Below are 57,671 nucleotides of genomic sequence, written 5' to 3'. Positions count from 1 at the left end.
TCCGCCACAGCAAGGATTTTGACATTCCCAGCTTCAGCCGCACGGAAAGCGTCTGACAGGTTGTTAATCCCCGCCAGCACATCGCCAGCGATCACGGCCTTCATGGCCGCAGCGCCGCCGCCTTTGGTCGGGATGTAGGCCAGCTTGAACCCCCCCGCCTTTTCCATTTGCAATGCGGCGATGTGGTGACCCACGAACAGACCTGCACCTGATGTGGTTAACTTGCCGGGGTTTTCGGTTGCAAAATCAACAACATCCTGCAAGGTATTGAATGCACTGTCCGAGCCAACTACCAAAACGGCTGGATCGGCACCCCAGTTAGCGATGGGTTCAAAGGTATCCGCACTGTATTGCACGCCGCCTTCGATCGATTGGGCAATAAAATGCGGAATGTTGTATGCGCCCAATGTATAGCCATCCGCATCCGCCTGAGTTGCAAGCCAGTTCCAGCCCACGCGCCCCCCCGCGCCCGGTTTGTTGAGAATGGCGATAGGCATGCCCAGCGCATCCTCGTTGCCCGCCGTCATGGTCACAATACGGGCTTGAAAATCCGTGGCACCTCCCGCGCCATAACTCACCATCATCATGATCGGTCGTTCCGGATAGGTGTCGTGCCCGTCCGCCTGGGCAACTGGGGCCAAGCCGATCAGCGCCATAGCGGCACACGCGATTAGTTTCTTCATCTTGTTCCTCCCTAGGATTACTCTGCCGCTCTTCGCGGTTCAGAACAGGACCTCTCGCGGTGTGAAAACATTCAGCAGCAGCGCGAAAAGACCATACATAACGGCGATAAAACACGCCGTGATGATGATGCGTTTGAGCCATGATCTAAGCGCACGGTGCGGCGCGGGATCATAAAGGCTCAACAGAATGAAAAAGGCGATTGTCGTAGCCGTGTAAAAACCCAGTCCCTTGGCCATCCAGAAAATATACACCATCGCGACCAGCAAACCCGGCGCAAGGTTGGTCATCTGGTGCACGGTGATGCCATTCCCGACCTTCGTCCAACCCATGCAAGCCTTGACGAAGGTCCACAGAGCCAACACCACAAAGACCGTCGCGATCAAGCGCGGAAACAAGAAGGCTTCAGAGGGTTGCTGCGTGTAGCTGACATAAGTTACCCATACCCCCACAACGGCCACGACGCCCGAGCCAATGATGTGCTGTACGCGAGGCAGGTTCAGATCACTCATGCCATGATCTCCTCTTTGGAGGTATAGCGACGGGCTCGTACTTCCATGTAGACTGAATAGAGAATCGACGCGACGACCACCGCGATCAGCAGCAAGTTCAAGCCACCGCCGAAAAAGTAGACGGCCAAACCATCGGTTGCAGTTGCGATCATGCTGCCCTGAATGAAGTTCGCTTCGGCAATGGGGCCGAGGATCAGACCAAGCACAAGTGGTGCCGCCGAAAAGCCGAAGCGTTCGAGGAAATACATCATCACGCCAAGGCTTGCCATGACGTAGACATCGCCCATGCTCGATTGCACCGAATAGCTGCCAAAAACAGCGAGGCCTAAGACAACCGCGGCCATGACGCTTTGCGGAACCATAGCAATCTTGGCGGCCAACCCGGCCACATATAGCCCAAAGACACACATAAGAATTTGTCCGATCAACATCGAGTTGATGAAAGTCCAAGCAACATCCGGGTGGTTGTCAAAAAGGTCTGTGCCGGGAAAGATTCCGTGAATCAACAAGCCGCCAAGGAGCACTGCTGCTGTTGGCGAACCCGGGATGGACAAGGTGAGCAACGGCACAAGCGAAGGGCCGACCATCGCGTTGTTTGCCGATTCCGCGGCGATCAAACCTTCAGGGTGGCCGGTTCCGAATTTGTCGCGCTCCGGGCTGAATTTCTTGGACTGATCATAGGCCACCAGCCCGGCGATTTGCCCGCCAACGCCGGGGATTAACCCAATGATCGACCCGGTTATTGTGCCTATGCCCATCGCGCGTTTGCTTTGCAGTAACGTGCCGACGGCACGTCCTATGGGGTGTTTTTCGACTTCGATCACCTCAGCCGCATCATTGCGCCGCCCGCGCGCAAACATGGTTATGACCTGCGGAATGGCAAAGAGCCCAATCAGCGCGGCAATGATGTTGATCCCGCCCCCCAAAGAGGGATGAAAGATAAATCGTTGAGCCCCCATGATGTCATCAAATCCAATGGTCGCGAGCCACAATCCGATACAGCCTGACAGCAGTCCTTTCACAACTGATCTGGAATCCAGTGACCCAATGACAGTGACGCCCAAAATGGCCAGCCAAAAGAGGTGGCTTGGGCCAAACGCCAACGCCCATTGCGCTAGGACCGGCGTCAGAAAAATCAACAACAAGACACCAAAAACGCCGCCGACGGCAGAGGACAGAAATGACAACTGCAACGCCTTCGCCCCCTGTCCTTTTTGTGCCATCGCATGACCATCAAGGGTGGTCGCGATATTTGCGGGTGCGCCGGGAATTTTGAGCAAAATGGCCGAAACCGCGCCGCCTGCAACGGTTGACGTGTAAGCCGCGCCCAAAAGGATCAGGCCTTGGGTTGCCTCAAGCTGAAACGTAAACGGAATGAGCAGCGCCACTGCCATCGTCGGTGACAAACCTGGAGTTGCGCCCAAAATCAAACCGCCAATGGTTCCGACAAGCAGCAACGCAAAGTTCACAGGAGTGAAAACATCCCCGAAATAGTAGATGAACTCCACGCGCCTCTCCCCCGGCCTGAATTCACTTGACGTTTTAAGGTAAAGAATGAAAATAGTTTTGCAAATGTTTTCATTTTTGCTATAATTTTTGAGGTTAAGTGGTTAATTTAAAAAAGAATAAAGTGGATATTTTTGCTGTTGCAAATGTAGCAAAGGTATCGATTTCGACAGTCTCACGTAGTTTCAACCACCCTGAGAAAGTCAAGCCTGCGACTCGCAAGAAAATCGACCGGGCCGTTCGAAAACTCGGCTACATTCGTAACCGCGCAGCACAAACCATGCATGGGATACGCAGTGGGACAATTGGGTTGATTGTGCCGACAATTGACCATGCGATCTTCTCTGAGTTGATGCAGGCCTTCGCGCGGTCAGTAGAAGATCAAGGGTTTTCAATGCTGGTGGCACCGCACGGGTATGATCTCGAAAAAGAATACGCCGCCGTACGGAAATTTCTGGAACACCGCGTAGACGGGATCGCTCTGATCGGACAGGACCATTCAGAGGAAACCTACCAAATATTGGAAAGCAGCGAAACGCCGGCCATTTCCATCTGGAGCTATGATGCCAAGTCGCGGCTGCCCTGCGTCGGGGCCGACAATGTGAAAGCCGGACAGCTTGCTGCGCAGTGTTTGCTCGACCACGGGCATCGAGCGATTGGACTGATGTTCCCCCCGCTTATTGGCAATGACCGCGGGACCGGTCGTTATGAGGGTGTCTTCGCAACGTTGCAATCTGCGGGCCTCACTCCAAATGACGCATGGGTGGTTGAGTGCCCATACAGCCTCACAGAGGCAAAAAAACACGCAATCAACTTGCTTAGTGCGCGCCACCGACCAACAGCGCTTTTGTGTGGCAACGATGTTCTTGCTCTTGGTTCCATTTACGCCGCGCAAAGCATGGGGCTAACGGTACCTGAAGACATTTCGGTCATCGGTATAGGGGATTTCAAGGGGTCGGAAGAAATGCACCCGGCCCTAACGACTGTCCGTCTGCCTGCTAAACAAATCGGGCATACGGCTGGTCAGGAACTTGCAAATTTGGTGGTCGGAAACACAATTGGAAAAAGCAGAGTGAACTGTCCTATAAGTTTGAAATTGAGGGAAAGTTGTGGATATGTTTGAGGGCATTTCAGGCGCTTCGATGAGCTATACCTCAATTTTCTGCACACTTTGCATCAATTGGAACACTGAGCATTCAAATTTTCGCTTTAGACCCAGTTTAGTCAAAACACTCTTAGGCTAGTAGCGCACAAAGAGTTTTCGAACTTGAAAAGGTTGGTTAAAAATTTTGGTCGCGTTGAAATAGAGAGGCCGGGCTTCATGGTACCAATGATTGAGAAAACTCAACCAACATCGCGCCGAATAGCTTGGGTCTGAGCCATGACAGCAAATCACAAAAGTGCGTTGCTGGTACTTTTTTGTGTAAGACTATTCCCTTTTGAATACACTACCGTAGCGTCAGGGATTGCTGCCCTAAAGGTGCAAGAATTTTTCAACCTCCGCCCGGTTTTGAGCAAACGCCTGGGACGTGCCCTTCCAGACGATTTCACCTTTTTCCAAAACAAAGTACCTGTCTGATATCGCTGAAAGCTCATTCAGATTTTTATCAATCAAAAGGATTGATAGTCCATCCGACTTCAGTTGACCCAGCATCGTCCAGATTTCAAGTCGGATCAACGGTGCCAAACCTTCGGTGGCCTCGTCCAAAATCAGCAATTCCGGATTGGTCATAAGTGCGCGACCGATCGCCAACATTTGCTGTTCTCCACCCGACAGCTGAAACCCATAGTGATTTTTACGTTCGGCAAGTCGAGGGAAAACGTCATAAATGCGCGGCTCGTGCCAGCCCCCTGACGCCAAAGGTGCTGCCGTGGCGCGGAGGTTCTCGCTGACTGTAAGCGAGGGAAACACATGCCGGCCTTCGGGCACCAGACCCAGTCCCGCCTGGGCAATCTTGTAAGGTGGTGCGGCCGTCATATCGCGACCGGAAACCGTGATCTTCCCTGCTCTTGGAGCCAAAAGCCCCATCAGGCACCGGATCGTTGTCGTCTTTCCCATGCCATTACGCCCCATCAACGTGGTCACCTGTCCCTTTTCCACGTCCAGAGACACCCCGAACAACACGCTGGCGTTGCCATACCCGGCTTGCAGGTTTTCGATGCTGACAATCGTGTTCATTCGGTTCCGCCCCCAAGATAGGCGGTCCGCGCGGCCGGATCTTCCCGCACGGCATCGGGTGATCCCTGTGCAACCACAACGCCATCAACGAGTACGTACACGGCATCTGCCAGCTGGAAAATCGCATCCATATCATGCTCGACCAAGAGCATTGTCAGGCTGCCGCGCAAGCTTGCCAAAAGCTTGATCAAAGCGAGGCCTTCCGTACGTCCCAAACCCGCCATCGGCTCATCCAACAGCAGGAATTTAGGCCGGCCTGCCAAAGCAATACCGAGTTCCAAAAGCCGCAACTCTCCATGCGACAGGTTTGCTGCAAGTACATCTGCGCGATCTTTTAATCCGACCCGCGCCAAGGTCGCCATGGCTGCATCATTCAAGCTACTTTCTTGGGCAGCCACTTTAAAGAACCGCAGGCTTGAGCCAGACTTGGCTTGTGCAGCGATGGCAACATTTTCCAAAACCGAAAAACTCGATAAAACCGAGGTAATTTGAAAGGTTCTGCCCAGACCGTTTTGTGCGCGTTGCGCCACGGACAGTTTCAACATGTCCACCCCATCCAGCGCAATTTGCCCCGCATCAGGTTTCAAAACACCAGAGATTTGATGAATCAACGTCGTTTTACCCGCCCCATTTGGCCCTATCAGAGCATGGCAAGCGCCACTTGGAATCGTGATATTGATGTCTTGGCTGACACTCAACGCACCAAAGCTTTTGGACAGGTTGCGGATCTCGAGCGTGCTCATGAGGGGTGCTCTGCGCTCTGTTTGCGAACCAACAAATCGCTGAATCCGCCTTTTGTAAAAAGTACGATCACGACCAGAAGAGGCCCATAGATCAATCGCCATTCATGAAAAAACGATCCCAACACTTCTTCGATGATCACGATGAAAAACGCGCCAAGGATAGCACCATTGCGGCTTGCCAACCCTCCCAGAACAACGGCGACAATCAAGTCGCCAGAGCGTTGCCACGCGGCAAGGGCCGGGCTGACGAATTCCGCATATTGGACCAGCAAGAGCCCTGATACTCCTGCGATCATTGCAGCCAGAACATAGGTAATAAGCCGATATTGCGTGACTGGATACCCCATTACCTGCGCACGCTCGGGGTTATCGCGTGCCGCGCGCAGCACGCGGCCAAAACGCGACCGGCTGACGCGAAAGACACCCCACCAGGTCACCAGCAATGTGCCCAGAACAACAAAGTAGAGCCCTCGGCCGTTTTGAACCACTTCGCTGCCAAACAGAGTTGCCAAGGACCAAAGCGTCAACCCGTCGTCACCGCCATAAGCTGCCAGTGAGGTGAGGGTAAAGTAGGCCATCTGTCCAAAAGCCAATGTGATCATCAGGAAATAGACGCCACTGGTGCGCAGCGCAAAGGCGCCGGTGATCAGGGCAAATGCGCCCGTCACTGCTAGGGTCAACAGCAAAAGTAACAGTATGTTTTCAATACCGTTTTCCAGCCCGATGGCGGCCGCGTAAGCCCCGAGGCCAACAAAAGCTGCGTGACCAAGACTGACCATTCCGCCATGACCGATCAGAAGATCAAGCGAAATTGCTGCAATGGCGAGTAACATCGCTTTGATGATCAGACCCGTGAGGTACCCCGCACCGATCAGGGGCAACAAGACTGGCATGGCAAGCAACAGACCAAAGATGATCCCGCCAGCAATCAGTGACCGATCCATCAAGCGACACCTTTGGCCGGCAAAAGGCCTTTGGGCCTGAGAACAAGGATGGCGGCCATGAGCAGGTAGATCAGCATCGATGCCAGCGCCGGACCGATCTGATTGGCGAAAGACGGGTTGAAAACAAAAGAGAGAAAAAGTGTCGCGAGGCTTCGCCCCAGCGTATCGATCAACCCTACCAAAAGCGCGGCCACAAAGGCACCGCCAATAGAGCCAATACCGCCAATAATGATAACGACGAATGCAACAATCAGGATGTTGTCCCCCATGCCCGGCTCAATCGCGAAGATCGGCGCCGCGATGACGCCCGCAAACCCAGCAAGCATGGCGCCGACCCCAAACACGATCATGAAAAGTTGTTTGATGTTCACACCCAGCGCCGAGATCATTTCGGGTGTGGTGGCCCCGGCACGGATGAGCATGCCAATACGTGTGTAGCTGACGGTAAAATAGAGCCCCAGAGCCACGGCAAGACCGGCTCCGATGGTCATCAGACGATAGACCGGATATCGCAGTGTTTCGGTGAGCTGGATGGACCCCGAAAGGAAAACGGGCGGATCAATGGAAAGCGTCGCTGGGCCAAAAAGGACTTTGGCGAGTTCGTTGAGAAAGATAATGATGCCAAAGGTCGCGAGCACCTGATCAAGGTGACTACGAGTATAGAGATGTCTGAAAACAAAGAATTCCAGCAGCAGCCCAAAGATCAATGCAGTTACCAGTGATAAGGCAACTGCGATCATGAAATTCCCGGTAACCGCCGTGTAAGCAAAGACCAGGTAGGCCCCGACCATATATTGAACCCCGTGCGCCAGATTGATAAACCCCATCACGCCAAAGACCAGCGTCAAGCCAGCTGCAATGAGAAACAACAGCATGCCATACTGCAACCCGTTCAGGCACAGGATCAAAAACAAAGTAAGCGACATCAAAGGAACTTTCTGAGGCAAGCGGCCCTGCAGGTAGTCAGAGCAGGGCCGCTGGCATCTTTACATCTTGCAGTCTTGGCTAAAGCTATCGGCGTAGTTTTCTGCCACCGTGCGGACAAAGGAAGTGTGGAACTTGCCGTCGTCTCGTTTGACAACTTTGAGCATATGAAAGTCCTGCACTGGATAATGGTTGTTGTTGAACGCAAAATCCCCGCGCAGAGAGGTGAAATCCGCCTCTTTGATGGCCGCCCGCACTGAGTCTTTGTCGCTCAGATCGCCCCCAGTTTTTGAGATTGCGCTGTCAAGCAAACTGGCCGTGTCATAGGCCTGCATCGCGTAGGAGCCGGGAATGTAGCCGTATTTGGCCTCAAAAGCCGTCACAAACGCGGTGTTGGCCGGGTTGGGCATATCCGGGGCCCAGGTGCCGGCCGCTAGAAAGCCCACGGCGTCATCCTTCTGGCCTGGCAAGGTAGTTTCGTCCGTTGTGAAGACGGACATGAATTTCATGTTCTCCGACAGACCGGCGTTTGTGAATTGTTTGACCAAACGCACGCCCATGCCACCCGGCATGAAGGTGAAGATCGCATCTGCTTCAGACGTCGAGATGCGCGCCAATTCCGCCGAAAAATCCTGATGGCCCAGAGGTGTAAACACTTCGTCAGTCACGGTGCCTTCGAAGGTCTGCTTGAACCCGTCCATGTTATCACGCCCGGCCTGATAATTCGGTACCATGGTGAAAACACTTTGGAATCCCTCTTCATTGGCAATCATGCCGCTGACTTCGGCGTTCTGGTTGTTCTGATAGGAGGTCGCAAAGAAGTACGGGTTGCAATTGCGTCCTGCAAAAGTGGAAGGACCAGCATTCGGGCTGATCAAAAACGTCTCCGATTGAACAATGGGCTTGAAGATGGCCTGCAGCATATTCGAAAAGACGGTACCTACGACAAAATCGACCGCGTCTTTTTCGATCAAAGACGTGGCCTTGAGTAGTGCCACATCTGGCTTCAGCTCATCATCTTCGACGATCAACTCCACCTTTTGGCCACCCAGCATGCCACCCTTGTCATCGAGCGCCAGTTGGAAGCCATCTACGATCTGTTGGCCCAAAGCCGCAGGCGGACCGGATAGGGTCACAACCATGCCAATTTTGACGTCCTCGGCAAAAGCCGCGCCAGACAGTGCTGTGCAGGTCGCAAGGCAGGCAGCGAGTTTAATACTTCTGTTTTTCATTTTTTTCTCCCAGTTACGTTTTTTTCTGAAGCTTGCATTTTTCGAACAATACGTCGCGCAAAATGATGCTTCTTTTCGATATTTTGTTACGTTTTCTTTTGCGATTGACCAAAACCTGCCATGTTCGCGTATCCCTTAACAATGGCTTCGCGGTCCGAATGGCCCAAAACAGCGTTGACGTCTTCAAATCCTTGAGGACTTCGCTTTTCAACCTCATCGATGACTCGCTCAGGACCGCCAATCCGGTTGGTGCGTACGATTTCGGCAGTCTTGGGCAATCTTTCCTTCTCATACCGATAGAGCGCCTCACGCGGGTGTTCGGAAATTGCGAGCAGATCGGCCAGACAACGGGCATCAAGGATCGCTTGCGCGGCACCATTCGACCCAACCGGATACATCGGGTGCGCTGCATCGCCCAAGAGTGTCACGCGGCCATGGGTCCAACGCGGCAGCGGATCACGATCAGCCATCGGATATTCGAAGATTGTACCACTCGCCCTCACCAGAGCTTCGAGATCAATACCGGGTACGTTGAACCGTTTTGCGTAGGGCAGGACTTTGGAGAGTGGTGCCGTCCTGGACCAGCTTTCCGGCGGTGGCGGTGACACACTCGGGTCCGCTATGCGAATGTTCACAACCCAGTTCATCAATTGACGACCATCCTTGGCTGGCGCGATGGGGTACAACACCAGTTTGCCTCCCAATCCGCCGGCGATAACCATGGTTTGCCCATCTTCCCAAACCGGCCATTCGGTCGCACCACGCCACATAACGACACCGGGCCAGCTTGGCGGACCTTCATCGGGATAGAACCGGCTGCGGCCCACACTGTGAATGCCATCCGCGCATATCAGCACCTCGGATCGCAAGGTGCGCGAGGACAACCCATCGCGCGAGGAGGAAAAATGTGCAGTGACTCCGCCTTCGTTCTGCACGAAGCCGGTCAAGCGCAAACCCGTTTCTACCGATTGTGGCCCCAACCGTTCAATGACCGCGTCAAACAGCAGTTTCTGCAACCGTCCGCGATGAATGGAAAACTGCGGGTGCGCATGCCCGGCATGAGTGCCGCGTAACTCGCGCCACACTTCCTGGCCCGAACGGGTCAGATAGCGCAATTCTCGGGTGCGCAGACCCACTTCGTCCAATCGAGCCAACAGGCCAAGTTCTGAAAGCTCGGCAATCGAGTGCGGCAAGGTGTTGATGCCCACACCCACCTCGCGCACTTCGGATGCTTGTTCAACCACGGTGGCGTTGATGCCCCGCTTGTGAAGCATCAGTGCCGTGGCAAGCCCGCCGATCCCCGCGCCTGCGATTAGAACGGTCAAGCTTTGTCTCCTGTGTCAGGGGGTGGCAAGAAGTCGATGGCATGTGCCGCGGAAACCGCAACCACTTCTGCCGGGTCAGCTTCAGGTCCCATATTGTGCAAGGCCCAAAACAGATCATAGAGCCGCAAGGACGGGGTCACCCAAAACAGCGTTTTGATTGTGCTGTCAGACTTATTGAAGATTCCGTGCGGAATGCCGCGCGGGAGTTTGACCAAATCGCCCGGCTCTCCCACAGCCTCCTCGCCGTTCAGCAAAAAGTCAAACCTGCCTTCAAGAATGTACAAGAATTCATCCTGATCAGGATGAATATGAGGTGGCACAAATGTCCCCGGCGGTAGAGTGGCATGCCACGAAAAACTGCTATCCGTCAGTTGTTTGGGTACATATGTCTGGCCCAAAATATTCCACCTAATGTTCTCAAGGCTGTCTTGGGATTTGACAATTCCCGCTTCCATGTCGGTCATTGTTTGTTTCCTTCTATCGGAGCGCGCCACTACTGGAATCAGTGATCAACGTATTGTTTTTTCTTGACCACATTGGTGATGTGATCTCGGCTGCTGTCAATGTTGCATCACGCCGGATGATCAGGCTCAAGCGCTTGGTATTCAGCGAAATTTGACTGAAGAAAAAACCGGTACTCCTCCTCCCGGCTATAGCTAACGAACGGCTATTCATGCGGCCAGATTTCGGGATTAAGCGGCGGTTTGGTTTTGGTTTTCATGAATTCGCATCCGCTCGAAAGGTTACCAGAGCATCAGCGCGATCACCAATCTTACCGAAAACCGCCAAGATAATTGCAGGCGTAGCAATCTTTCCCTGCGGAAATACCTCAAACACGTGCGGCTCAGGGACCGTTCGGTAGCAAGAGAAAGCCATAGATTTTAGCCAAAGCCGCAACCCGCTTACTCTTGCTATTCAATTGCAAATCAACGGGGTAACCGACTTTGATCTGGTCTTCACAGAACCAGAAGCCGAGCGTTGCGTCGTGTACAAAAAAGCTTGGGTTTTTATACAGTAGGTGATTGCGCCAGCAGATGCGCCTTTTGAATGACTCCTCTCGCCTTTTTTGGCATCAAGCGGTTGCCCACCTTCCCGCTCCTACATGCAGCCTGCGAGAGCTGTCGACAGATTCCGGATCAGCTGAGGATATAGCCCCGGACCTGGCTCCAGATCAGAACCAAGTGGATCAAGAATGCCTGTCTGTGCTTCTGTGCCATCGAGAACAGTTTTTACGAGGCCAGGATTGAACTGAGGTTCGGACAGAACGCAATCGATGCCCTCCTCTGCGATCCGCTCTTGTATTCCTGCAATCCGCGCCGGGCTTGGATCAGATGCGTCGCCAATCGAAATTGCGCCCGATGCCGAAAAATCAAAATCCTTTTCGAAATATTGGTAAGCATCGTGGAACACGATGAACCGGCCATCACGCACCGGGTCAAGCGTTGAAGCTACCTCGCCAATCAAGGTTTCGATTTCGCTGCGTCCGGCGGCGGCATTGGCAAAATATGCGCCTGCATTGTCAGGGTCGGCTGCGGAAAGTTGACCCGCAATCACGTTCAGCCAAGTCATCGCATTTTGCGGTGATAACCAGGCGTGCGGATCATGCGCGCCATGGTCATGGCCCTCGTGCCCTGCCTCTTCATCACCGTGGTCGTCATGTTCTTCGTGACCTTCCGCATCATGACCTTCTTCGGCGTGTTCATCATGGTCCTTATGGTCATCGTCATGGTCGTCATCATGGCCATCGTCGTCAGCATGATCCTCGTGATCGTGTGCCTCGAACAATGCATTTTCCCGGAACTCCAGCTCTATGGTTCCGTCCGTCTCCAGCAATGTCGTGACCGCTGCATTTGGAGCCAACGTTGCAATCGTATCTTCAAGCCATGGTGTCAGGTCGGGCCCGATCCAGAACATCAGCTCGGCATTTTGCAGTGCTGCCGCCTCGGAAGGGCGCAGGCTGTATTCATGTGGGCTTGCACCGGATTGAATGATTAATTCCGGGGTTCCCACACCTTCCATCACCCGTGCGACCAATGAATGCACAGGCGCGATATCACTGGCAACCTGCGGTGCTTCTGCGAATGCGGCACCTCCCATCAAAGTGGCCGCCCATGAGAGGGTAAGAAGCTTTCTGGACATCGAGGTCTCCATGTGATTTTATAACATTACAAGTCGGATAAACGAAATGTAATAACATGACAAGCGACTCCCCTTCTAAAGAATCCGCTGGCGGACCTCTCGGGTTCACGCACCATGATCATGGTGCCTGTGTCAGTGACACGCTTTCTGCGGCCGAAGCACGTTGTGCCGCGGACGGTCTTCGGTTTACGCCTGTGCGCCGCAGAGTGTTGGAGATATTGCTGCAAGATCACCGAGCTCTTGGCGCCTATGCGATTCTGGACCGGCTGCGTGAGGGTGGGTTTGGCTCGCAACCACCTGTTGCATATCGCGCATTAGACTTTCTGGTGGCGAATGGGCTGGCTCATAAAATCGAACGGTTGAACGCTTTCATCGCCTGCGTCCATCCCAGCCACGCCCACTCGCCTGCTTTCATGATCTGTCGTTTGTGCGACGCAGTTGCAGAAGCACAGTCTTCTCCAGCACGCGGAGCGCTGGGTGAAGCCGCTCGGGCCACCGGCTTTCGGATAGAGCGCACTGTCGTTGAGGCCGAGGGTATTTGTCCCGCTTGTGCCGACAAGGCTGACGCATGAGCCTGGTGCACGTAGAGAACCTGAGCGTCCGCTATGGCGCAAGAACCGTTTTGTCGGGCGTATCGCTAAACGTTGCCCCTGGTGAGATCGTTACGATTGTCGGTCCAAATGGGTCAGGGAAAACCAGCCTGTTGCGGGCGATCATCGGTGCAGTAAAGCCGTTCAAGGGCCGCGTCGAACGGGGAAGCAATGTTAAAACTGGCTATGTGCCACAGAAACTGCACGTAGATGAAACACTACCGATAACGGTTGCAAGGTTCCTGAAATTGCCGGGCGGCGTTACAGCTGTGGACATCGAGCAGGCGTTGTCACAGGCCGGGGTGCCCAATTTATCCATGGCGCAGCTGTCGCAACTCTCCGGCGGGCAATTCCAGCGGGTCTTGCTGGCGCGTGCATTGATTGGAAAACCTGATCTGTTGTTGTTGGACGAAGCCACGCAGGGGTTGGACCAACGTGGCTCCGCATCGTTCTACCAGCAAATCGAACAGGTGAGAAAAGACACGGGCTGCGCCGTGCTCATGATCAGCCACGAATTACATGTGGTGATGAGCGCCTCTGATCGCGTGATATGTCTCAACGGTCACGTATGCTGCGAAGGCACTCCCGCCGTCGTTGCCTCGGCACCGGAGTACCGAGCATTGTTTGGGACCGGCACGGGCGGCGCTCTTGCTCTTTACCGCCATGAACATGATCACGGTCACGATTTTGGCGCACACGATCACGACCACACAGAGGCCGCTGAATAATGCTGGATGACTTTATGGTGCGGGCCACCTTGGCTGGAATCGGCGTGGCAATTGCCGCCGCTCCCTTAGGGTGTTTCGTAGTCTGGCGGCGCATGGCCTACTTTGGCGATGCCACTGCGCATGCGGCCATCCTCGGCGTTGCCTTGTCGCTGGCCTTCTCAATGTCGATCTTTATCGGAACCATAGCAGTGGCACTGCTGATGGCATTGACCGTCAGCATCTTGTCTGGCCGGGGATATGCGATGGACACACTGCTGGGGGTCTTGGCACATTCCGCCCTGGCTTTTGGACTTGTTGCTGTGTCGTTCATCTCCGGTGTGCGTATCGACCTGATGGCCTATCTCTTTGGCGACATCCTTGCCGTGTCACGGGTAGACCTCATCGTCATTTGGGGCGGCGCCGCCCTTGTGGTCGCTTTGATTAGCTGGCGCTGGTCGGCTTTGCTCACCGCAACTTTGAATGAAGATCTGGCTTATTCAAGCGGGATCGACCCGAAGCGGGAACAGCTGGTTTTGACACTGGCCCTTGCCATCACTGTTGCAGTTGCGATCAAAGTCGTCGGGGTTCTACTCATCGCCGCAATGCTCATCATTCCCGCCGCAGCTTCACGTCCTTTGTCCCGTACGCCTGAGGGTATGGCCGTCGCAGCGGGCGTAATCGGGATATTGTCTGCTATCGTTGGTCTTCGCGCGGCTTACGTGTTTGATACGCCAGCAGGCCCATCAATCGTGTGTATTGCCGCAATAGCTTTTCTCTTATCCAGCATGATCCGTAGCTTTGTTGTACAGCGGTAAGGCCACGGCTTTCGCTCCAAACCGATTTTTCAAGCAAAACAGACGCGAAAAGTGGATCATACGATCCCTTGTTGCGGAGAAGGCCTGGCCTCTGAATGACGTGCATTTGGCCAACTTCTGACGATTGAGGAGCGAGGCTCAGCGTGTTGGCCACTGTTTCGGCTTTCAAGTGGCCGCAAAGCCTCCATGCTTGGAAGAAGCAGACTTTGTCCTCGCGGGTCGTGAGGAGATAGAACCGAACGATGACGCAAACGTACGCAAGAGATCGCAGATGAGCGCGCTACGCAAAGCGTCAGTCATCCGGGGACAGATCGAGATCTTGAAACAGGGCAGGCATTGTCGGATCAAACGGCAAAGCAACCGGGGTGACCAACTCGTAGGATTTGCGCCCTTGATGTAGGTTCTTGGCTGGATCAGGCATCTTTCCGCGAGTATTATCCCAAGATTTGGCACGCTCCGCTTGTTTTTTGTCGAGCAGCAGCGATCCTCTGCTCTGTCCCTAAAATCCTGACTTTCTTTCCACAAATACTGGTGTGCGAAAGTCAGACGCTGAAATTCCAACTTGCCTTTTTCGAAGACAATGGCGCGGTTCTATCCGAATAGCCATCTTTGACGCTAAAGAGAAATTTATGAACACGACAATATATTATTCATTACCAGTTGCTTAGGATGCTTGATAGCACACCCGGAAAGTTGCTTTTTTAGGCATTGGGAAGAATGCCGGGATTCGTATCTCCAATTGCAATGAGGGTCCAGATCATCCAACTCTGGGATGGGCACGTGTTCCGTCTGACAAGCCGATACAAAGTACGATTTCGTCTGCGCGCGGGGCGTCGGGCACCCAGACTGTCATCGTGTCGATGTGATTAAACGACCAAGGCTCGTCCTTGTGGCCTAGTGGCATATCAATGCTAGCGGACAATGCTCCGACCTTGTGGTTGGACGGCATCAGGGACTTGCCACCCCCTACGGCTGCGCGCACGGGTTTGCCAAGCGATGGGTGCAAAACGGCAGCGCCATGCTCCATCACACCTGAGGCTCCGATAAGGGCTGCTTTACCGTAGCATACGGGCGGCCGATCCAGCATTGTCACCAGCTCCACTGACAAGGACTGACCAAGCTGCGCCCCAAAATCGAACAGCGCTGACAGGTCCGTTTGATTGACGCCTGCGAAGGGATTCTTGACAACTGCTATCGCCGCGACGCGGGTAATCGGATCACACGTCAAACCCATCTCTTCTGTTGTGATGACCTCTTTCGTGAAAACGGTTTTTCGCACGTCCATGATCAGACTTTCCTTTCAAGTCCCGCGCGTGGCAAATCCTTGATGTATTGAAATGCAACGCCAAGCGGGATCACTGCGGCAAAGAGGAAGATGGCCAACCACAAAACACTTTTAGCGTTTCCCGTTGCATCGAGGATCGCTCCAGCAGCGGGCGGTGTCACCAACATGATTGCATAGTAAACTGTAAAGAAAACCCCCATGCCAAAGGCCCGGACCTGAGGCCGCATCGCCTGCCCTGCCATCGCCATGATCACCCCGGCGGGAGCCATGCCGATCAATCCAAAAAGAACGCTTGCACCAACGCCGACCCCAGGTAGGCCAAGCAGCAACAGCGCGGAAATGGCCCCGCCCATGCAAATCGTCAACACAAGATTGCGCCCACCGAAGCGATCCACGATCTGTCCGCACAAAGCCCCAGATATAATCATGATCCAGCTCCCGATACTGATAATACCAGCTGCGGCTAAGCTGGATTGGCCTAAACCTTCAAGAACCTTGGGCCCGAAGGACAGATACGTGACATAAGCCGAATTGAATACGCCCCAGGCCGTGGCGGCACAGAGCACCAGACGCCATTCCTGACCCGTCATTGCGGCTTTGTTCCCAACTTCCGATTGCGGTAGATCATGTGGGGGTCGGTAGAATGTAACCACTGCCAAAGCTGAGACCAGGCAGTAGACAGAAGCCACCTGAAATGGGACTTGCCAGCCATAAGCCTGCGCAAGCCAGGCATGGCTGACCTGACCCAGGGCAATCCCAAAGGGCCAGCTCATAACAAGAACGCTCATGGCGGTCGCGATCTCGTGGCCCTCAAACCAGTCTGCGGCCATTTTGGTGAAATACAGCGTAGAGAAAAGAAATCCGACTCCGGCGAATATACGGCCCATTCCAATGACCCAGCTTTCAGTTGCCAGGGACGACACGACCCCACCCAGAGCCAGTGCGCCCAGCCCTGACGCAACCATAATTCGGTCCGAAACGTAACGCCCCCAATAGCCGGCGGGCACAGCAAGAAGTAAACCGGGCGCCATAAAGAGCCCGATCATCAAACCAATCCCGGCGTAATCCATCCCAAAGGCAACAACCAGTTCGTCGCCGACTGAAGCGACCGTTTGAAATTGAAACCCAATTCCGATGCGTGCCAGAAACAACAGGCAGAGAATGCGCCAGCGCATTTACGCCCAGCCAAGTCCACGCAGCGCATGCACGTCATTCCAGATCTTGGTCATGTGGCTGATCTTGTCACCGTCGAACTGCATCACGTAGGCATAATCAGAGACCACAGATTTGCCCGTTGGTGCCACAGGCCCGCCCGGACCGGTCTGTGTCCCGTGAAATTCGGCAGCGGCAACGATCGTGCCCCGCTCGTCGTCTGCCGCAAAGGCCGTTAACTTGTAGCGACCGTCCGGCACAGGCGTCAAAAGACCCTTCATCCAGTCGGCATATGAGGCAAGTGTTATTGTATCGGCCAGTGCCTCCGCCTGACATGAAAAGGTTGCATCCTCAACGCACCAGGATTTGCAGATCTCCCATCCTTTGCCAGTTTCACAGGCTTCGAAAAAAGCAGTTGCTATGTCTACATTCGTCATATCATTGTCCCTTTTTTTAAGTGGCTCGACACCAAAAATCCGCTGGCGCAAACGCGCGAAACCCTCTTTTCAGCGTGGCACACAGTGCCCCCCGGCGGCATCGTCCAGATGTATCAGTTGATGTGGTAAGCATGTGGTATCGCGGCTATGTTCGCCAGGGTGCAGCGGAGAACGCGATGATGGAGCAGGCAAAAGAGGCGCTCAGTAACCGAGAGTTTGAGGTTGCGACCGTTTACGTGGACGGTCAGAATTACAAAGAAATCGCGCGAGCGCTAGGGATCGCCCCCTCGACCGTTCGCACCCACCTTCGAACGGTTTATCGAAAGCTGGGTGTCACTTCGCGCACAGAGTTGACGCAAGCGCTGGATGCGCAAGTGGGAACAGCATCGACAACACCGCGCAATGATCAGGATCTGATTGCCGAACTTTCGCTGGAGCTTGACGAGGCTTTGCGGCGCGAACGCATCCTGGCTCGTGTGTTGCGGATAATTAGTCAACAGGGTCAAAGCCTTGACGCCGTGATCAGCGCAGTTTTGGATCACGCATTGGAGATATGCGATGCGGAATTCGGCATTCTGTTCGAGTATCAAGGCGATTTGCGTTTCCGCGCGAAGCAATCGCGCAACATCACACCAGAATTTGGCAAATGGCTGAAAGAAAGGGATATTTTCGCCGTCGACCCTGACACAGGTCTGGGTCGCCTGGCAACGGGTTTGACAACGGTCAACATCGCTGACGTGCGTGGCGAGAATATCTATCAGGAAGGCGCGCCTTTGCGGATTGCCACCGCAGATCTGGGAAAAGCGCGGTCTTTTGTGGCTATTCCGATAATGTGGGGCGAAAGATTGCTGGGTGCTTTGACGGTTTACCGAACGCGGGTACATCCTTTCAATGGTCGCAAGCTCGAACTTGCGCAGCTGTTCGCAGATCAAGCAGCCATAGCAATTGAAAATGCGAGCAACGAACGCCTTTTCGAACTGAATTCTGAAAACAGGCGTTTTCCGAGAGCATCAAACCACAAAAGCGAATTGGCATTTCTTGCCATCTTACCCTTTCGGGCTGTCGATCAGGACGATGCAAAACTTCGAACGGTCGGGCGAAGACTGGCATCCTCGATATCGATTGAACTTGCCAGCAGCCCGCTTTTCCGCGTGATCGACCAGGCATCGAGTTTCTCACAAAAGACTTCTAACATGAGCCCAATGGAAACTGCCGAACTCTTGGGCGCTCGTCTTGTCTTGTCGGGTTCAATACGCGGCCTGCCCGACGGCGGATACAGAATTGCACCGACGTTGCACGAGGCGGGACGCCCTGCACCAATATGGAACGAGCTGTTCACTTCACCCGATGGCAGTACCAACGCCTTGTTCGAAAGCTTGCTTGCCAGCCTTTGTGCGACCATTGGAACCGGCGTAGAACGTCGCCTGTTGGACGCCGCAAAAACCCGCAGATCGAGTAACCCGTCCGCAATGGATCATTTCCTTGAGGGTCTCGAGCTGCATCACCTACATGGACCGGATAGCTTTCTAGCGGCCCGCCACCATTTTGAGTCCGCGCTTGGCCTAGATCCAGATTTCGCGCGAGCCCAAGCGGCGCAGGCGATCACATTTGTGCGGGAATGGTTTTGGGACAGTGAAAATCTGGGCTTGCTCAATACGGCTGAAAAACATGCTCGAACGGCGGTGACACTTGCGCCTCAGGACTCCTGGTCGCAGACCGTTTGGGGAGTGGTCGCGCTCTATAGTCGACGACATACAGAAGCTGAGGCCAGCTTTGAAACAGCTTTGGACGGTGCACCCTACGACTACTATGTCGTCTCGCGAGCTGCATTGGGGAAATTTTATTCAGGAGAGTTCGACGCCGCCATCCAACTCTTTCAACGTGCGATCAAACTCGATCCGCTTCATGCCGACCGTCAACGAGGGATGCTGGGACATGCGTATTTCCACGCTGGCCAATACGATTTGGCGATTTCTAACCTGAAAGGGATTGAAGAGCCTTTGAGTTGGGAATTAGCCTGGCTCACCTGCTGTCAGGCGATCAAAGGCGATGCAGAACAATGCGCCACCGCTGAGAGATACCGCGCAAGCATTCAATCATCGTCCATGCGATACAAGGCCAGAAACAGACCGTTTCAGCATGACGCCGACACAAAGAGGTTGGAAGCAGCCATGCAGAAAGCGGGTATCTTTTACGACTGAGCTCGGGCCTTTGATCAAATGTTCAGATGGCCAATTGTGCTTTCGCGATCTGAATATTTCGTTGCGTTGGAAGCCAAACCGAGACTTGTGGGCGGCATTTTCGCAGCTTTTGGACGCTGGCCTCAAATGGTTCCGCAAGCCGGGCTACAACAAAAGAGGCCAAGTCCTTAGAACTCTACGATCGGTTAGACAAAGACCAGAGCAGCGCCACCTGAGAAGTTCAAAAATCTTTGCAAACAACCATTCCCAAAAGTTTGGCGATCGGCGCTTCCTTGATTGACATCAACACTCCGAGATAAGCCCGGAAATTAGTGGGCATTTTTCTGGAATAGTCTGCGTGTACGACTGCTCAGGTGATTTTCCGGCGGGCACGATGGCGCATAATGCCCAGTCCGCAAAAGGCCATTGCAAGCATCCAAGCGGAGGCAGGCAGGGGAACAGGAGCGGGCGTCGGCGAAAGAACCTCGTAGCGTAGCCCAGCGGCAGTGCCTTTCTGAAAACCGGCCCAATAACTGTGATCTAACGCGAAAGTTCCATCGCTTTCCAGCGACCAAATCCCTTCACTGCCGATGGGTAGCAAATTGAGGAAAGCACTCTGCTCAAGGTCTCCCTTGAGTTCAGTATCTAACCAAGCCGTGATGAAGTGTTGTGCGACATTATTCATGAACACATGATCTGTCCAAACCGGATCAGTATAGTGTTCCGACACATTGAAATCCAAACCCGCGTTGAAATAGAAACTTTCTTCTGGTGCCGGAATTGGGGCCGCAGTATTGTGACTTCCTTGCTCAAACGTCAGCAGCGCGCGTTCCGCGTTTGCAATACCCTCCCAGATCTTCCGGAATCCCGTTTCATACTGAGAAACCGTGTCGTTCGAACCGCCAATCAGGAGCATCGGGATGTCTATTCCCGCCAGTCCTTCTTCGTCCCACACTCCGAATTGTTGGCCCCAAGGCGCGATCGCCACCGTGGTCTTAATCCGGGGATCAACCAGCGCTTTGTGTTCCGGGCTACCGGCTTGATGAATGCCAAGTGTCCCGTGTGGCGCGAAGCCAGCGTTGGCAATGCCCTCTGTGACACCGCCACCGGACGTGATCACCGCACCGTATCCGCCCATCGAATAGCCCAGTAAGCCGGTATTGTCGGCATCGATCAACCCGGCAAAATCGGACCCGCTGTCGGCGTTGAGTTGCGCCATTTGCTCAACAACAAAGACCTGATCAAGGGATCGATTCACGAGCGTCGAGCCAAAGGCCGCCTGATCACGATACGTTGAGTCGGTGTGATCAATTGACGCCACCACGTAGCCTTTGGACGCGATATTTTCCGCGAGGTGCGACATCAAGAACCGGTTGCCCGGATATCCATGACTCATCACGACGAGCGGGAACGGATCGTCAGAAGTGGCCACGGGGACCGCATCGCGGACCGCGCGCCCCTCAAGGGTCACTTTGGTTGTCCCGTCTCGAATGTAAGCCTGCAAAGACGTGTCACCCGTCGAACCAGGCGCAGCCGGATACCACATTTCTACGGTCAACGGTCGGTCGTATGTCGGCAAGATGTCAGGCTTTTCCGCGAGTCCACCCAGCGTCAGAATATCGACTTGATCTGGATTGATCAGATCGATCTGACGCACACCTACTGCCAGGTTTCCATAGCCCGAAAGCGCCGGAGCATCTGGCGATTGTCCATCGATTCTGTTCTGGGCCGTCAAAGGCGTTGAAACGATCAAAGCAAGCGTTGCAGCCGTCGGTATCAAAATGCGCATGTCGGTTTGTCCCCCCAAGATTACTTACAAGTTTAGACTTGGCCATCGGGAAAAGTATAGTGTTTTGAGACCGAGTTCGTACTCGGACGCGCTTTGCGCCAAATTTGCCATTTAAGTTTTCCAAGCCACGTTATGTCCGGTCTCGAGCTCAACTGACGTCAGGAAATTCGAATGAGCGCAGATTTCCGTTTTTCCAAAGAATATCCATTGATAAAATGACCGGATGCATCACCCGTGACAGGTTTTATAGCGGAATGCCGGGATCAATTTGCATGGAGCAGTTTCTAGGAACATTGAGATCACTTACATCACAGGGACTCCTACCCCGAGGTCCTGATGTGCATCATTTCACGCGCGACGTTAGTCATCACGCGAACCACTTCAAGTGAGACAAAGCCAATGAGACGCACCCCCAGGTTCTCGGTTATGCTTGCGGTTTTCGACATTGTTGGCTTCAATGTTTCAGTATCGAGTAGAACGACATAGACAAACAGACAGTGACCAATGATGGGCACTTTGATCGTCAAGAAACACGCCCCTCAATTTCGTTCTGACAGCGAGTGCATTAGGTTGGCGAAAGTGCCTTCGACTTCGTGTAGTTAATGTGAAGCCAAAAACGCATTCCCTCCTGCAAATCACAAAGCAAGGTAACCACCGAAATCATTCGCCGCATCACAAGAGTTTGACGCGGCTTCGAGATTCAAGTCAGCACCTTGGCGCAGACATTCAAAGGCTTTCTGCTACTTGCCCCTTACAGCCTGCACATGCGTAAGGCATTAAAATCAAGCCTGCTGCGGCTCTTTGTTTAGGTAGGCGTTGATCTATTCGCGCAGATCATCAAAACCGGGGCTCCCAACACACCCGTGAGACTCGGGCCCTTGATCAGAAGGTCCTCAATACGCTCGACGCAGGACGGATGGGTCCTGAGAACCAGAATTAGGTTGCACTACAGCACCTGCTCGTCGAGATCATACGTAATGGACTCCACAGTGATCCCCTTTCTATCGAACAAGCCCAACAATGCGTTTCGAACTTCTGATCGCATTTTTGCATTTCGGGCGACGACGCCTGGGCATTTGGTTCGTTGGGTGATCGGTGCTCGAGATCGAGAGCGTTTAAAGCTTGTCACCCGACAATTGTGACTATTCCATAGTCGTCCCGCGGGATTCACGTGGCGTTAACTTGCTGGCCGTTAACTCTGTTCATGCTAAAAACGATGTCTTTGATTTTGCCTGTAATTATTCCTTCTTGGCGATTCTTCAAGACAATTGAACCTTCGCCGAGAGTGCAGTGGACGATGCTATCTGATCGCTGCACAGCGCCAGTCGTTTGGCAAGAGTTTCGGCCACGTCCATTCACAGTCGCACCGCTCAAGATAGTTTTTCGACTATTTTGGAACCCAGACCGGAACGAAGAGTTATTCGTCGTCAGTTGTGCAGAACGAATCCAGCAGCACCCCGCGGCGCACAGTATAAATGAAATCAGACGGCGAATTCAGTTCGACATTGAGCAAATGCAAATTGATTCAGGGGACGCGTTTTTTCAATTCCGATTGGTTTTTGTACATCGCGAACAGACGAACTTGGTACAGGAAGTTGTTTTTGTCTCGGATGCATTTCCAATTTTGGCATCCAAGACATGATGACGTTGGAATTGGCATTGCGGGCGACTGAAGTCCTTCTTGCTGCGGCTTTGTTGCAGCAAAGCGCCGAGCACATTTTTGGGTCGCAAGATACGCGGCTATTGTTCATACCCCGTGCCGTATTGAGCTTAGTGCTTTTGACGGGACTTTACAGCAATTGGGTGCTGCTGGCGCTGTCTGTACATAGCCTGCTGATCTTGCACCGCTATCAAGGGCCATACAACGGCGGCAGTGATCGAATGGGTTTGTTGATCTTGTATTGCCTTTGTTTGTCACGCTGGTTGCCGGACGGCATCAGCACGGAGGCCGCGTTTGGCTATTTGGCGGTGCAGGTCATTTTGTCGTATTTCATCTCTGGACAGGTAAAGATCGTCAATACCGAGTGGCGCAATGGGCGCGCCTTGCAGGACGTGTTCAGTTTTTCGACCTATCCGGTAAGCGAGTCTCTACGCGCACTGGCTGACCGTCCTCGCCTTCTTTGGTCCGCGTCTTGGGCAGTGATGCTGTTTGAAGTCCTATTTCCTCTAAGCATTCTGAATTCCACCGTTTTGATATTGGCGCTCATCGCAGCAGCCGCGTTTCATGTGGCCAATGCTTGGCTGTTTGGATTAAATCGTTTCGTGTGGTTCTGGATCGCCGCCTATCCTTCGATTCTATGGCTACAAACTCGCTTAATCCCTAACGCTTGATGTGAGGCACGCCGTGCCGTGTGCGATCCAAAGCACAGTACTGGGCCCGTCGCGTTTTCTGCGGAACCCAGTGCTCGTTTAAGCCACCTCCCGTTGGAACCCCATCGGATTTTTCCAGCCGAGGCGATTGGTGGGCGCGTGCATTATTAAAGCCGTATACGTGTTCGAAGATCGCTGTATCTCCTTGTCGGCGTGTTTCCCGTGTAAAGGTGTCTGAGGAGATCGAAGAACGGGCCTCAGTGCTACTTACAAAACTCGAAAGCGGGCGCGCTTCGAGACTTCAGCGAGCACCCGGGTACCAGTTGCGGGATGGAAGGCAAACCCACTGTTGATTGGCCCCGAAATTTTTCAGCCCGGTCGATTTCGCGAACAATTGCGTATCTCGACGCATACCTGCAGATTGTCAAAGATTGGGTCACATCACCTAGTTTTTAGGTAAATGCGGGGACACTCGACCCTGAACCCGTTCGTCTGCTTAGAGACTATCAAGCACCCCCCCGAAATAAGGAGAAGCCCCAGGGTGTGAATTTGAAAGGCAAGTGAAAGTGCTCGTTCACTCGCTCAATGCCAAATTGGAACACCGCATCCTCAACGAAAGCCGGATCGGGCACTTCCGTGCCGCTTTGGCGGTAATATTCGCCGACACCGAAAGTCACTTTGTACATCCCACGGGTTACTCCTAAGCCCTCTGACACCGGATGGATGAAGTGGCCGTCTGAGGCGCACGCTCCACTGGCAATCTCGACCGGATCAGGGTCCAGACGCATGAGGCCCACCGCGAGGCCGCGGGCCGGAATACCGCGCGCAACATCCACGGCATGGATAGATATGCCGCCCGCTGCGGCGTTCACGGTAGTCTTTGTCATTGTCCCAACTCGAATTCAGGTCCATTGAAGACCGTTTCCACCTCAAGCTGCCTCGCGGCGATCATTTCGGCGGATGCATTGACCTCTTCCCGAACAACTTCAGGAACATCCGGCGCGCAGGTCAACTCTACCGCGTTTTGTGCGAGTCCCAGGTCTTCGATCTGGTCGGGGCATCGCCCGGCCAGCAGATTTATCACAGCGCGCTCGACACCCAGATCTATCCTGGCCACCGCCGATGCAACAAAAACGTCCGCATCCACGGCGCACCAATCCGTGGCGTTACCGATCTGGCGCATGCCAGTTGCCTGGCACGCGTCGATCGCGCCGTCCCGTGCCGCGTTGAGCATTGTAAACAGAATGTCCGCCCCGGTATCCGCAATGCCCCTTGCCCATCTGTCCGTGGTCTCATTGTCGTCCTGTGTACCACAGAACCCCGTGACAAGCCGGATGTTTTCGTCGACATGGCGTAGACCCGAAGAAAAGGCGGCACGCCCCTTGAGACCCGGACTGACACGATGACCTGAAAGGTGACCGACGACACCGCTTTGGGTCAGCCTCGCCGCCGCCACCCCCGCGAGAAACGCCGATTGCTCCTGGAGCACGTCATAGCTGGCGAGGTTGGCGCCGGTGACGTTTCCTTGGACGACCGCGAAGCTTCGGTCTGGAAAAGATGCTGCGACCGGCGGTGTGATGCCGTTGCCCTGACCGCCAATGAAAATGACGCCATCCGCGCGGGCTGCGCTGGTTTCAAGCGCCGTGGTCATTGCATTTGGCTGGTAAGACACCCCGCTGACGATCTCAATCTCTGCAGCGCCCGCCGCGCGCATCCGTTCGACACCCTCGAGGGCGCATTGGTTGAAACCGCGATCATGTACTTCGCCTACAAACAGGACGGCAATCTTCACAGGTTCGGTCCCTTGGGATGCGGCGCGCTATCAGCGCACCGCGATCCGCCGAATTCATCCATTGACCTTTGCCGCCTTGATGAGTGGTTCCCATGTTGAAATGGTTCCCTCCACAAAAGCGGTAAACTCTTCGGCGCTCATCGGCGTATGAGCGATTCCGAACTGTGCGAGTTGTTCGACGACGGCGTCAAGCTGCATGATCTCTGCTACCGTTTCGTTGATCGTCTCCACCATCTGAGGGTCCATGCCTGCTGGGCCTGACAGCCCCGTCCAATTCTCGATGACGATGTCATGCCCGAGTTCACGGAAGGTCGGAATTTCAGGAAAGATCGGAGACCTTTCAGGGGCGGCAAGTGCGATGGGCTGCGTTTCGCCTTCGGTGATCAAGTCGCGGTTGAGTGCAACCATGTCATAGTAGGCTTCGAGCACGCCTGCCCGGAAATCCTGGATGGCCGGCGCGCTGCCTTGGTAGGGCACGTGAATCTGCTCGATATCAAGCTCAATGTCCACAGCCTTACCGAGGATGTGCGTGATAGACCCGACGCCAGAAGAGCCGTAGGTGATACCGTTGCCTTTGGCGGCGTCGATGTATTGCTCGATGCTGGTAATTCCAGAGGCCGGCTGAACGAATAAGGCGGGTGTCGATGCGCCAAGGTAAGCGATATGGCTGAAGTCAGCCATCGGATCGTATGGCAGGTCTTCGAATTGCGTCGGTGCGATGGTAAAAGGCGCATTGTTGCCAAGGATCAGCGTTGTGCCGTCCGGAGCCTGCTCAGCCACGAAATCGGCCGCGACCGTGCCGCCAGCGCCCGGCCGATTGTCGACCACCGCCTTCTGTCCATATTCGCTCTCGAAATACTGTGCGAGAACGCGCGCGATGAGGTCGCTTGTTCCGCCCGGCGGGAAGGTAACGACAATGCGAACTGGCTCATCTGTCCATTTCCCGGGCTCGGCTTGTAACGGAGCGGCAAGAAGAAGCGTGGCTGCACCAAGTGCGAGGAAGTGTTTCATGGTTTGTATTTTCCTTGTCTGGAGGTTGGATGGACTTACGGCTCTGATGCGATGTGCACTTTTTTTTGCGCACGCCGCTGTTTTGCGGCCGAGTAAATGGCGTAGCTGAGAAGCAGGAAAGTAATTGCAATCAACGTGCCGCTGATCGGACGGGTCAGGAAAACGCTCGGGTCACCCCGAGATAGCAGCATGGCGCGGCGCAATTGTTCTTCCATCATCGGTCCCAGCACAAAGCCGATCAGAAAGGGCGCGGGCTCAAACCGGAACAGGCGCATCAGATAGCCAACCCAGCCAAAAGCGAGCGTCAGCCACACATCGAAGACGTTGTTGTTGATCGAGTAGACGCCGACGCAGATCAGCACGATGATGGTCGGGTACATGTAGCGGTAAGGAATTTTCAGCAACCGCACCCATAGCCCGATGAGTGGGATGTTGAGAATGAGGAGCAGGACGTTCCCGATCAGGAAACTCGCCACCAGCCCCCAGAAGAGATCAGCGTGCTCCACCAGAAGCCTGGGACCCGGCACGATACCATACATCATCAGTGCCCCGATCACGAGCGCCATCGAAGCACTACCCGGTACGCCCAGGGTGAGCGTGGGAATAAAAGCCGTCTGGGTGGCTGAATTGTTGGCCGCCTCTGGGACTGCGACACCTTCGATGGCGCCTTTGCCGAAAGTCGCACGATTTGGCGAAATCTTCTTTTCGACCGCATAGGCAACGGCAGAGGCGACGGTCTGACCGGTGCCCGGCAGCGCACCAAAGAAACTGCCGATGCCAGATCCCCGCATGATCGGCGCAAAAATGGCCTTCCATTCTTGCCGCGACGGATAGAACTTGGAGTAGTCAATTTCGTTCTGGTGCGCGCCGCTGGCATTGGCACGGATCGACACGATCAGTTCACCCACGCCGAACAGGCCCATGGCAACGATCACCAGATGCACGCCGTCGCGCATCTCAGGAATGCCCATGGTAAAGCGCTCTGCGCCCGTCGTGATGTCCACGCCCACTGTGCCAAGCATCAGGCCCGCGACGACCATCGCGATGCCCTTGACAGGGTTTCCGTTCGATACGGCGGAGGCTGCCACAAGACCCAACAAGATCACCGCGAAGTATTCGGTAGGTCCGAAATTCAAAGCAAGCTCCGCGAGACTTGGCGCAAGTACAGCCATCACAATCATTCCCACGATACCGCCGCCAAAAGAGGCGATCGCGCTGGCAAAAAGCGCAACCCCTGCGCGTCCCTCACGGGCCATCGGATAGCCATCGATGCAGGTAATGGACGAGGAGGGCGTCCCAGGTATGTTCATGAGGATCGATGCGATCGAGCCACCATATTCCGCCCCGTAATAGACGCCAGCAATCATCACCAAAGCCGATGTGGGTTCAAGATAGAACGTCAAAGGCAAGATCATTGAGATGGCAGCAAGTGAGCCTATGCCAGGCAGAACGCCGATGAACGTCCCCAGAAACACGCCGATGAAACAGTAAAGCAAATTCTCTGGCTGAAGCGCGACCAGCAATCCATTTCCAAACCCCGTCAGAATCTCCATCTTTACAGGCTCACAAACGCGTCGAACGGCAAGCCGATCAGACCGATGAAAAGCACCCAACAAGCCAGCGACACTCCAACGCCCAAGGCAAGCTTTCCAACGAAACGGAGCGAGGGGTCGGGAACGCTCGCCGTGATGGTGGTCAGAAACACACCGGGCACCAGACCAATCCGGCCCACGGTCAGAGCAAAGACCGCCAGAGCCGCTCCTATCGCGGCAAACGATATCCAGTCGGGCCGTTCAGCGTCCGACGTGTCGCGCAGATCGGCAGTGATGATGGCAAGAGAAAGCACCGCAAGCGTGAACCCAGTGATGACCGGAAAAGCACCGGTGCCGAGACGGCGTAAGGACCCGACACCCAGATCGAACCCGCCACCAATGAACACCATACTCAGCGCCAGAAGTCCGGCCCCTCCAAGCGCGCCAACGTAAGCGTGAGGCGGACGCGCGGTTTGACCTTTTTGACGCAGGCGCAAAAGGAGGGCTCTCATGTTCCGGCCCGTCCTTTGTTTGCGACCGGCGTACAAGTGGTATCAGACGAGCCGCCCATCTTTGGCGCGGTGCCTGCCAACTTGGCAAGCCGGGCCTGCATAACGGAAACGACTTCTCCCAGTGCGCGGACCAATTCTTCATCCGGATCTGCCGCGATCCTGTTTTCGAACTGGGCGATGACTGCAGAAGTGTCAGCTTGCGCATGCAGGGCAATGATAAAAGGATACCCGTGCTGCCGCAGGTAACGCCGGTTAAGGTTAAACAGGCGCTCTGACAGCTGAGGATTGGGTTGAAGCAAGAGAAGCCGACCCTGCTCATCTTGCGATGCATGCGTCATGCCGGTCGGGTCAGACGGCGACAACTCAGGATGCGCGCACAGCAATTGGACGGCTTCATCGTGGGACAGGTGACGCACTTCGGCTTCCAACCACGCGGCCAGATGGTCGGCATCGCGAAACGGTCGCGCAGCCGCCGCGCGATGGGCAAACCAGGGAGAACGCTCGACGACTCGGTCCATCATCGCTGCAGCCTGACTGTCCGCCGCCCTGTTCAAGGCACTGATTGAGAAAGAAGGCGGCGCGGTGTCTTTCATACATTTCTCCGAGTGGTCCCGTGGATGCTACCCTCGTTTGATCGTTGCCATCTATTTCAAAAGAATCCATGCTGCATACGCAAAAAGGCAATGCTGTAGGGAGACCGAATGCCGCTTCATCTTCTGCCGAGAAGCCTTAACTATCTCGAAGCCGTCGCTCGGGTTGGGTCGGTACAGGCTGCCTCGCGCCAGCTCGGGATCGCTGCATCTGCGATTGACCGCCAGATCATCGCGATGGAGGACGTATGTCAGACACCACTGTTTGAAAGGCATGCACGCGGTATGCGGCTCACCTCGGCCGGTGAAACGGTGGTGCTGCTCGCAAGGCGATGGCGCGCAGATGAGGCACGCCTTGAAGAAGAATTGCGCATCATGCGCGGAGAGCAATTCGGCACCGTGCGTCTGGGGGCCATGGACAGCCTCGCCAATTCGATCCTTCCGGATTTGATAGAGACTTTCGCAGAGCGCTATGCGCGCATCAGGTTTTCAGTGGACATCATGACACCAAAGGAGGTTGCGCATGAACTCGAGATCGGAAGCATCGACCTCGCCTTGGCCTTCAACCTGCCGACCGATAAGTCGCGCCATACCCTATGGTCTGCGCCCTTGCCCTTCGGGTGCGTCGTCGGCGCAGGCCATCCGCTTTGGGGGGCGGAGCGGACGACACTTAGCGAGGCGGCGAAACATCCGCTGGCGGTGCAAAGTCGCGTATTACCAGTGCGCGGATATCTCGACGAACGCTACAGCTGGCTCTTTGATCAGACCGAGCCGACACTGGTGACCAATTCCTTGCAGTTTCTCAAACAGACACTCATCGGTGGTTCGTATCTCGCGATCACATCGCAGCTTGACGCCTTGCGAGAGCTAGAAGATGGCAGTTTGTTCTTTGTGCCGTTAGTGGACAAGAACTTGCGACCCCAAACGATCAGCGTTGTTGTGGACGCCCGCCGCCCGCTACCACGTGCTGCGCGTCTGGTCGGAGAAGCGCTGTCGGAAATGCTACCGGCAAGACTGTCTAGGGTCGGCCTTTCAATGACTTGCGATTGATCCGCCGCTCATTCGCGTTCCTGAGACCAGATCCTGTTTTACAATTGTAACACCACTACGTTCTGAGGGCATTAAGCTGTTCGGATCTGCACGATGGAACCTTGCGCCTCTTGGGCAAGTGGCGTGGGCAGTTGGCAACATTTTTGTAACCAACGACAACACAGTTTCCATCCACCATCCTAGATCGAGGATATTCAGCCAGGCACGATCGGCCCATATGTATGTCCGGGATGTGTTCGCAGATGGCTTGGCATGTTCTCGGAAGACGATCATATGTTTTCGGCCAGTTTACGGTAAAGCAGGCCGTGGTCTTTTCGGGATTGGTGGAGTTCTTCTTCTGAAGTATAGCGACGATCACACTGTCTTCTGTGGCAAAGTCCTTGTCGCCAAAGACACCTTCTGCCATGGCCCACGCGACCGTCGCCTCGAGCATTTAGCGCAGTAAGTAGCTCGCGCGGAAACGATACTGGCGGTTCTTGAAAAAGATCTACTGACCCGGGGTGCGATTTGTCACATCGAGGCGACAGAAACAACGGTATGCAAGGTTCAGATGGACCTCTTTGCAGATCTGCTACTCTGATCGCAAACCGAAGTATTGTCTCTTCAGCAACACACGTATCAACAGTTCGGGTTAGGCTGATGGACGATCGGTGCGGCCCTTGATATCACCAGACGCTGGCGAATGGCGCTCAGACCGAAGACGTGATCAATCAACCGAAATAGCCGACCTTGCGGAACATAAGATCCGGCATTCCAGCTGTCGATCAGGCAGTGGTGGCGATCCGTTTTTTGAATGTGCCGCGTAACAACTTACTACCACAACCAAGCGGAAAGATCCGTTTGCATGCTCCTTTGCAATCATAGGGTGTAGAAAGCAATCATAGGGTGTAGGAAGAGTGTCCTTCCGGCGACACCAACCCCTGTAATTGCTTTGGCAGGGCTGGTCACACTACACAAATTCATGTCAGATTAAGCTGTATTTAGAAGGTTGTTTAGGGGGGACGCGCGATGACGTGCGATGATATTTATGAGCTGCTTTCCGACGAATTGGGCATTGAGACTGACGACATTGAGCCCGCCACTTTACTTTTTAGCGAAGGGATTGTTGACAGTTTCGCGCTGGTTACGATGATGATGTTCGTGGAAGAACGCGCGGGCATACGGATCAGCCCAACGGACGTCAATCTCGACAATTTCGACAGTATCAACCGGATCCTCGCTTTTGCGCAACGCGAGAGCGCGTGATGGCTCCGTTGCTTGAAGCTGCGAATACCTTTGGCACGCCTCTTTATGTTTATAATCTGGATATGGTGCAAAAGCGGCTGAGTATTCTCTCCGATCTTTTTGGCAATCGGTTCGGCATCAGCTACGCGATAAAGGCAAATCCAAACCCAACGCTTCTAGCCGCGCTTCAGGCTGGGCTATCGACTTTCGACGCCTCCTCTTTTGCGGAGGTAATCGCGGCGATAGACGCGGGCATGCCCGCAAAGCAAGTCACCTTTTCGGGTCCCGCCAAGCGCGAAGCCGAGATTAAAGGAGCGATCGTGGCGGGTGTGGGCGAATTGGTAGTGGAAAGTCTGACCGAAGCCAAACGCGCCAGCAGTATTGCCAAAGAACGCGGTGTAAATCAAAACATTCTCGTGCGAATTAACCCGTTGAAATTACCACGTAAATTTGGCGCTTCTATGGGTGCCACGGCCAGCCAGTTTGGCATCGATGAGGAAGATCTCGCGCGTGATTTGCCAATTATCCGCGATTATCCAAACCTCAACCTCATTGGCTTTCATATCTATTCGGGCACCAATTGCCTTGTGCCCGAAGCCATTGCCGAAAACTTCGCCATCTTCGCGGACATCTTTCGCGCCGCGCAGGAGATCACCGGCGTCAAACCCAAAAGGCTCGTCTTCGGCTCAGGTTTCGGCATCCCCTATCTGCCAGGTGAAGACGCACTCGACCACGCCGCCCTGCCAGCCCTGATCAACCCAATCATTGACGATCTGCTGGACGGTGAGGCCTTCAACGAAACGAAATGCAATCTTGAGCTTGGTCGCTGGCTGGTTGGGCCCGCCGGCTGGCTTCTGACCCGCGTGATATCCGAAAAGCATTCGCGCGGCGTAGAGGTACGAACCTGCGACGCGGGTTTCAATGCCCATCTGGCCGCCTGCGGAATGATGGGGTCAGTCATCCGCCGCAACTGGGATTTCGAAAATCTATCAAATGCGAAAGGACAGACAGGGCGCTATATGCTGACGGGGCCGCTTTGCACCTCAATCGACCGTCTTGCAATGGATATTGAACTGCCAAAGGTTAGCATTGCGGACGTTCTTTCCATCGCATCTTCAGGGGCTTACGGGTATTCAGCTTCGCCCCGAGGATTCATTTCGCATCCCGAGCCGCGCGAAGTGGTGATCGAAAACGGTCAGTTGCGCGATGCGACACCGCCTCTTGCAAGGATCGCGGCGGAGTTAGTGCTGTGACGAAACGTGTTCTGATCCTTGGCTTCCCCCGCTCGGGCACAACACTTCTGGCAAAGCTCCTTGCGGCGCACACGGATGTCTCCTGCCCACCCGAAACACATCTTTACAGCGCCGCTGCGCGCTTCCTGCACGAACAGACAGACGTCGAAGGCCCTCCGATCGGTGTGCTGACGGGGCTTGGATTTCTCGACATCGAGGCTGAAGAAGTCATGCAGCCATTACGCAGGATGGTTTTTGACTTCCACGACCGTATTGCCGATGGCGCACCTGTGCAGATCGACCAGACTGCCGTTGATATCTTTCATCTCGAAACGCTCGAAAAACTTTTGAAAGGGCACGCGTATTTCATATGCCTCACGCGAAACCCACTTGACGTGATCGCATCCAACAAGGAGCTCACTGACGTCCTTGGAGCGCCTCTGAGCGATCTGGCAAAAGCCGCGAGTGGGTCCTCGTCGCCGTATATGGGCGTAGCGCAAGCCTGGGCCGAGCGACAGTGTGCACTTGACACTTTTGCTGAACGCAATGCGGAAGCCTGCCATTGCCTGCGCTACGAAGACCTGACGGGTGATCCCGATACCACACTTGCAGCGCTTTTTGACTTTCTGGGGCTGACCGGTGAGCCGCAGGAAACGGTGCGCTGCGCCTTTGACGTAGACTCTGGCGGTGCAACAGGCCTTGGCGATTTCCGCATTCACACGACTGCGGGTCTTAGGCCACCTGATCCAAATGGCTGGCGCAAACGACTTCCTCGGGCCGCCGCTTCCCGGCTATTGCCCGTGGTGGCGCCACTGATGGAAGCCCATGGCTACAAGGTGCCCAAAATGCCTGCGCTCCCAGACCGTGACACTGCGATCCGGCAATTCCGTATGGCTGCCGAGATGAAACGCCGGAGCGCCGGCCGGGACGATACCTGATATGTCTGCTTGGGGCTGGTATCGCTTCACTAGGATCGCCGCACGCAAGGGCGAGGCCCCCGCGCTGGTTCAGGGTCAGATTGAAACAAGTTTCGCCGCACTGCATACCGCAGCACTTGCCTGGGGGGCGGCGCTTGATGTGGCCCCGGGCGCGCGGGTGGTGGTCTCTGGCGAGAACAGCGCGGAATTCGTCAGCGCGATCCTTGGTATTTGGTCGCGCGGCGCCATTCCAGTCCTCGTCCACGCAGACGCACCGTCCGCGCATCTTGCCCACGCCACAGCGACCACCGGTGCCGATCTGGTGGTGACCGACCGCGATGATACGGGCGATCCCGGCGCGCCTGTTCTGACACTCGACCGCCCCTGTGCCGTTCCAGACTATGCACCCCGCCCCCGCGCCTCTGGCGATGCACCGGCTTCGATCCTGTTCACCTCAGGCTCCACCGGGCGGCCCAAGGGCGTGGTCCAGTCCGCGGCAAACCTGATCTCGGGGGCCGACCGCGTCGCAGGCCATCTGGGCTATCGCGCGGATGATCGTCTCCTCTGCCCGATCCCATTCGCCTTTGATTACGGCTGGGGCCAACTTCTGACAACAATCTTTCGCGGATTGCCTCTAATCTTGCCGGCACCGCGAAACGCCTTCGGGCTGTGCGAAGCGCTTGGTATGCATGCGCCAACGGTTTTGGCGGGCGTGCCTGCGGTCTTCTCGGATCTTCTTGTGGGTCTGGCACCCGTGCGCGATACGCCGCGCGGCTCGGTGCGGTTGATCACCAATACCGGTTCACGCATCCCCAGAGGAGTCTACGCCACTCTGCGCGAGGTCTTCCCTGATGCGGCCTTGTCGCTCAACTATGGGCTGACCGAAACCTTTCGCACCGCTACGCTGCCTTGCGAACTCGCCCCTACCCTGCCGGATTGCGTAGGTTTTCCCGTCCCTGGCGTCGATGTCGCAGTCCTTCGCGTGGACGCGACCCCATGTGCCCCGGACGAGGAGGGAGAAATCGTACATCGCGGTGCTGGTGCGTTTCTCGGCTACTGGGGCGATCCTGAGGCCACGGCGCGAACGCTCCGCCCCGATCCGCTCTGGCCCCATTTGGAGGTCTCCGCGCCGCGCGCGGTTTTTACTGGCGACCTTGGACATCTTGACACCGAAGGGCGCCTTTTTATCCACGGTCGCAGCGACCGACAACTAAAGGTCATGGGCGTGCGCGTGTCCCCGGATGAGGTCGAGACGCTGCTGCTTGCGGCTGATGGCGTCGCGTCGGTAGCCATTACGAGCGTACCCCACGACATGCTTGGTGATAAGATTGTGGCAAATGTCGTTCTGACCGAAGCCATCGACCAGAAAACGGCGCTGAAGGCTCTCAAGCGCCATGCTAGACAGGCGATGAGTCCCTATATGCAGCCGCGCGAGTGGCGCTTCCTGCCCGCCTTGCCCCGCACCCCAAGCGGCAAGACCGACTATCCAGAATTGAAACGGCGGACTGGGGTTCCGGCGTGAATGCGCGTGCCAGATCCAGGCACCCGAAGGCCCCACCACCTGCCTGGAAAATCGCTTTGGCAGAGTTCTGGGCGGGTCTGTCTGAGCCATCGCGGTTGGCCGCGGTCATGCTGGCAATTGGCATTGCGATTTCGCTTTCTTTCCTGCTTTGGCTCTTCAACCCGACGACCCTGTGTGGACCGCTTGGGGCCTATCTTCCCCAGAACAGAATTGACAGCCACGCCTTCGTCACGGTCGACACACTGCGGCTTGCCCGATCCAAACAGACTCGACCCCGGATCCTGATGCTGGGAGCCTCGACGATCGAACAGCCCTTCGGTGACGGCCAGTCGCTTCACCGTGCAATTGCAGGGCAATCCGGTCAGGACTGGGAGGTACATGTTCTCGCAGCCGCAAGCCAAAGCCCATTGGAACAGATGTCGATCCTGGAGACGGCCCTCGAGGGACGCGGCCCAGAAGACCCTTCCGTTGTCGTTACTATGACGGCGGGGCTCTGGCGGGCGACCTGGACACGCGAACGCATGCTTGGCCCCGAATCTCTAGGACGTCTCGGCCTACGCTCGAAATGGGCGGATGAAGAGATGCAGCACCTGGGAGGCACACCGGGCCTGCGCACAGGTTTCTATGTCGCAGACAATTTCCGCTTCCTCGCGACCAACTCGATCATGACACTGCGCCAACTCGCTCTGAATTCTCCGTCCGAACGCCTTTTCTCGCCCCACGCGCGCACCCCTCCCCGGACGGGACAAGCCCGCTTCCGGCGGGGTACGCCCGAAGCCATCGAAGGGGCCTTGACCGAGTTTGATGCCTATATTGCGCAACTCGAACGGATGATCCTGCGGCTGCAAGACGTTCCAGGTGTGCAACTCGTATTGTTCGAGGATCTTATGTCGCCCGATGTGCCCGACCTTCTAGGCATCGAGGACCATGTCCACGAACTCGACCGCCGGATCTTGGAAGTTTCCAGCAGACACAATGTACCGTTCTGGCGGATCGGTTCCGATGCTGAGCTTGGCCCGAACGACTACAATGACGCCGTTCATACCAAGACGGGCGAACCGCAAGGGAAGGTTGTCGCGGTTACCGCAGAACGGTTCGCTGAATTCTTTAAAAGTCAGGAAACGCTATGACCCGGAAGACATCGACATGTCTGATAACGACGTCATAAAGACCCATCCGGCGCGCCGCGCCGGCCAGATCTTACAAGGACTCTTTCTGGGGGTCTGGTTGCCAATTGCTATCATCGAACTGATCAAGCTCGCGGGCGACTTCGCGCTTTTCAAGTATCAGGGTTTCTGAAGTGATCCAGGTAATCGAATGGTGGCTCTTTCTTGGGCTCATGCCTGTAGTCTACTGGTCCTTGCCCGCATCTTGGCGGACCTGGGCTTTGGCCGTGGCGAGCCTTGGGCTACTGTCGATTTTCGCCGGCCCAGAACTGATCGCGATGCTGACACTTGCCGCCGCGATATTTGCAGGCTTTCGATATCGCGAAAACCTGCCTACGCCTCTAGGTATTGTCATGCGGGCGCCCTGGCCTGCAGTCGCCGTCCTTGGCTACTTTGTCTGGTCAAAATACCTGCCTGCCATGGGCCGCCTCTTTTTGGGAGCAGGCAGTTTCCTTGACTTCGCTGTGCCGCTTGGCATCAGCTACTTCGCCTTCAAGCTCCTGCACTATGTGATCGAGATGCGGCGTGGAAACTTCCCTGACCATAGCGCAGGCGATTTCGTCTCGTGGTTGTTTCTCGCACCCATCTTTACCGCCGGGCCGATCGAGCGCTTCGATCACTTCCTTGCAGAACGTGAAATTGCTCACTTCCGCATGGATTTTGTGACCGACGGCATCATGCGTATCGCACAGGGTTTGTTCAAGAAAATGATCCTGGGCGGCGCAATCCTGGGCTACATGATGCCGCGAATTACAGATGGCAACGTCCTGACGATGCTCGGTGACCTCGGCAACTTCAGCATCATGGAAGTCTGGGCGCTACTCGTCTTCACGCTGATCTTCGTCTATCTCGACTTCTCCGCCTATTCCGACATCGCCATCGGATCATCGCGGCTTTTCGGGTTGCGGATTATGGAGAACTTCAACCTGCCATTTCTTGCGACCAATCTGCAGAACTTCTGGCAGCGCTGGCATATGACGCTGGCACATTGGTGTCGCAGTTACATCTACATGACCATGATTGGCCTAACGCGAAACCCTTATTGGGCAGTGATCGCGACATTTCTGGTCATGGGTCTGTGGCATTCGGCCAGCCCACACTGGCTGGCTTGGGGACTTTGGCACGGCCTTGGGCTCGCGTGGCTTCTGGTCTGGGGACGTTTCGCGATGAAACGCAAGATTCGCTTTTTCAAAACGACGCCGGGCAAGCTCACAGGCTGGGCGCTGACAATGGGGTATGTCTCTCTTGGCGGTGCCTTCACAATGTTGAATGGCCGCGCACCCATCACGGAGTCCATAAGATTGATCGTCGCAGCCTTCGGGATCGCGTAAAACCATCACAAGGGGAATCTTGACATGACCAAGACGAATTCGCAGGACGCCACACGCTACCTTGCTCTCAGCGACAATCTGGTCGAACGCGCAGGCGTCAAGCCTACACCAGGTGGCGACAAGGCATTCACTGACGCATTGATCTCACAGATGCGCACAGACAAACTTCTGTCTGTTTCGGTACCACCCGCCTTCGGGGGCCCCGGTTTGGAATTGGCTGAAATCGCCCGGATCACTTTCAACGTAGCCCGCCAGAACGGCTCGGCGGGTCTGATTTATGCCATGCACATGAGCCAAGCGATGAGTGTCACTGCTCACGGAACCGGCCCTTTCTTCGCCGCGTTCCAGCACCGCATGATCGACGAGCAGATTTTGATCGCCTCGGGCACTTCCGAAAAAGGCCCTGGTGGCGATATCTTCACGTCGATCTGCAACGTTGAGGACCAAGCGGACGGACGGTTGCGGATCGTGAAAGAGAGCCCCAATATTTCGTACATCGACAACGCCGACGCGATTCTTGTCTCTGCAAATGGTACTGACGAGAAGGGTCGTACACGGCAGGTACTGGCCGTCGCAAATGTGAACCGCGAGGCCTTCAAGGCTGGTCGCGACACCTCCTTTATGGGAATGGTTGGCATTCTCAACCGTCCTTGGGCCTTTACCGTCGAATTTCCACGAGACGCCGTCTTTTCGGAAGCCTTCCCTGCCATCGCTCGTGGTACCATGACGCCGGTGATCCAAATCCTCTGGGCCGCGCTTTGGTCGGGGTTGGCCTGGACAGCACTTGACCGGGCGCGGACTTTCGTCAGCAAAGAACTGGAGAAAGACGCCGAAACCACACAAATCGCACGCTATGAACTCAACCGCCTGACCGGGCAGCACCACATCATGAACAGCCTGATCCGCAGCGCCATGGCCGAATACAAAGACCGTGACGCAGCGGCGGATATGGGATTCTCTCTGTCTGCGCGGATCAACCGGCTGAAGGTCGAATGCTCCGACATCGCCTGCCGGGTCTGCCAGGGCGCGCTGATGCTGATTGGGATCCGTGGTTATGCCACAAGCGGCCCGTATTCCGTTGTCGAGCCTGTCGCCGATGCACTGTCCGCACCCATAATGGTGTCGAACTACCGACTGTCGATGAATACCGCCAAGATCGAGGGTTTTGTCGACGAGACTCTTTGAAGCACGCCTCATCTATCCTCACATAACATTGCTTTTTTGCTGGCAAATTTGACCTTCTATGTATAGACATAAAGATGCAATTGCAAGGATCACAAGGGAATGAATGCAGACATTTTCGACTTGAGCGGAAAAACGGCTCTGGTAACGGGAGGTAGCCGTGGCCTTGGCCAAGCAATGGCAATCGGGTTGGCCGAGGCAGGCGCAAAGGTGGTAGCGACTTCGCGGTCACTGAGCTCACTTGACGAAACACTTGCCGTTGGCGAGGGCACGAAGGGCAGCATTGTCCCTTTGGAAATAGACGTTGAAGACGTCGATGACACAAGATCAAAGCTTGCTGATTTCGCCAAGACCTATGGTGGGTTTGATGTATTGGTGAATAACGCGGGTTACGAGCATGTTTGCCCATCGCTCGATATTGACGAGAACCTTTGGGACAAGATCAATGACGTAAACCTCAAAGGCGCGTTCTTTTGTGCTCAAGAAGCAGCGCGGTCAATGATCCCCCGTGGGGGAGGTTCTGTTATCAACGTTTGCTCTCTTACATCCTATGTCGGTGTTCCAACTGCAGTACCCTACTGTTCAAGCAAGTCTGGTCTTCTTGGTATGACTCGCGCCCTCTCCGCAGAGTGGGCTGCTCAAGGAGTTCGCGTGAATGCGATTGCGCCTGGCTATTTTCGAACGGAACTCACGGATAAGTTCTACAAGGACGAAGCATGGCAAACGGCGATGCTGGGGAAAATACCAATGGGAACTTTCGGCGATTCGAACGATCTCAAGGGTGCAGTCGTCTTTTTATCGAGCAGTGCCTCACGATACATAACTGGGCAATGCCTCGCAATCGATGGCGGATATCTGGCTTCCATTTGAACTAATGAAGGAACTTGCTGAAGCAATAGGCATCCGGGGTTGACAAGCGCAAGGCTACTCGTCTCATGTATAGACATAGAACGAATGGAGCCAAATACCTGCATCGATAGTGGCGCGATGGCCGACGGGGAGAAAGAGTGACGCAAGATACATCATCGGCTGTTTCTGCAAAGAACGTCGAAATGCAGTTTGGCGATTTTAGAGCGGTCAAGGATGCCAGCTTCGAGCTAGAGAATGGCCGCTTTCTGACGATCCTTGGTCCTTCAGGTTCTGGGAAAACGACACTTCTTCGAATGATTGCCGGATTCCTGACCCCGACAAGCGGCGAGATTTTCATCAATGGCCAAGCCGTAAGCGCGGTTGCACCATACAAGCGTTCCATCGGCATGGTGTTTCAGAAACTTGCGTTGTTCCCTCACATGACCGCCGCGGAGAATGTTGCGTTCCCTCTAAAAATGCGGCGCTTCGATGCGCGGACGATTGTTGACCGCGTGACCGAATATCTAAATCTGGTCAGACTTGACGGGTTGGAAAATAGGCGGATCAATGAGCTATCTGGAGGGCAGCAACAAAGGGTTGCAATCGCTCGGGCACTTGTGTTTGAGCCGGACCTCCTCTTACTCGATGAGCCTCTGGCGGCCCTTGACAGAAAACTGCGCGAAGAAATGCAGCTCGAGTTTCGAAGAATTCAAAAGGAACTGGGTGTCACCACGATCAATGTGACGCACGATCAACGGGAAGCCCTTGTTGTTTCAGACCAGATCATTGTGATGGACCACGGTCAAATTCAGCAAGACGCCCCCCCGACTACGATGTACCGAACGCCAAATAATCCTTTCGTTGCAAATTTCATTGGTGTGACCAATGCCTTTGAGGGTGAACTTGTCACAAGGAACGATAAATCGGCGACGGGAAAGTTCAAAGGAAAGGAACTGACGGGAGTGCTCCGTAGCCAATCCAGCGATCTCAAGCAGGGTATGGCGATCAGAGCCGCCGTGCGCGCCGAACAGATCCGCATCGTTTCGAAAACTGAGTCGCTCGCCGATGTGGACGCCGACTTCGAAGGAACAGTAGTAGATGTAATATTTGAAGGCGAACGCCTTCTCTATGAAATCAATGTTCCTGCGCTTGGCGCCACTCCATTTCGAATTTTCCACCACGATCAAAACGACTTTGCGACACATGAGTTAGGTAAAAGCGTTCGGATCGGTTGGAAATGCCGCGACCTCCATATCTTTGTCGCCGGCACAAAAGGCTCGATTTAATTTGAGCGAAACCACAACAGGGAGAAAGCAATGACTTTCGACAAAAAGCTAAATCGTCGCGATATGCTCAAGACATCAGCGGCATTCGGTGCAACTACGTTGGCAACACCGACCATTCTTCATGCACAAGAACCGACCAAGCCCAGCGAGTTGATCATCAGGGCCTGGGGTGGCCCATGGGTTGAAGCTCTGAAAAACGGGGTGTCAGATCCGTTTACGGAACGCACCGGTATTCGGATCGTGCATGATTTGACGGAAGACAACGAGATCCAGCCCAAAGTCTGGGCCGCAGTTGCGCAAAATCGGACACCACCTATTCACATCAATTGGGACACTACGACTAACGCAACGAAGTCGGCTCTGCGCGGCGTATGTGAAGACCTCTCCGATCTTTCAAATCTTGCCGCTACGACCGATCTCGCAAAGCCGGTCGGTGTAGAAGGCTACCCGATTATTAACACCTATGGATACGTTTACGTCTTGGCTTACCGGCCTGACGCTTTCCCAGATGGCCCGCCGAAGTCATACCACGATCTTCTCGATCCGCGCTTCCAAGGCCGCCTTGCATTTTACAACGACGGTATTGGCTTCCACTTCCCTGCACAAGTTGCGGGTGGCGGTAGCCTTGATGACATTCCAGGTAACATGGCTGCTTGCTGGGAATTCGTCGAAAAAATGAAAGCACAGAACCCATTGTTGGGTGAAGATCCCGACTTCGTAACGTGGTTCCAGAATGGCGAGATTGATGCGGCCTGCACGATTTCGACCAACGCCCTTGGCGCAAAGAGAAATGGCATCGACCTTGCATGGACCGTGCCGGATGAGGGCGCCAAGTTCGACACAGACGGCTTGTGGATCCCGAAAGGTCATTCCGAAAGCGAGCTATATTGGGCGAAGGAATACATCAATTCTGCGCTGACGCAGGAAGCCCAACAGGTTTGGCTTGATGGTCTCGGTCTGCCAGGCGTCGTTCCGGGAATTACGCCCCCAGAAGGACTTGCCGGGGATCCAAGTTACCCGACCGAGCCTGCAGACTTTGAGCGACTAATCCGTATCTCCGGCCAAATTCAGGTGGAGAACGAAAGTGACTGGTTCTCTCAGTTCAAGCAGATCATGCAAGGTTAAGCCTCATCCATACCACTTCGTCGGGCGCTCTGAGGATCGCCCGATGACCTTCTGATCGAGAGAACCTATGCGCAAATACAACTCTTCCTACCCTCTCGCATGGCGTTTCATGGATGCCTTGGAAGCCGTGTTTGCCAAGATATGGCCGAAAGGTGGGGGCAAATACACTCCGTACTTAATGCTGACCCCGGCGATTATCCTTGTAGGGACGTTGGCCGTAGGCCTCTTGTACATAGGCGACTCATCTCTGCGCACTCTTGATCGTTCGACATTTCTATTCTCAGAGGATTACTCGCTCGAAAACTACCGGCGAATGCTCTCAGAAACATTCACTTTCACAATCATATGGCGCAGCTTACTCGGCGCAATGATTGTCACTATCGTCACTTTGATTCTGGCTTTCCCTTATGCCTATGTGATGGTGCGCACATCGAACACGCTCCTGCGAAAATTTCTGCTCATTGCGCTCTTTCTTCCGTTTTTCATCGGTCAGGTTGTGCGGGCTTACGGGTGGCTGATCATCCTTGGAAGCCAAGGCATATTGAATGACGCACTGGGACTGGTCGGGATTGAGCCAATCCGTTTGTTGTTTAATTACCCCGCTGTTTTGTTTGGGTTGGTACAATACATGTTGCCATTCGGCGTCTTAATGCTGGCTCCTGCCATGACAGCGATCCCAGAAGAAGTAGAAGCCGCAGCCGGATCACTTGGTGCGAATTGGGTAAAGACTCTATGGTACGTGATTTTGCCCATGGCAAAACCAGGACTTATTGGTGCCGGGCTTGTCGTCCTAACGCTTTCTTTGACAGACTTTGCGATGCCAGCAATTCTTGGAGGTGGGTCACAGGACTTTATTGCCAACGCCATTTATGATCAGTTCTTCAGAACGTCAGATCAAGGTTTTGGCTCAGCACTTACGATATTTTTGATTGCAATTGGTTCGATGCTGGTGGGCGTAATTTTCATGGTGTTCGGGGCCGGGACACTTGCACTGGGAAGTGACAAGAAATGAATAGGTCTCGCGTGCAAACTACTGTTTTCTGGACATTGGTTGTTCTATCGCTTCTTACCTTGTCAGCGCCCACACTTGTTGTCCTTGGGGCATCTTTTACTTCAGGCAATATCATCACGTTCCCACCAGATGGTTTTTCGTTGAAGTGGTATGCAGCCATTATTGGGGAACAGGACCTTCGAGACGCTTTTGTAAGGTCGCTGATCGTCGCGTCGATCTGTGTGTTGGTATCTTTGCCGACAGGAACGTTAGCTGGCATCGCATTGTCCAAATACCATATCAAAGGCGGCAATACGATCCAGGTCTACCTATTGCTTCCGTTCACAATCCCACTGATTGGCTCTGGTATCGGTCTGATGTTGTTTTTCGGTCAAATAGGCATCCTTGGGAACCTGTGGCCGGTTGGTATTGCTACCGCTGTGATCAATCTCCCATTCATGATCTGGGCCGTATCTTCAAGTGCCGCATCACTCGATCCAGATCTCGAAGCCGCCGCAATGAGTTGTGGGGCTGGGCCCGTGCAGACGTTCTTCAATGTGACACTGCCAGCAGTGACGCCCGGTGTGATCACCGGATCGCTCTTGATGTTCATTTTGTCTTTGAACGAGTTCTTGGTGAGTCTGCTTCTAGTGGACGCCCGCATCGTAACGCTCCCAGTGCAAATCTATAACTCGATCCGTTCCATCATCACTCCGGATCTCGCGGCCGTTTCAGTTGTATTCATCGCAATTGCCACATTAGCCATTGCTGCGTTGGACAAGTTGGTCGGTCTGGAAATCTTCTTGAAATCGAAATAGCGCAGTGAATGCGCAAGAAAGGTCGCCTCAAATGTCCAATGTCTCGTTTCACGAAACAGCACGCCTCTCATCCGAAGATTATCAGGCGCTCCTCAAGAGATCTGAGGCTGACCTGTCCGTTTTCGCCGAGAAAGTGAAACCCATCATTGAGGCAGTCCGGACGGAAGGCGATGTCGCATTGGTCCGCTTTGGTCAAGATTTCGACGGCGCAAAACCGTTGACCGAGGCCACCCTGAGAGCGAGCGAAGCTGAGTTTGATGCCGCATTCGATGCCGTTGACGCGGAAGTTATTGAAGCCATCGAGCATGGCATAGAGAACATCAAGATCTTCCATGAAGAGCAAAAGCCGGAACCGATGTGGCTGAAGGAGATCAAGCCGGGTGCCTATGCCGGCGATCGATATACCCCCATTAAATCTGTTGCTCTGTACGTGCCGCGAGGGAAGGGCTCATTTCCATCGGTCACGATGATGACTTCCGTGCCAGCGGTGGTTGCCCAAGTACCCAATCTTGCGATATTCACGCCTCCCGCGCCCGATGGCGGCGTTGATGCAGCCACTCTTGTAGCCGCACGGATTGCCGGAGTTGAAACAGTTTACAAATGTGGTGGCGCCCAAGCCGTAGCCGCAGCCGCATTTGGCACGCAGACAATAAGAAAAGCGCTCAAGATTGTAGGCCCTGGTAGCCCATGGGTTGTTGCTGCCAAGCAGCAGTTGTCTGGATTGATCGATCCCGGTCTCCCAGCAGGACCTTCAGAGGCAATCATTTTTGCAGACGACAGCATTCATGGTGGCCTTGCAGCCTTGGACTTGCTGATTGAAGCGGAGCATGGCCCTGACAGCTCCGCGTACTTGGTAACGCATTCGCGTCGCGTTGCTGAAGAAGCAATTGCCGCCTTGCCGGATCACTGGGCCAAGATGACCAAGCACCGTGTAGAATATTCCAAATCCGTTCTCTGCGGAGAAAACGGCGGTATCATTCTGACCAACTCATTGGAGGAAAGCTACCAGTTCATCAACGACTATGCGCCAGAACATCTTGAGCTTCTCTCAACTGAACCGTTTGAACATTTAGGTCACATCACCGAAGCCGCAGAGATCTTGATGGGGCCACACACGCCAGTTTCAATTGGCAACTTTGCTCTTGGGCCGAACGCCGTCCTTCCAACCAGTAAAGGCGCTGCGACATACGGACCCTTGTCAGTTCATGACTTTGTTAAATGCAGCTCAATAGGTTATGTCACCGCGCCTGCCTATCCTACGATGGCAAAGCATGCGCGTGTACTCGCCAGATACGAGGGATTCTCCTCCCACGAAAATGCCGTGTCCGAAATGCGTGACCAATATCTCATGAAAAAAGGCTGATACATGCGAGCAGTTCGCCTTCACGACGTGAACGACATCCGGTTTGAGGAAGTCGAACTCGCCTGTATGCCAGCTGACGGGCACGTACGGCTCAAGGTCGCCTATGCGGGCATTTGCGGCTCAGACATCCACAACTACAAAACCGGTCAATGGATTTCGCGCCGACCATCAACAGCTGGACATGAGTTCTCAGGGATAGTCGATGCAATTGGCGAGGGCGTCAGCGGTTTCGCACCAGGAGACAAGGTGGTCGCGGACTCACGAGACTATTGCGCCAAATGCGCGAAGTGCGATGCCGATCAGCCCCATCTGTGTGAAAACCTTGGGTTTGTGGGAGAGTCGATTGACGGAGGATTTGCAGATTTCGTTGACTTGCCGGAACGGCTTGTTTTCCGGGTCGCTCCGGAAACACAATTGGATGTGTTGACGCTCGCAGAACCCTTGGCTGTGGCGCTACATGCATTGGCGATGATGGATGTTTCGGACAGACCTTTGCTTGTCATCGGATGCGGTCCGATAGGTGCCTTGGCAGCAGTAGCAAGTCGCTATACGTCCAACCGCGAGGTGTTCGTGTGCGATCAAAACCATGAAAGAGCCACGGCGGTCGCACAAGCGGCAGATGCGGCGGCTGTTTCACTCGCAGACTTTGAGAGCCTTTCCAAAAATTCTACGCATCCCGTTTCGCAGGTTTTAGACACAACGGGACATGTGAGCGTTATCCGGACAGTTCTGAACTCTTTAGCCGGAGGCACGCTCGGATTGGTGGGCATCGGGTCAGGAAAAATTGAATTTGATCCAGTGCAGGCGGTGGAACGCGAGTTCCGCATTGTCGGCTGTCATGCGTTCACTGACGAGATGTTTCCAGCGATCGCCTTGCTGGAAAAGCACTCTGAAGTATTCGAGAGCCTCATTCGTCATCGAGTGTCCCTGGAAGATGTCCCGAGCGAATATGCTAGAATCGTCAACGGCAAAGCCCGCGGGATCAAAACGCTCATAAAGATCAATCCGGAATGACGTCAAGTGGGCAAAGTGTTGATCAAGTAATGCCAAGCAACGAGCATCGGACACAGTCTAGGACCGCGCGCATTCGAGCATTGGCTGGCGTAGATCCCGAAGCAGCACTAGTTGAGCTTGAGAATTTATTGTCCGGGGTTTTCGGCATCTTGGTTAGTCATGTGCAGATCAGCTACGATCAGTATTCCCTCAATTCGCTAAACGGGTTTTTTGAATCCGATGGTACCGATTACTTCTTCAAATTTCATCAGGAGGAAGGTGAAGAAGACATGAAGGGCGAATACTATCGGGCCGAACTATTGGTTGACGCCGAATTACCTGTGGACATGCCCGTATGGAAATCAACTTTGCCCGGAGAGCAAATACTCGTCTACGCCCGGCGAAAAGACAGAAGATTCTCAGATGTTCTCCGTCAGCTTGATGTTTCTCCTGACGAAATCGCCACAATGAAGGCGGTCACTGCCGAACGAGATCTAAACTCGAAAATCGTAAAATTTGCATTGCAAACCCTGCATCCTGTCAATGCCGCCGAAGTCACGAATGAACCAATTCATCATTTGTTCCACGAACGAATGATTGACCTTAAGACGGGGAAACCGCCAGGCGGACGTTACCAAGATTTCTATATAGATCGATCGTTTGAGTTTCCTGGCTGTGAGCTGTCCTGGGAACAGTTCGCCCATGCAAAGCTGTCTTTGAACGGACAGCTTATGAAGTCAACGATCGGTGAAATTTTCAAGTCCGCACTGAGAGACCTGAACCCCAGCAATCTCACTGGCGCGGGCGGCATTACCGCCCATGGGGATGCGCATAACGCCAACGTTTGGTTCGTCGACCAAGGCCATCACGCCAAACTGTCATATTTCGATCCAGCCTTTGCTGGACTTAACATTCCGTCGTTGATTGCAGAAGTCAAAGCAACCTTTCACAATGTTTTTGCGCATCCGTTTTGGCTTTACGATCCTGATGTCGCGCAGGAGCGATATGTGGTCGATGCCGAGTACAGTGGCGGCGTTTTGTCCATACAAACCGACTGGCAGCTCAATAAAGTGCGTGAGAACCTACTAGACGCAAAGATTGAAGCGTTTTGGAAGCCCTTTCTCCACGAACTGGCCAACAGAAACATGCTCCCTCCAAATTGGCGGCAAACAATTCGGTCGGCATTCGCGATGTGTCCGACGTTGGTCATGAACCTCCGAGCCGGGGCCGGACGGCACAATGTGATCTCTTCAGCGATAGGTTTCTACGTCACGGGCTTGGCGGGTTCTGAACCAGAAGTGGGGCGAAACCTGTTCACTGATTTCTTTGATAGAATAGATCCGGAAAGTTAGTGTTGTGAGCAATAAATCAGGAGCCGTGAATGTTTCGGACCTGCGGTCTTTAGCGAAATCGCGGTTGCCTAAGATCTTCTTCGATTACATCGATGGGGCCGCTTTCTCTGAAACGACAGCGGTTCGCAACCGGTCGGATTTTGAACGCTTCGCATTGGTTCAAAAGACACTGCGTGTCAAAGACATGCCTTCTTTGAAAACAACCTTTCTGGGTGCAGAAAGCGGGCTTCCTTTCATGTTGGGCCCGGTCGGGTTCCTTGGGTTGTACCGAGGAGGTGGAGAACGGCTTGCCGCAGCGGCGGCAAAGGCAAAAAAAATACCTTTGTGCCTATCCACGTTTTCGATTGCTTCTATCGGGACTTTAAGGAGGCAGGTTGGCGGAAATCTGCATTTCCAGCTCTATATGGATCGCGACAGATCCTTTGTTGAGCACCTCATCGACGCAGCTCTTGCTGCGCAGACAGAGGTTCTCTATCTGACCGTCGATACGTCTGTAACCTCCATTCGAGAAAAAGACCTACGCAACGGTTTTCGCGCTGTGACACGTCTCAACGCGCCTTTACTGTTTTCCATGATGCAAAGACCACGCTGGTGTCTTGATATGCTCAGGCATGGATCTCCAAGCGTTGAAGCTGTCGAAAACTACCCGGAATACGGCAAGGGTGTGCTGGAACAAGCTTCAAATCTCTCGGGACGTCTGGATGCCTCTTTGACTTGGGAAGACTTGTCCTGGTTGCGTGAACGTTGGGCCGGTCGTCTTGTTGTGAAAGGCATACTTTCTCCAGATGATGCCAAACGTGCGCAGGAATGTGGGGCAGACGCTGTCGTCGTATCAAATCATGGGGGACGGCAATTGGATTTTGCGAACTCCACGATTGCCGCTCTTCCAGCGATCAGATCCGCGGTCGGACCAGACTTCGAAATTCTAATTGATGGTGGCTTCCGACGCGGAAGCGAAATTGTCATTGCGCTTGCACTAGGAGCATCCGGAGTTCTTCTGGGGCGTGCTTATGCTTTTGGTTTGGCCGCTGCTGGACAGGATGGTGTAGAAAAGGCCATCGACATCTTGGCGACTGAAATCAGCATAACACTCAAATTGATGGGCATCGCGAGCATCGCCGAGTTGCAAGAGGGAGGAACAGACAACCTCATCGATCGTGCTTACGGTTTCAACGCGTAGGCGAAAAAGTCGCGACGAGCCGATGCTGACTTCCTGCGTAAGAAAGCCTCGCCCAAGTGACAAAGCCTTTTTCATTTTGGGTCTTTCGCTCGACGATCAAGCACGCAGATCCAACAGGCATGTTGAGTATGTCGGCGACAGCCACTGTGGCCTCGGCCGCAATGATTTGATGCTCCGCATTGTTCCAAGGCACATGTTTGAACATCCATGCGCCAGGTGAAGTATCTTCAAATGTTACCGATTTAATTTCAGGGGCCACTGCTACGTTGACTATCCGCTCTTCAAAGCAAAAGGGTTCGCCATTTGCGTAGTGCACGCATCTCAATTCGCGGACTTCGGCACCACAACTCAGGTTGAGGGTCGTCGTTTCATGCTCTTCAGCTCCTCGCATTCGATCCTCAAGCAAACGATAGCTGTATGTTTTGCCCGCATCCTCAACCTCTTTCTGGATGTTAGTGATTTCAAGCGCGGCAGATGGCGTTTGAGGCGCTTTAACGAAAGTTCCCCACTTTTTGTTGCGCTCAAGTAGTCCTGCATGAGAAAGCTGTGTCAGTGCTTTATTGACCGTCATACGAGAGCAACCGTATTCTTTGGCCATATCGGTTTCGAACGGAATGCGATGGCCAGGGGGCCAGACTCCAGTGACGATCTTCTTTTCAACGTCCTTCAGGATGCGATCATGTAGCGACATTGCTTCTACTCTTTCCTCACTTTCAATTCTCTGCACCCTCCCGGCTCTAAGTATATACATAAAGAAGTGTATTGTAAGCATGTCGTGAAGCTAGAGAGTTCGATTGCTGAATTAAAAGACATGAAATTCAGCTACGAAAAAGTCACGCTAGAACATTGGAAGAACGACATAGGGCTTATCGAACGAAGGCATCGAGCCCAAGCTGCAAAATGCTGTTCAAAGCCTGAACATCCGCCTTCCCTGGGCGCAAAAACAAGTTAGCAATACCAAGTCGAGAGCAGCGCTCCCTGTTTTGTATGAAGCAATCTCCAAAGAAGGTTAGGCGCTGCGCTGCCACGGGTTAGTGTTGCAGACTAATGTTCAGATGCGCCGACCATTAGAACAGGCAGTTGGATTTCTGACTTGCCGTCCAAAGTGATGATCGCACCATTGCGCACAACCATAAACGGCTCAAGTCCGAGCCACCCAATTTGCTTTCCAAATTGCACAACTTTCACCCTATCGCCGATGCCGAACGAGTTTTCTGCGTCAAGGGTTTGGCTATTTGGGTGGGCAACCCGGATGACCTCGAATTTACCATCGACTTGGATTTCGGGCTCGTCACTAAAACTCAACGCCAAGCCTGCCACAACAGTAATGGTACGCACCCTGGTACCCCGTCGCCGAATTTCGTCTAAAGCAACTTCGCTCGCTACAATTGCAATCGCCTTGCTCGGATGAATAGCATTATGCAGGATTGCGACGCGTGCACCGGTTTCTGTGCAATGGTTGGTTTCAGCGCCTTGATGCGCGAGGCGCATGACCAAGGGCATGTTGCCGAGACCCATGTCGCCCTCGGTTGACAGCGCAATGAACCCCGCATCAAAGCCGGGATGAGCGGAAATTAATGCGTCGATCGCGTCTTGCGCTGCAGTCTTTTGCCGCATTGCATCCAGAATCAAACCGTTTAGCGCATGACCTTCTTCGGTCGAGACATGTGGAAAACGGTGACCGGTCACAATTCCAACAAACGGTGCAGCTGCAATGAATTGGGACAACGGTGTCGGGCGATCTGGACCGCTTGAGATTAGGGCCGCGTAAGGCGCGCGTAATATTTCTTCGGGAGGCGAACCATTCAATAAAGCACCCGTCCCGCCGTTTTGAATCTCGGCACGCAAGAGTTTCTGATCCGCGGTCAATACGGCCAGACTGACAAAACCGCCAATCGCGCCGCGCCCAACAGCCTCAACAGCGCGCAAGCCCGCAAGAATGCCCGCTCCAGCCCAGGGACCCGTGGCGGCGATCCCTATTGTCATGTAGCCACCCAATGGCCTGGTGTGACCTCAGAAAGAATCCCGGTTGGATAGTCTCCCTGAAGCACGGGGCGTTTGCCTCGTTTTCGCGTGGGGTCCGGAACCGGTGCGACATCGATCAGAGCGCGCGTATAGGGGTGCTTTGGGTCAGCGAAGAGGTTGGCAGCCGGTCCCAGCTCCAGAATGCGACCATTCCGCATCACGGCGACCCGGTCCGCGATCTGGCGCACGACTGCGAGATCATGTGAAATGAAAAGCATGGTCAGGTTCTCACTGCGCTTCAAACTATCGAGCAAATCGAGAACCCTGGCCTGGATAGAGACATCCAATGCTGATGTCGGTTCATCTGCCACGACAAGAGTTGGCTTGGCCGCCATCGCCCGGGCGATGGCGATCCGCTGGCGCTGCCCGCCTGAAAATTCATGTGGATAACGCTGCGCCATTTCGGGGCTGAGACCCACCTTTTCCATCAACGCGTGAACCCGCGTGGTACGCTCAGCTTTCGATAGGGTCTCATGAATGATCATTGGTTCCGCAACGGTGCGCCCGACGGTCTGGCGGGGGTCAAGCGATGCATATGGGTCTTGGAAGATCATCTGCACCGCGCGTCGTTGCGTTTGTAACCTGCGACCGGACAAAGCAGTCAGGTCCGCCCCGTTCATAAGCACCCGTCCCACCTCGGCGTCTGTCAGGCGTGCGATAACTCGGCCCAGCGTGGTTTTACCCGATCCGCTTTCACCCACAAGCGCCAGTGTTTCGCCACGCCAAATGTCGAGGGACACGTCGTCAATCGCCCTGTGGCCGTCATTGCGGGAAAGCAAGGTCCCACGGGTCTTGAACGTCTTGGTGATGTTGCTGGCGGACAAGAGCGTGTCCGGCGCGATGTCATCGCGACTGCTAATGCTATCAATGCGCGGGACTGCCTCTAGCAGGCTGCGCGTGTAAGCTGCTTTTGGCTTTGAAAAAATTTCTTCTGCAGCACCGTATTCCTCAACCACGCCAGACTTCATGACCAGAACATGGTCGGCCATCTCAGCGACGACCCCCATATCGTGAGTGATCAGGATCAGACCGATCTGCGTCTCCGTCACGATTTCGCGCAACAGATCAAGGATTTGCGCCTGCACGGTGACATCCAGCGCAGTTGTCGGCTCATCTGCGATCAGGACGCGGGGGCCAAGTAGCATCATCATTGCGATCACAACCCGCTGGCGCATCCCACCGGACAACTCGTGCGGATATTGTCGCATGCGCACTTCGGGATCCGGAATGCCCACCCGGTCCAGCATGGCAATTGCGCGGTTGTGTGCCTCCTCACTGTCGCAGAGGCCATGGCTTTCCATGGCTTCGGTCAGTTGCAGTCCAATCGTGAGCACAGGCGTCAATGCGGTCATGGGTTCTTGAAAGATCAAGCCAATACCGGTGCCCCTTGGTGGGTCAACACCTGGCGCTAGCAAGTCGGCGCCGTCGAACATCGCACGTCCCTTCGCAGAAGCCTTGGGTGGCAACAGCCCCATGAGAGCTTTGGCTGTCATACTTTTGCCTGACCCACTCTCCCCGACGATGGACAGGACTTGACCCTCCATCAGGTCAAAACTAATCCCTTCGATCAAGGGGCTGGAGCCAATCGAAACCGACAGATCCTTGACTGACAAAAGGGCAATCATTTGCGTTCCACCGGATCAAGGCTGGTCCGCAATCCGTCCCCCAGCAGATTGAAGCCAAGCACCGTGAGCGCAATGGCAATACCGGGGATCGTCATGAGCCAAGGCGCGCGGTTGATGTAGTCCCGTGATCCGGCCAGCATATAGCCCCACTCCGACGTCGGTGGTTGCGCACCAAGACCCAGAAAGCTTAATCCTGCAGCAGCAAGTATAGCCGTCGAAACACCCAAAGTGGCCACAACGATCATTGTTGGCAGCACATTGGGCAAAAGATGCACCAATACCAATCGCAAGGGCCCGGCCCCGGCAGCGGTGCTCGCCTCAAAATAGGGTTTTGAAGTTTCAACCAACGCGGCTGAATAGCACGTGCGCGCGTAGAACGGGATGCCCGCTACTCCAACCGCAATCACTGCGTTTTGCAAACTTGGCCCAAGAACGGCGACAAAGCTGAGCGCGATCAGTGTTTCTGTGAAAGAGAACAACACGTCCGTGCCGCGCATCAAGATCGCTTCGATCCAACCGCGCCGGAAGGCCGCGATCATACCCACGGTCATTCCGATGGTCAGCGAGATGCCGACCGCGACCGCCCCAATCAACAGCGTGATCCGGCTGCCAAACAAGATGCGTGAGAACATGTCGCGCCCAAACTCGTCGGTGCCCAAGAGATGCTTGCCACCGGGAGGCAAAAACCGTCCACCTGACCCCATCTTGTTCGGATCAAACGGGGCCAGCATCTCGGCAAAGATCGCGCAGAAGATCAAAAGCAAGACAATCGCCAAACCAATCGCGCCACTGGGGGAACCAAGTAACCGCTGCAGAAATCCGGGGGGTGGCTTTGGCACGTCAGGGTCAGTAGTCACGCTCATCTTCATGACCGCCGGATCCGCGGATCAAGCACCGCGTAGAGTGCGTCAATGGCGATGGCGACAAAGACCACGACGACGGAAAAAGTCAGGATAAAGCCTTGGATGATTGGGTAGTCGCGCTGGAAAATAGCTTCAACCGCCATGCGCCCGACACCGTTCCAGGAAAAGATGTTTTCAACCACAATGGCTCCGCCCATCATGAAGGCAAATTGCAGACCCATCATGGTAACGACCGGAAGAAGCCCGGCACGGAGCACGTGGCGACGCAGCACCAGCGCTCTAGGCAGGCCTTTGGCAAAAGCGGTTTGCACATAGTCTTGGCTCATTACGTCGATCATCGAGGATCGGGTCAGGCGCGCGAAGATTGCGGCATTGGACAGCCCAAGTGTCAGGGCGGGCAGGATCAGATTGAGCCAGCCGTTTCCGCTTACAGGCAGCCAGCCCAGTTCGAGTGCGAAGAAAAACAGCAGCATTAGGCCAAGCCAGAAATGCGGCATGGAAATTCCCGCAATGGCCACAATCATCAGAGCGATATCAGTAAAGCTGCCTTGACGGTAAGCTGCAAGAAATCCAATCGGCACGCCAATCAGGATCGCTATAAACATCGATGCGCAAGCCAGCAAAAGCGTATTTGGCAGACGCTGCAGGATCACGTCCAACACCGGCTGTCCCCCCCGGATCGTGTTGCCCAGATCGCCTTGGAAAAGCCGTTCCATAAACATTGCGTATTGAATTGGAATAGACCGGTCTAGCCCAAGAGAGCGGCGCACTTCTTCGATCTGTTCGGGCGTTGTGCCCTGACTTTGAGCATACATGATCTGTACCGGATCACCCGGTACGGCGTGGATCAATAGCGTGACCAGAATAGTCGTGATCCAGATGGTAAAGGCCCCCATGGCGATGCGGGTGCCAAGAAATCGCCACATGCGCTCAGCCCTTCGTAAAGTCACGCCCGGAACCGAAGCCCCGGGCGACCGTAGACGTTAACCGCCCAGTTTCAAATCCGAGAAATTCGGATAGACGAAGGGGGCGACAAAGAAACCCTCAACCTCAGGACGAACTGCGAACACCCATTCCCAGCCGGGCGTGTAAAGTGGCACGTGAATGGCGTTTTCCAACAGGTACTTGAAGACTTCCTGCACCTTGGCTTTCCGCTCATCCGGGTCGGTCAGAACGCGGGTTTCATCCAGCATCGCGTCGAGTTCAGGCGAAGTGTAGCCACGATACGCGCCGGGCGTATGCCAAAGCGCGTAAAGGATATCCGGATCATACCATGACCATGTCATCATATCCATCGAACCGGTGGTGCCTTCCGTGTTCTCATTTTCCTGCCGAACCCGGGCATTTAGCGATCCGATATCCATGATCTCGATCGATGCCTTGATGCCAACTTCGGCCAGCTGGGCCTGGAAAACTTCACCTAGTTTCTGACGATTTCCGCCAGTCCAGACGAGCAGCGCTGTTTCGAGTGGATTGTCCTCGCTGTAGCCAAGTTCCGCCAACAGTTGCTTGGACTTCTCGGGATCATAGGCTGGGCGATATTGCGCACAAAAATCCTGATCGTTGCCAAAGACACCACGCGATACCGGGCAGTTCTCCTGAATTGACAGATCACCATAGATCAGGCTGATTGCAGTGGCCGCATCGGTGGCATGCGCTACAGCAAGACGCGCGCGCACATCGTTGAACGGCGGGCGGTGGACAGCGAACTCCCAGAAAACGTTCTGACCGGTGTTTTCAGCGACGATGATCGACAGGTCGCCCTCGTCCTTGATCATCGGAACATCGTCGAATGGTGGCTCTGCGATATGCACTTCCCCAGTCTTGAGTGCTGCAAGGCGCGCCTGCGGTTCGGGTACAACGGCGATGATCAAGCCATCCTCGTGGGGTGCGCCTGGGTTCTCGGCGAGTTTGCCGAAGTTCTTGTAGTCCGGGTTCTTCTTCAAAACGACGCGGTCGCCTTTTGTCCAGCTTTCCAGCATCCACGGGCCAGAACCAATGGCTGTTGTTGTGCCGAAGCCATCGCCATTACTGTCGCAAATAATCGACGAGAAGCTGTCGGCGAGAAATGGGATCAGAGCGACGAAAGGAGTCTCGAGCGTCAGCTTGATGGTCAGCGGATCAATAACCTCGGCGCCTGTTATCGGGCCCCAGCTGCCCTTGGTTACGCTGGGCATGTCTTCGTTGAAAGCTGTGTCGATGGTATATTTCACGTCATTTGCATCAAGCGACGTGCCGTCATGGCACATAACGCCGTCTTCAAGGTTGAAGGTGTACTCTGTCCCATCAGCATTGGCTTCCCAGGATTTTGCGACATGCGGTACAGGCAGGCCATCAGCATCCGACGCAAGCAGCGTGTCATACACAAGGCTCCAGACTTGCAGAGAGAGCGTGCTTGTCGCCCGGTGCGGGTCAAGCGAGTCAATATCGCCATAGCGCGCCCATACAATGTCATCTGCGACCGCCGGACTTGCCATGCCTGCAGCCATAGCAGCAGCGCCGGCAAGTCGACGTAAGGTGGGATTTAAAAAGGTCATTTTAGTCCTCTCTGTTCGCGTCGGCCATTCTGCGGCCGCACAAAGGCTGAGCGCTTTGCAGCAGGCAAAACATCTTTTATCGTCCGAAGAGCATTTAGACGACACGCCAATTTATTTCGGTTTTGGTGGGTCTTTCCCCCACGCAAAAGGTTAGGGTGCCGAAACGGTAAGGTCAAAAAGAACGCATCCGTGACGTTTCTTTTTTCACTTCTGACTCTTTTTGCCGCAATTCGAGACTGCAGAAACACGCATTTGAGTCCCCGCTATCCGGCGTCACCCCAATCGTTGTGGATGCTGTCGATGTAACGCAACCGTTCAACCGCGTTTTGACCCAAGCGGTCTGCAACTGCCATGCAGAGGTATGTGATCACAGATACAGGTGACGCAAGCGAGTCAAAATACGTGAGGCCACTGGTTCGGCACCGCAGCGTAACCTCGGCCAACTCCGGGCTTCCCGAGCTGGCCAGATCGGTTATCGAGATTGTTTTGGCCTCGGCCAGACGCGCCGATTGCAGGATTGATCGTAGCGTCGGCGTTCGTCTGCCAATCGCCAAAGCAAGCAGTGAATCAGAAGGCCTAATAGACGCAAATTCTTCCGGTACTGAAAAGCCACCGAGTGGGATCATGCGGATGTCTGGCTTCACTTTGATCAGTTGCGCTCGCGCAAAATGGGCCAAGGGATAGTTGTCGCCAAAGCCCACAACCCAGATCTTCTCGGCGCGCGACAAATAGGTAACGGCCGCCTTCAGATCATCACTGCGGATTGCCTCGATTGTCCGAATCAGGTTTTGAACGTCCGATGCCAAATGGTTCGCCAGATCACCCCGCCCGCTGAGGTTCGGAACAGGTTCCGAGTATACGTTTTTTTTGTACTTGCTGTCGTCTCGGCCAACCCGTGCCATCCGTTGCGCCGTTTTGAAACTGGGAAATCCAAGCCGTTTGAAGAAACGCGCAGTCGTCGCTTTGGAGACTTTCGCTTGGGTAGAAATCTCAGCGGCTGTATGCAGCACAAGGCTATCAGGATGCTCCAGAAAGTGATCTGCCAAGAGACGTTCCGACTTTGTCAGGACATCGAAACTTTCCAAAATGCGTTCGGAAAGGCGCGCAGATTTCTCAGTGGTCTTTTTCATTTTTGACTACTTTTGATACTTTATGAAACAAAGTACTCACCTAACTGCTACTTTGGCAAAGGAATATTCCGAGTGGTTTTTCCATTCCAGTGCCTCGTGTCCATTTGGTTAGGGCAAATACTGGACGCATTCGGAAAAGGTGCCGAGCTGGAGCATGCAGTATAGAGCACCGCCACAGCTGAAAAAGGGCGCAGCGCAAAGCAATTGATTGGATTGGCCAAAAAATGAGTGCGGGCCACGTTCTTAGGTTCTGTGAGCAATACCAACGCAGAAAGCTGTGCTTTGAATTCAGCAGGCACGTTTGTCTGATCTGACTTTGCGCGTTTGCTGAAGGCCTGAGCGTCTTGGCTAATCAGTTGCGATTTTGAGCGGCGGCGACGACGCGGAATTCGTCATGAACGCCACACAGGCTGCGTCATCAGAGGTTTTCTAAGTCAAGGATGCTCGTTATTCTTCTTATCCGTTACCTCAGATTGTTCAGGCGCCGACTACATGGGCCCAGCAGTGTTCGTGACGGTTTTGCCGCGGCAGCGGCAGCCCGAACGCCACTTTTGAAAAGTCTACACTTTGCGCGCCACAATGTACCTGCTCGGCAGCATGCCGATTTGACCTGCCGTCTCGACAATTTTGAATCCTGACCCCAAGATTTTTGTCTCAAGTACTCTAGTGGTCATGAAATCTACGAAGGGCGCTTTTCCGATAGCTTGCATTACTGGTATCGCAACTCTGCTCAGCATCGCGTACTTGAATCCACCATGCTCTGGGGCACAAACCGTTTTTGAAATAAAAACGCCACCCGGTTTGACCAATGACGATATGACATCAAGAGCACGGTCGAGGTCTGATACAAGATGAAGCAGGTTGTGCGCCAAGACCGCGTCGTAGCGCTCTGTTTCAAGAGGATGATCAAGTACATCGGCTACTTTAAAGGCCACATTTTTAGAGCCTTCATCTTTCAGTTTTTCGTTAGCAATCTCGATCATGCCGGCCGCCAGATCGGTGGCAGTCATTTGCGCGACAAGA

General features: G+C 54.4%; 55 protein-coding genes (1 of these 55 running past the window's edge). 24 read left to right on the top strand and 31 right to left on the bottom strand.

Features of this window, described 5'->3' with window-relative positions:
- The 3 genes in view from AB8B75_RS11830 to AB8B75_RS11820 are tightly spaced (at most 39 nt apart) and all read right to left on the bottom strand, a layout consistent with a single transcriptional unit that may run on beyond the window.
- A protein-coding gene (locus AB8B75_RS11830; protein ID WP_405362482.1) for a tripartite tricarboxylate transporter substrate binding protein crosses the window boundary here: on the bottom strand, positions 1–683 show its 5' portion. The gene continues 286 nt to the left of window position 1, outside the view; only the first 683 of its 969 coding nucleotides appear in the window; it begins with the start codon at positions 681–683; its stop codon lies off the left edge, out of view.
- A 39-nt stretch (positions 684–722) separates the two neighbouring features.
- Complete coding sequence (locus tag AB8B75_RS11825; RefSeq protein WP_405362480.1) at positions 723–1,193, bottom strand: tripartite tricarboxylate transporter TctB family protein; 471 nt, start codon at positions 1,191–1,193, stop codon at positions 723–725.
- Complete coding sequence (locus AB8B75_RS11820) at positions 1,190–2,701, bottom strand: tripartite tricarboxylate transporter permease (protein ID WP_405362478.1); 1,512 nt, start codon at positions 2,699–2,701, stop codon at positions 1,190–1,192. The genes AB8B75_RS11825 and AB8B75_RS11820 overlap by 4 nt, the downstream gene beginning before the upstream one ends.
- Before the next feature lie 122 nt (positions 2,702–2,823).
- Here AB8B75_RS11820 and AB8B75_RS11815 point away from each other — a divergent pair, with 122 nt between their 5' ends.
- Positions 2,824–3,822, top strand: coding sequence for a LacI family DNA-binding transcriptional regulator (locus tag AB8B75_RS11815; RefSeq protein WP_405362476.1), 999 nt, complete (start codon positions 2,824–2,826; stop codon positions 3,820–3,822).
- 351 nt (positions 3,823–4,173) lie between these two features.
- On the opposite strand, the gene AB8B75_RS11810 is transcribed toward AB8B75_RS11815, so the two are convergent.
- From AB8B75_RS11810 to AB8B75_RS11775, 8 genes are all read right to left on the bottom strand, one after another.
- Complete coding sequence (locus AB8B75_RS11810) at positions 4,174–4,878, bottom strand: ABC transporter ATP-binding protein (protein WP_405362475.1); 705 nt, start codon at positions 4,876–4,878, stop codon at positions 4,174–4,176.
- Positions 4,875–5,621, bottom strand: a complete 747-nt coding sequence (locus AB8B75_RS11805) for an ABC transporter ATP-binding protein (RefSeq protein ID WP_405362473.1) — start codon at positions 5,619–5,621, stop codon at positions 4,875–4,877. The genes AB8B75_RS11810 and AB8B75_RS11805 overlap by 4 nt, the downstream gene beginning before the upstream one ends.
- Positions 5,618–6,565 (bottom strand): branched-chain amino acid ABC transporter permease, encoded by a 948-nt coding sequence (locus tag AB8B75_RS11800; RefSeq protein ID WP_405362471.1) that lies wholly within the window; start codon positions 6,563–6,565, stop codon positions 5,618–5,620. Before AB8B75_RS11800 ends, AB8B75_RS11805 begins: the two co-directional genes overlap by 4 nt.
- Positions 6,565–7,491, bottom strand: a complete 927-nt coding sequence (locus AB8B75_RS11795) for a branched-chain amino acid ABC transporter permease (RefSeq protein ID WP_405362522.1) — start codon at positions 7,489–7,491, stop codon at positions 6,565–6,567. Before AB8B75_RS11795 ends, AB8B75_RS11800 begins: the two co-directional genes overlap by 1 nt.
- 60 nt (positions 7,492–7,551) lie before the next feature.
- Entirely contained in the window at positions 7,552–8,721 is a 1,170-nt protein-coding gene (locus AB8B75_RS11790) for an ABC transporter substrate-binding protein (RefSeq protein ID WP_405362469.1), read from the bottom strand.
- Between the two features lie 86 nt (positions 8,722–8,807).
- Positions 8,808–10,046, bottom strand: a complete 1,239-nt coding sequence (locus tag AB8B75_RS11785) for a flavin-dependent oxidoreductase (protein ID WP_405362467.1) — start codon at positions 10,044–10,046, stop codon at positions 8,808–8,810.
- Positions 10,043–10,510, bottom strand: coding sequence for a cupin domain-containing protein (locus AB8B75_RS11780; protein WP_405362465.1), 468 nt, complete (start codon positions 10,508–10,510; stop codon positions 10,043–10,045). The genes AB8B75_RS11785 and AB8B75_RS11780 overlap by 4 nt, the downstream gene beginning before the upstream one ends.
- A gap of 634 nt (positions 10,511–11,144) precedes the next feature.
- Positions 11,145–12,185: a zinc ABC transporter substrate-binding protein gene (locus AB8B75_RS11775; RefSeq protein WP_405362463.1), complete on the bottom strand. Its 1,041-nt coding sequence runs from the start codon at positions 12,183–12,185 to the stop codon at positions 11,145–11,147.
- Between the two features lie 56 nt (positions 12,186–12,241).
- On the opposite strand from AB8B75_RS11775, the gene AB8B75_RS11770 reads away from it, so the two are divergent.
- Genes AB8B75_RS11770 through AB8B75_RS11760 form a run of 3 tightly spaced genes read left to right on the top strand, consistent with a single transcriptional unit; the run spans position 12,242 to position 14,297 of the window.
- Complete coding sequence (locus AB8B75_RS11770; RefSeq protein WP_405362461.1) at positions 12,242–12,757, top strand: Fur family transcriptional regulator; 516 nt, start codon at positions 12,242–12,244, stop codon at positions 12,755–12,757.
- Positions 12,754–13,503, top strand: a complete 750-nt coding sequence (locus tag AB8B75_RS11765) for an ATP-binding cassette domain-containing protein (RefSeq protein ID WP_405362459.1) — start codon at positions 12,754–12,756, stop codon at positions 13,501–13,503. The genes AB8B75_RS11770 and AB8B75_RS11765 overlap by 4 nt, the downstream gene beginning before the upstream one ends.
- Positions 13,503–14,297 carry a metal ABC transporter permease gene (locus tag AB8B75_RS11760; RefSeq protein ID WP_405362457.1) on the top strand — a complete coding sequence of 265 codons (795 nt, stop codon included), beginning with the start codon at positions 13,503–13,505 and terminating at the stop codon, positions 14,295–14,297. Before AB8B75_RS11765 ends, AB8B75_RS11760 begins: the two co-directional genes overlap by 1 nt.
- 292 nt (positions 14,298–14,589) lie before the next feature.
- On the opposite strand, the gene AB8B75_RS11755 is transcribed toward AB8B75_RS11760, so the two are convergent.
- The 4 genes from AB8B75_RS11755 to AB8B75_RS11740 all read right to left on the bottom strand — a co-directional run bounded on the left by AB8B75_RS11755 (position 14,590) and on the right by AB8B75_RS11740 (position 17,171).
- Positions 14,590–14,718 carry a hypothetical protein gene (locus tag AB8B75_RS11755; protein ID WP_405362455.1) on the bottom strand — a complete coding sequence of 43 codons (129 nt, stop codon included), beginning with the start codon at positions 14,716–14,718 and terminating at the stop codon, positions 14,590–14,592.
- A gap of 336 nt (positions 14,719–15,054) precedes the next feature.
- Positions 15,055–15,582: an amino acid synthesis family protein gene (locus AB8B75_RS11750; protein ID WP_405362453.1), complete on the bottom strand. Its 528-nt coding sequence runs from the start codon at positions 15,580–15,582 to the stop codon at positions 15,055–15,057.
- A gap of 2 nt (positions 15,583–15,584) precedes the next feature.
- Complete coding sequence (locus AB8B75_RS11745) at positions 15,585–16,757, bottom strand: CynX/NimT family MFS transporter (protein ID WP_405362451.1); 1,173 nt, start codon at positions 16,755–16,757, stop codon at positions 15,585–15,587.
- Entirely contained in the window at positions 16,758–17,171 is a 414-nt protein-coding gene (locus AB8B75_RS11740; RefSeq protein ID WP_405362449.1) for an ester cyclase, read from the bottom strand.
- 176 nt (positions 17,172–17,347) lie between these two features.
- Between AB8B75_RS11740 and AB8B75_RS11735 the strand changes: the two genes are divergently transcribed.
- Entirely contained in the window at positions 17,348–19,372 is a 2,025-nt protein-coding gene (locus AB8B75_RS11735; RefSeq protein WP_405362447.1) for a LuxR C-terminal-related transcriptional regulator, read from the top strand.
- A 349-nt stretch (positions 19,373–19,721) separates the two neighbouring features.
- Here the strand turns inward: AB8B75_RS11735 and AB8B75_RS11730 are convergent, their stop codons facing one another.
- Both AB8B75_RS11730 and AB8B75_RS11725 read right to left on the bottom strand, forming a co-directional pair.
- The gene (locus AB8B75_RS11730; protein WP_405362445.1) at positions 19,722–21,140 is read right to left on the bottom strand and encodes a VPLPA-CTERM sorting domain-containing protein; all 1,419 of its coding nucleotides are present in this window, start codon (positions 21,138–21,140) and stop codon (positions 19,722–19,724) included.
- 320 nt (positions 21,141–21,460) lie between these two features.
- Complete coding sequence (locus AB8B75_RS11725) at positions 21,461–21,667, bottom strand: hypothetical protein (protein WP_405362444.1); 207 nt, start codon at positions 21,665–21,667, stop codon at positions 21,461–21,463.
- A 1,111-nt stretch (positions 21,668–22,778) separates the two neighbouring features.
- Here AB8B75_RS11725 and AB8B75_RS11720 point away from each other — a divergent pair.
- Positions 22,779–23,471: an HTTM domain-containing protein gene (locus tag AB8B75_RS11720; RefSeq protein WP_405362442.1), complete on the top strand. Its 693-nt coding sequence runs from the start codon at positions 22,779–22,781 to the stop codon at positions 23,469–23,471.
- 485 nt (positions 23,472–23,956) lie between these two features.
- Here AB8B75_RS11720 and AB8B75_RS11715 read toward each other — a convergent pair whose 3' ends face one another.
- From AB8B75_RS11715 to AB8B75_RS11690, 6 genes are read right to left on the bottom strand one after another with little or no spacing between them, the layout of a single operon-like run.
- On the bottom strand, positions 23,957–24,337 hold the full coding sequence (locus AB8B75_RS11715; RefSeq protein WP_405362441.1) for a hydroxyisourate hydrolase: 381 nt from the start codon (positions 24,335–24,337) through the stop codon (positions 23,957–23,959).
- Entirely contained in the window at positions 24,334–25,242 is a 909-nt protein-coding gene (locus AB8B75_RS11710) for a BMP family protein (RefSeq protein ID WP_405362439.1), read from the bottom strand. The genes AB8B75_RS11715 and AB8B75_RS11710 overlap by 4 nt, the downstream gene beginning before the upstream one ends.
- Positions 25,243–25,296: 54 nt before the next feature.
- Positions 25,297–26,253: a Bug family tripartite tricarboxylate transporter substrate binding protein gene (locus AB8B75_RS11705; RefSeq protein WP_405362437.1), complete on the bottom strand. Its 957-nt coding sequence runs from the start codon at positions 26,251–26,253 to the stop codon at positions 25,297–25,299.
- A gap of 35 nt (positions 26,254–26,288) precedes the next feature.
- On the bottom strand, positions 26,289–27,806 hold the full coding sequence (locus tag AB8B75_RS11700) for a tripartite tricarboxylate transporter permease (protein WP_405362436.1): 1,518 nt from the start codon (positions 27,804–27,806) through the stop codon (positions 26,289–26,291).
- Positions 27,807–27,808: 2 nt separating this feature from the next.
- On the bottom strand, positions 27,809–28,297 hold the full coding sequence (locus AB8B75_RS11695) for a tripartite tricarboxylate transporter TctB family protein (protein ID WP_405362434.1): 489 nt from the start codon (positions 28,295–28,297) through the stop codon (positions 27,809–27,811).
- Positions 28,294–28,890 (bottom strand): 2-oxo-4-hydroxy-4-carboxy-5-ureidoimidazoline decarboxylase, encoded by a 597-nt coding sequence (locus tag AB8B75_RS11690; protein WP_405362432.1) that lies wholly within the window; start codon positions 28,888–28,890, stop codon positions 28,294–28,296. Before AB8B75_RS11690 ends, AB8B75_RS11695 begins: the two co-directional genes overlap by 4 nt.
- A gap of 108 nt (positions 28,891–28,998) precedes the next feature.
- Between AB8B75_RS11690 and AB8B75_RS11685 the strand changes: the two genes are divergently transcribed.
- The 18 genes from AB8B75_RS11685 to AB8B75_RS11600 all read left to right on the top strand — a co-directional run bounded on the left by AB8B75_RS11685 (position 28,999) and on the right by AB8B75_RS11600 (position 48,468).
- The gene (locus tag AB8B75_RS11685; protein ID WP_405362430.1) at positions 28,999–29,937 is read left to right on the top strand and encodes a LysR family transcriptional regulator; all 939 of its coding nucleotides are present in this window, start codon (positions 28,999–29,001) and stop codon (positions 29,935–29,937) included.
- 1,008 nt (positions 29,938–30,945) lie between these two features.
- Positions 30,946–31,182 carry an acyl carrier protein gene (locus AB8B75_RS11680; RefSeq protein WP_405362429.1) on the top strand — a complete coding sequence of 79 codons (237 nt, stop codon included), beginning with the start codon at positions 30,946–30,948 and terminating at the stop codon, positions 31,180–31,182.
- The gene (locus AB8B75_RS11675; protein ID WP_405362427.1) at positions 31,182–32,414 is read left to right on the top strand and encodes a type III PLP-dependent enzyme; all 1,233 of its coding nucleotides are present in this window, start codon (positions 31,182–31,184) and stop codon (positions 32,412–32,414) included. Before AB8B75_RS11680 ends, AB8B75_RS11675 begins: the two co-directional genes overlap by 1 nt.
- Entirely contained in the window at positions 32,411–33,331 is a 921-nt protein-coding gene (locus tag AB8B75_RS11670; protein WP_405362426.1) for a sulfotransferase family protein, read from the top strand. The genes AB8B75_RS11675 and AB8B75_RS11670 overlap by 4 nt, the downstream gene beginning before the upstream one ends.
- Position 33,332: 1 nt before the next feature.
- Positions 33,333–34,832 carry a class I adenylate-forming enzyme family protein gene (locus tag AB8B75_RS11665; protein WP_405362425.1) on the top strand — a complete coding sequence of 500 codons (1,500 nt, stop codon included), beginning with the start codon at positions 33,333–33,335 and terminating at the stop codon, positions 34,830–34,832.
- Positions 34,833–34,888: 56 nt separating this feature from the next.
- Positions 34,889–35,962, top strand: coding sequence for a hypothetical protein (locus AB8B75_RS11660; protein ID WP_405362423.1), 1,074 nt, complete (start codon positions 34,889–34,891; stop codon positions 35,960–35,962).
- A 16-nt stretch (positions 35,963–35,978) separates the two neighbouring features.
- On the top strand, positions 35,979–36,131 hold the full coding sequence (locus AB8B75_RS11655) for a hypothetical protein (RefSeq protein WP_405362421.1): 153 nt from the start codon (positions 35,979–35,981) through the stop codon (positions 36,129–36,131).
- Between the two features lies 1 nt (position 36,132).
- Positions 36,133–37,329: an MBOAT family O-acyltransferase gene (locus AB8B75_RS11650; protein WP_405362419.1), complete on the top strand. Its 1,197-nt coding sequence runs from the start codon at positions 36,133–36,135 to the stop codon at positions 37,327–37,329.
- A gap of 24 nt (positions 37,330–37,353) precedes the next feature.
- The gene (locus AB8B75_RS11645) at positions 37,354–38,514 is read left to right on the top strand and encodes an acyl-CoA dehydrogenase family protein (RefSeq protein ID WP_405362417.1); all 1,161 of its coding nucleotides are present in this window, start codon (positions 37,354–37,356) and stop codon (positions 38,512–38,514) included.
- A 99-nt stretch (positions 38,515–38,613) separates the two neighbouring features.
- Positions 38,614–39,381 carry an SDR family NAD(P)-dependent oxidoreductase gene (locus tag AB8B75_RS11640; RefSeq protein ID WP_405362415.1) on the top strand — a complete coding sequence of 256 codons (768 nt, stop codon included), beginning with the start codon at positions 38,614–38,616 and terminating at the stop codon, positions 39,379–39,381.
- A 137-nt stretch (positions 39,382–39,518) separates the two neighbouring features.
- The gene (locus AB8B75_RS11635; RefSeq protein WP_405362413.1) at positions 39,519–40,646 is read left to right on the top strand and encodes an ABC transporter ATP-binding protein; all 1,128 of its coding nucleotides are present in this window, start codon (positions 39,519–39,521) and stop codon (positions 40,644–40,646) included.
- A 30-nt stretch (positions 40,647–40,676) separates the two neighbouring features.
- Positions 40,677–41,771 carry a PotD/PotF family extracellular solute-binding protein gene (locus AB8B75_RS11630; RefSeq protein ID WP_405362412.1) on the top strand — a complete coding sequence of 365 codons (1,095 nt, stop codon included), beginning with the start codon at positions 40,677–40,679 and terminating at the stop codon, positions 41,769–41,771.
- Between the two features lie 67 nt (positions 41,772–41,838).
- Positions 41,839–42,783 (top strand): ABC transporter permease, encoded by a 945-nt coding sequence (locus tag AB8B75_RS11625; RefSeq protein ID WP_405362410.1) that lies wholly within the window; start codon positions 41,839–41,841, stop codon positions 42,781–42,783.
- Positions 42,780–43,580 carry an ABC transporter permease gene (locus AB8B75_RS11620; RefSeq protein WP_405362409.1) on the top strand — a complete coding sequence of 267 codons (801 nt, stop codon included), beginning with the start codon at positions 42,780–42,782 and terminating at the stop codon, positions 43,578–43,580. The genes AB8B75_RS11625 and AB8B75_RS11620 overlap by 4 nt, the downstream gene beginning before the upstream one ends.
- A gap of 31 nt (positions 43,581–43,611) precedes the next feature.
- Positions 43,612–44,943: a histidinol dehydrogenase gene (hisD, locus tag AB8B75_RS11615; RefSeq protein WP_405362407.1), complete on the top strand. Its 1,332-nt coding sequence runs from the start codon at positions 43,612–43,614 to the stop codon at positions 44,941–44,943.
- 3 nt (positions 44,944–44,946) lie between these two features.
- Positions 44,947–45,957 (top strand): zinc-binding dehydrogenase, encoded by a 1,011-nt coding sequence (locus tag AB8B75_RS11610; RefSeq protein ID WP_405362405.1) that lies wholly within the window; start codon positions 44,947–44,949, stop codon positions 45,955–45,957.
- An 80-nt stretch (positions 45,958–46,037) separates the two neighbouring features.
- The gene (locus AB8B75_RS11605; RefSeq protein WP_405362404.1) at positions 46,038–47,288 is read left to right on the top strand and encodes a hypothetical protein; all 1,251 of its coding nucleotides are present in this window, start codon (positions 46,038–46,040) and stop codon (positions 47,286–47,288) included.
- Between the two features lie 4 nt (positions 47,289–47,292).
- Positions 47,293–48,468, top strand: coding sequence for an alpha-hydroxy acid oxidase (locus AB8B75_RS11600; RefSeq protein ID WP_405362403.1), 1,176 nt, complete (start codon positions 47,293–47,295; stop codon positions 48,466–48,468).
- Here AB8B75_RS11600 and hutC read toward each other — a convergent pair.
- From hutC to AB8B75_RS11560, 8 genes are all read right to left on the bottom strand, one after another.
- Positions 48,458–49,195, bottom strand: a complete 738-nt coding sequence (gene hutC, locus AB8B75_RS11595; protein ID WP_405362402.1) for a histidine utilization repressor — start codon at positions 49,193–49,195, stop codon at positions 48,458–48,460. The genes AB8B75_RS11600 and hutC overlap by 11 nt on opposite strands.
- Positions 49,196–49,512: 317 nt before the next feature.
- Positions 49,513–50,454, bottom strand: coding sequence for a DUF6963 family protein (locus tag AB8B75_RS11590; protein WP_405362401.1), 942 nt, complete (start codon positions 50,452–50,454; stop codon positions 49,513–49,515).
- On the bottom strand, positions 50,451–52,118 hold the full coding sequence (locus tag AB8B75_RS11585) for a dipeptide ABC transporter ATP-binding protein (protein WP_405362400.1): 1,668 nt from the start codon (positions 52,116–52,118) through the stop codon (positions 50,451–50,453). The genes AB8B75_RS11590 and AB8B75_RS11585 overlap by 4 nt, the downstream gene beginning before the upstream one ends.
- Positions 52,115–52,981, bottom strand: coding sequence for an ABC transporter permease (locus AB8B75_RS11580; RefSeq protein WP_405362398.1), 867 nt, complete (start codon positions 52,979–52,981; stop codon positions 52,115–52,117). Before AB8B75_RS11580 ends, AB8B75_RS11585 begins: the two co-directional genes overlap by 4 nt.
- Positions 52,982–52,983: 2 nt before the next feature.
- Positions 52,984–53,907 (bottom strand): ABC transporter permease, encoded by a 924-nt coding sequence (locus AB8B75_RS11575; RefSeq protein WP_405362396.1) that lies wholly within the window; start codon positions 53,905–53,907, stop codon positions 52,984–52,986.
- A 57-nt stretch (positions 53,908–53,964) separates the two neighbouring features.
- Positions 53,965–55,518, bottom strand: a complete 1,554-nt coding sequence (locus tag AB8B75_RS11570; protein ID WP_405362394.1) for an ABC transporter substrate-binding protein — start codon at positions 55,516–55,518, stop codon at positions 53,965–53,967.
- 263 nt (positions 55,519–55,781) lie between these two features.
- Positions 55,782–56,648 carry a MurR/RpiR family transcriptional regulator gene (locus tag AB8B75_RS11565; RefSeq protein ID WP_405362392.1) on the bottom strand — a complete coding sequence of 289 codons (867 nt, stop codon included), beginning with the start codon at positions 56,646–56,648 and terminating at the stop codon, positions 55,782–55,784.
- 560 nt (positions 56,649–57,208) lie between these two features.
- Complete coding sequence (locus tag AB8B75_RS11560; protein ID WP_405362390.1) at positions 57,209–57,658, bottom strand: class I SAM-dependent methyltransferase; 450 nt, start codon at positions 57,656–57,658, stop codon at positions 57,209–57,211.
- Positions 57,659–57,671 lie beyond the last annotated feature (13 nt).

Source organism: Roseobacter sp., assembly GCF_045106495.1.
Lineage (GTDB): Bacteria > Pseudomonadota > Alphaproteobacteria > Rhodobacterales > Rhodobacteraceae > Roseobacter.
The sequence above is the reverse complement of the archived record's forward strand: the minus strand, read 5'-3'. Positions and strand labels throughout refer to the sequence as shown.

Excerpts from the sequence above, each read along its gene's own strand:
- AB8B75_RS11695 (WP_405362434.1), bottom strand. The coding sequence starts at position 28,297 with ATGAGAGCCCTCCTTTTGCGCCTGCGTCAAAAAGGTCAAACCGCGCGT.
- AB8B75_RS11760 (WP_405362457.1), top strand. The coding sequence starts at position 13,503 with ATGCTGGATGACTTTATGGTGCGGGCCACCTTGGCTGGAATCGGCGTG.
- AB8B75_RS11575 (WP_405362396.1), bottom strand. The coding sequence starts at position 53,907 with ATGTGGCGATTTCTTGGCACCCGCATCGCCATGGGGGCCTTTACCATC.
- AB8B75_RS11730 (WP_405362445.1), bottom strand. The coding sequence starts at position 21,140 with ATGCGCATTTTGATACCGACGGCTGCAACGCTTGCTTTGATCGTTTCA.
- AB8B75_RS11665 (WP_405362425.1), top strand. The coding sequence starts at position 33,333 with ATGTCTGCTTGGGGCTGGTATCGCTTCACTAGGATCGCCGCACGCAAG.
- AB8B75_RS11620 (WP_405362409.1), top strand. The coding sequence starts at position 42,780 with ATGAATAGGTCTCGCGTGCAAACTACTGTTTTCTGGACATTGGTTGTT.
- AB8B75_RS11745 (WP_405362451.1), bottom strand. The coding sequence starts at position 16,757 with ATGCGCTGGCGCATTCTCTGCCTGTTGTTTCTGGCACGCATCGGAATT.
- AB8B75_RS11800 (WP_405362471.1), bottom strand. The coding sequence starts at position 6,565 with ATGGATCGGTCACTGATTGCTGGCGGGATCATCTTTGGTCTGTTGCTT.
- AB8B75_RS11770 (WP_405362461.1), top strand. The coding sequence starts at position 12,242 with ATGACAAGCGACTCCCCTTCTAAAGAATCCGCTGGCGGACCTCTCGGG.
- AB8B75_RS11740 (WP_405362449.1), bottom strand. The coding sequence starts at position 17,171 with ATGACGAATGTAGACATAGCAACTGCTTTTTTCGAAGCCTGTGAAACT.
- AB8B75_RS11570 (WP_405362394.1), bottom strand. The coding sequence starts at position 55,518 with ATGACCTTTTTAAATCCCACCTTACGTCGACTTGCCGGCGCTGCTGCT.
- AB8B75_RS11755 (WP_405362455.1), bottom strand. The coding sequence starts at position 14,718 with ATGCCTGATCCAGCCAAGAACCTACATCAAGGGCGCAAATCCTACGAG.
- AB8B75_RS11565 (WP_405362392.1), bottom strand. The coding sequence starts at position 56,648 with ATGAAAAAGACCACTGAGAAATCTGCGCGCCTTTCCGAACGCATTTTG.
- AB8B75_RS11580 (WP_405362398.1), bottom strand. The coding sequence starts at position 52,981 with ATGAGCGTGACTACTGACCCTGACGTGCCAAAGCCACCCCCCGGATTT.
- AB8B75_RS11700 (WP_405362436.1), bottom strand. The coding sequence starts at position 27,806 with ATGGAGATTCTGACGGGGTTTGGAAATGGATTGCTGGTCGCGCTTCAG.
- AB8B75_RS11765 (WP_405362459.1), top strand. The coding sequence starts at position 12,754 with ATGAGCCTGGTGCACGTAGAGAACCTGAGCGTCCGCTATGGCGCAAGA.
- AB8B75_RS11585 (WP_405362400.1), bottom strand. The coding sequence starts at position 52,118 with ATGATTGCCCTTTTGTCAGTCAAGGATCTGTCGGTTTCGATTGGCTCC.
- AB8B75_RS11735 (WP_405362447.1), top strand. The coding sequence starts at position 17,348 with ATGATGGAGCAGGCAAAAGAGGCGCTCAGTAACCGAGAGTTTGAGGTT.
- AB8B75_RS11690 (WP_405362432.1), bottom strand. The coding sequence starts at position 28,890 with ATGAAAGACACCGCGCCGCCTTCTTTCTCAATCAGTGCCTTGAACAGG.
- AB8B75_RS11625 (WP_405362410.1), top strand. The coding sequence starts at position 41,839 with ATGCGCAAATACAACTCTTCCTACCCTCTCGCATGGCGTTTCATGGAT.
- AB8B75_RS11795 (WP_405362522.1), bottom strand. The coding sequence starts at position 7,491 with ATGTCGCTTACTTTGTTTTTGATCCTGTGCCTGAACGGGTTGCAGTAT.
- AB8B75_RS11790 (WP_405362469.1), bottom strand. The coding sequence starts at position 8,721 with ATGAAAAACAGAAGTATTAAACTCGCTGCCTGCCTTGCGACCTGCACA.
- AB8B75_RS11720 (WP_405362442.1), top strand. The coding sequence starts at position 22,779 with ATGATGACGTTGGAATTGGCATTGCGGGCGACTGAAGTCCTTCTTGCT.
- AB8B75_RS11775 (WP_405362463.1), bottom strand. The coding sequence starts at position 12,185 with ATGTCCAGAAAGCTTCTTACCCTCTCATGGGCGGCCACTTTGATGGGA.
- AB8B75_RS11680 (WP_405362429.1), top strand. The coding sequence starts at position 30,946 with ATGACGTGCGATGATATTTATGAGCTGCTTTCCGACGAATTGGGCATT.
- AB8B75_RS11780 (WP_405362465.1), bottom strand. The coding sequence starts at position 10,510 with ATGACCGACATGGAAGCGGGAATTGTCAAATCCCAAGACAGCCTTGAG.
- AB8B75_RS11655 (WP_405362421.1), top strand. The coding sequence starts at position 35,979 with ATGTCTGATAACGACGTCATAAAGACCCATCCGGCGCGCCGCGCCGGC.
- AB8B75_RS11610 (WP_405362405.1), top strand. The coding sequence starts at position 44,947 with ATGCGAGCAGTTCGCCTTCACGACGTGAACGACATCCGGTTTGAGGAA.
- AB8B75_RS11675 (WP_405362427.1), top strand. The coding sequence starts at position 31,182 with ATGGCTCCGTTGCTTGAAGCTGCGAATACCTTTGGCACGCCTCTTTAT.
- AB8B75_RS11560 (WP_405362390.1), bottom strand. The coding sequence starts at position 57,658 with ATGACTGCCACCGATCTGGCGGCCGGCATGATCGAGATTGCTAACGAA.
- AB8B75_RS11715 (WP_405362441.1), bottom strand. The coding sequence starts at position 24,337 with ATGACAAAGACTACCGTGAACGCCGCAGCGGGCGGCATATCTATCCAT.
- AB8B75_RS11805 (WP_405362473.1), bottom strand. The coding sequence starts at position 5,621 with ATGAGCACGCTCGAGATCCGCAACCTGTCCAAAAGCTTTGGTGCGTTG.
- AB8B75_RS11810 (WP_405362475.1), bottom strand. The coding sequence starts at position 4,878 with ATGAACACGATTGTCAGCATCGAAAACCTGCAAGCCGGGTATGGCAAC.
- AB8B75_RS11750 (WP_405362453.1), bottom strand. The coding sequence starts at position 15,582 with ATGGACGTGCGAAAAACCGTTTTCACGAAAGAGGTCATCACAACAGAA.
- AB8B75_RS11640 (WP_405362415.1), top strand. The coding sequence starts at position 38,614 with ATGAATGCAGACATTTTCGACTTGAGCGGAAAAACGGCTCTGGTAACG.
- hisD (WP_405362407.1), top strand. The coding sequence starts at position 43,612 with ATGTCCAATGTCTCGTTTCACGAAACAGCACGCCTCTCATCCGAAGAT.
- AB8B75_RS11825 (WP_405362480.1), bottom strand. The coding sequence starts at position 1,193 with ATGAGTGATCTGAACCTGCCTCGCGTACAGCACATCATTGGCTCGGGC.
- AB8B75_RS11705 (WP_405362437.1), bottom strand. The coding sequence starts at position 26,253 with ATGAAACACTTCCTCGCACTTGGTGCAGCCACGCTTCTTCTTGCCGCT.
- AB8B75_RS11685 (WP_405362430.1), top strand. The coding sequence starts at position 28,999 with ATGCCGCTTCATCTTCTGCCGAGAAGCCTTAACTATCTCGAAGCCGTC.
- AB8B75_RS11645 (WP_405362417.1), top strand. The coding sequence starts at position 37,354 with ATGACCAAGACGAATTCGCAGGACGCCACACGCTACCTTGCTCTCAGC.
- AB8B75_RS11630 (WP_405362412.1), top strand. The coding sequence starts at position 40,677 with ATGACTTTCGACAAAAAGCTAAATCGTCGCGATATGCTCAAGACATCA.
- AB8B75_RS11590 (WP_405362401.1), bottom strand. The coding sequence starts at position 50,454 with ATGACAATAGGGATCGCCGCCACGGGTCCCTGGGCTGGAGCGGGCATT.